Here is a 57671-nt window from a genome sequence, read left to right as displayed (position 1 = left end):
TTAGCCCTTTACACCGGACTAATACTGGCTGGTGGTTACACCTGCCTGACACCCGCGCTCGCCGCCGACCCGACCGGCGACTGGCGGGTTGCCGACGCCGTCGCCAACATTCGTGTCGCCCAATGCAATGGCAGCATGTGGGGCGCGGTTTCCTGGGAAAAGCAGCCCGGCGGCCGCGATGAATACAATCCGGATGCGTCGAAAAAGACCAGGCCGACGCTGGGCATGGCGACCCTGATCGACATGAAGAAGAAGCCCGGCGTCGATCAGTGGGAAGGGCAGGTCTACAACGCCAAGGACGGCCAGCTCTACAGCGCAACCATCACGACCGTCGGCACCGACCAGCTCGAAATCAAGGGCTGCGTGATGGGCTTCCTCTGCGGCGGCGAGACCTGGACCCGCGTCGCCCCGCCGATTCCTTTGAGCACCGCCAACGCCATGGCCAAGGGCGCGCCGAAGCCCACAGGCGCGGCGCCGAAAGCCCAAGGCACCATAGGCGGCACCACAACAGGCGGCACGACCGTCGCCACAGCGCCGGCCCCTGCCCCCACGGCCCCGAAGACCGCCACCATCACCGCCAAGCCGGGTCAGAAGAGCGCCGCCGACCAGGTCGGCGACATCTGCCTACTCCCTGAGATTGCGGGGTTTGCCCATTAGGGCCGGCTGGAACAGCAGCACTGCGGCAAGCGTCGTCACCAGCGAGAGTGCGAGCAGCTTGCCCATGCTGGACGTTCCGGGGTGGCTCGACAGCCACAGGCTGCCGAACGCGGTCGCCGTCGTCAGCGCGCTGAAAAAGATTGCGCGCGTCAGGCTGGTCTGGAGCAGGTTTGTCCTGCCCGAGCGCCAGGCCACGACATAATAAATCTTGAAGGCGACGCCGACGCCGAGCAGCAGCGGGAACGCGACGATGTTGGCGAAGTTGAGCGGCAGGCCGATCAACACGCAGATTTCGAGCGTGACCGCGCCGGCGACCAGCAGCGGCACGAGCGTCATCAGCACGTCGACGAACCGCCGCAGCGTGATCCAAAGCAACAGGCCGATCACCAGCAGCGCGTAGATGCCGGCGTGGATGAACGCCTTCACCACGGTGTCACCGGATTTCAGGATCGAGACCGGCCCGCCGATCGCGGTCGGCTCGGCAGCGAGCACGGCGGCTGCAAACTTGCGCAGCGTGTCGTTGTCGTTGGGATCGCCCTTCGGCTGCGCCTCGACGCGGATGATCCCATCCTTGCTCTTCCAGGCGCTGACGAGCTCGGGGGGCAGTGAGGCCAGGGTGACCGGCCCGGCCTGCATCGCGTTCCTGAGCTGGCCGAACGCGATCTTCAGCGGCGTGACGAACACGTCCTGCGCCGTGTTCCGCGTGGCCTCGTCTCCATTGGCGAGCTTTTCGAGCGCGTCCGCCAGCCGGCGCGAGGCGACGGCGCCCGGGCCCTTCGTGTCACCGGCGGTCCGGCGCAGATTGTCGACCGAGGATTTCAACGCCTCGACGTTTTCCTTGTCCGTTGGCGCAGCGTCGACCTGGTCAGGATTGAGCGCGGGGTTGAGCACCTTGGCGCCCTGCGCGAGCAGCTTCAGCTTTGGCGCCTGGTCGGTCGGCACGAAGCTGTCGAGCGACATCACGCGCAGCACCTCCGGCACCTTCTCCAGCTTCGCCTCGACCTGCCTCGCCTGCTCCTCGGACGTGGTCATCACGTTGATGGCATTGGCGCCGGTGTTCGGATCCTTGCGCAAATCGAGGAAGGTCGCGATCGACTCGGCCTTCGGGTTGCGCAGGTTCATCGGGTTGAAGTCGAACTTCAGGAAGTAGAGCAGCGGCAGGCCGGCGAGCGCCAGCAGCAACGTGCCGCCCACGACCAGCACACGGTGCTTCTCCAGAAAGTAATCGAGCGGCGCCAGGAAGGCATAACCGACGGGCTCCTGCTCACCGGGCGGGTTCAACAGCTTCAGCATTGCGGGCAGTACGGTGATGCTGGAGAGGAACGCCACCAGCATGCCGACGCCGGCGATCTGGCCGAGCTCGGAGATGCCCTTGTAATCGGTGGGCAGGAAACAGAGGAAGCCGGCGGCGGTCGCCATTGCCGCCAGCGACAGCGGCACCGCGGAGCGCTTGGCGGCAAGCACCAGCGCGCCGGAGAGATCGTTGTGCTTGTAGCGCTCCGAGCGGTAGCGGACGCTGTACTGGATACCAAAATCGACGCCCAGTCCCACGAACAGCACGGCGAACGCGATCGACAGCAAATTGAACGAGCCGACCATCATCAGGCCGGCAGCGGTCGTCAGCGCAAGGCCGACGAAGAGATTGACGAACACCGCGAAAATGATCTTCGACGAGTGCAGCGCCATCCACAGGATGAGCAGCACGACCAGCACAGTCCCGACGCCGTTGACGACGGCGCCTTCCTGGACGGTGGCGTATTCCTCGTTGGCGATCGGGACCGGACCGGTCAGTCGCACTCGTGCCTGGTACTTGTTCGCAAAATCCAGATCAACTGCCGCCTTGCGGATCGCGTCGGTGGCGCCCTTGCCGGGCTCCAGCGCGTTGTAGTCCAGGATCGGCTTGAACTCGATGAAGGCGCGCTTATCGGAATCCGTCAGCGGCTCGTCGCTGACGAGCTCACGCCAGGAGAAGCTCGCTTTGCCCTTGTTGAGCACGGTCTCGACGGTCTGCGCGATCTGATTGAAGGGCCGCGCGGTATTGTCGAGCTTGACCTGGCCGCGCTTGACGCCGGCAAGTCCCGTCTCCAGCGCGCCGGTCAGGCCGCGGATCGAGGGATCACCGGCCATGATCTCGACCAGGGGCGCTGCGGATTCGAACTGGCTGGTGATCTTGCCGACCTCTTCGGTCGGCAGGAACAGCAAGCCGTTCTTCTCAAAGAACTCGCCGGTGCCGAGCTGCTGCATCGACTGGAAGTCGGTCTTGTTGTCCTTCAGCTTGGCGAAGAGCGCATCCGCTGCCGCGGTCGCCATCTCCGGCGTCCTGGCCTCGACGACCGCGAGAATCGTCGCGTCGCGGTCGAAGGCACGGTCGAATTGCTGGTCGCGCTGGCGCCAGTCCAAATTCTGGGCAATCAGCGAATTGATGTCGGTGTTGATGGCGAAATGCTTAGACGTGTAATAGCCCGCCCCGACCGAAAGCAGGAGCCCGAGAACGACGACGAGGGAGGCAAACCGGGTGCAGGCCCTGACGATGGCAACGACTACGCTTTGCAGCATCTTTTCTTTCTGCGGTTAACAGCTTGCCGGAAACGCCCGCTGTTTATCGGAGTTCCCCGGCGAAACCTATTGCTGTTTTGAGTGGTTCTCGCCGCACGAAGGTTCGAGGTAAACGGCGACAGACCGTGGCAAAATCATGCGGGGCGGTCGGTATAACCGGTGACTTGAGGCGGGAAAGTGGCGAAGCGGTGAGCACAAATGTCGCCATCTTGCTCAGAGCGCATGCCCTATTATAATACCGCGGATGCGCACGGTAACGGAACCAGGGTTTCATCCGGTCTTTCCTTTTTGCCGATTTTTTGACACAAAGTGCTGTGCCTCCATGCGCCGGGGCCCAGGTAGGGTGGGCGGTTACCGCGTGCGCGAAACCAATGGTGCGGTTATTGCAACTCATTGGACAGTATCGAAGTGCCGCCGGGGACTTGAGAAGCGGATTGGTGCAAATTGCGTGATGGGCGTCCGATGGAAGTTTATCTAGCGCAGCCGCGCGGCTTTTGCGCGGGCGTGGTGCGTGCGATCGAGATCGTGGAACGGGCGCTGGAGAAGTACGGCCCGCCCGTCTACGTGCGCCACGAGATCGTGCACAACAAGTACGTGGTCGAGAGCCTGAAGAACAAGGGCGCGATCTTCGTCGAGGAACTGTCCGAGGTTCCGCCGAAAGCCGTGACCGTTTTCAGTGCCCATGGCGTCGCCCGCAGCGTCGAGGAAGAGGCTGCCGCGCGCGACCTTCCGGTGCTCAATGCCACCTGCCCCCTGGTCACGAAAGTTCACAATCAGGGGAAACGCTACATCTCCAGGGGCCGCACCCTGATCCTGATCGGCCATGCCGGCCACCCCGAGGTCGAGGGCACGATGGGCCAGGTTCCCGCCCCGGTGCTGCTTGTCCAAAGCGTTGAAGAGGTTAAGGACTTGACGCTGCAGGCAGATACGCCAGTGGCCTACATCACCCAGACCACCCTGTCGGTCGACGACACCAAGGACATTATTGCGGCCCTCCAGGCCCGCTTTACAGATATTCAAGGCCCGGATATCCGGGATATCTGCTATGCGACACAGAACCGCCAATCTGCGGTAAGGGACTTGAGCAAGCTGGTCGACGTGATCTTGGTGGTGGGCGCTGCCAATAGCTCGAACTCGAACCGGCTCCGCGAAATCGGCACTGAGGCCGGCGTCGCGAGTTATTTGATTGCCGACGGCAGCGCGCTCAATCCGGAGTGGTTGAAAGATGCCAAGACCGTCGGCGTCACGGCCGGCGCTTCGGCGCCTGAGGTACTCGTGGATGACGTGATCGAAGCGATGCGGCGGATCGGACCAGTCAAGGTCTCGGTGCTGCCGGGCCGCGAGGAAAACATCGAATTCCGGCTTCCGGCCGAACTGGCTGCGAGCTGACCCACCCGAATTCCTAGCCCAGAAAGAAACTTGTAATGGCTATCCCCTTCTTCAAGGAAATGCGTATCGGCGGCTATTTGCTCAAGCAGAAACTGCTTGGCCGCAAGCGCTATCCGCTCGTGCTGATGCTGGAGCCGCTGTTCCGCTGCAACCTCGCCTGCGTCGGCTGCGGCAAGATCGATTATCCGGATGCGATCCTCAACCGCCGCATGACCGCCCAGGAGTGCTGGGACGCGGCCGACGAGTGCGGCGCGCCGATGGTCGCCATCCCCGGCGGCGAGCCGCTGATCCACAAGGAGATCGGCGAGATCGTGCGTGGCCTGGTCGAACGCAAGAAGTTCGTCTCGCTCTGCACCAACGCGCTGCTGCTCGAGAAGAAGCTCGACCTGTTCACGCCCTCCCCGTACCTGTTCTTCTCCGTGCATCTCGACGGCCTGAAGGACCATCACGACAAGGCTGTGTCGCAGAAGGGCGTGTTCGACCGCGCCGTCTCCGCGATCAAGGCGGCCAAGGCGCGCGGCTTCACCGTCAACGTCAACGCCACCATCTTCGACGGCCATCCGGCCGAGGAGATCGCGAAATTCCTCGACCTCACCGTCGAGCTCGGTGTCGGCGTCTCGATGTCGCCGGGCTATGCGTATGAGCGTGCGCCGGACCAGGAGCACTTCCTCAACCGCACCAAGACCAAGAAGCTGTTCCGCGACGTCTTCGCGATGGGCAAGGGCAAGAAGTGGAACTTCATGCATTCCGGCCTGTTCCTGGACTTCCTCGCCGGCAACCAGGAATACGAGTGCACGCCGTGGGGCATGCCCGCGCGCAACATCTTCGGCTGGCAGAAGCCCTGCTATCTGCTCGGTGAAGGCTACGCAAAGACCTTCAAGGAGCTGATGGACACCACCGATTGGGAAACCTACGGCACCGGCAAGTACGAGAAGTGCGCCGACTGTATGGCCCATTGCGGCTACGAGCCGACGGCTGCGACCGCTGCCATCAGCCACCCGCTGAAGGCGATGTGGGTGTCGCTGCGCGGCATCAGGACCACGGGCCCGATGGCGCCCGAGATCGACATGACCAAGCAGCGTCCGGCGCAGTACATCTTCTCGGCGGAAGTGCAGAAGCGCCTGTCGGAGATCCGCAAGGACGAAGCCGCCGCCGCGCAGGAGAAGGCCGCGCGGAAGGCGTCGACCGCCGCGTAAGCACGCTACTCGGTACGAACGAAAAAGGCCCGGTCGCCACCGCGACCGGGCCTTTTCATGTTCGGCGCGAACGCCCCGAGGCAACGATATCCGTGCTGCGCCCACACCATGTGATCCTGGCGGGACCCGGCCTGCAGGCATTCGACATGATGCGCAGCGCCTATGAGGAGCGGCTCGAGCAAGCGGTGTTGCCATGGCTGCTCAAGTCCACGGCGATCTATCTGCGTCCAAGCGAGTCGGCGGCAATTGTCGAAGGCATGATGCGACGGACGCTGTGGGTCGTGGACAGAAACCGCATGGAAGCGACCGAGTGAGCAGGCACCAAAACGCAAAGGGCCCGGTCGCCAACGGCGACCGGGCCCTTTGCTTTATCGCATCAAGAGGTCAGGCCGCCTTTGAGACCAGGGCCTCGCTGTCGACGAGCTCGGTGCCGATCAAATAGTCGCGGCAGCCGCGCAAGCTACGCAGCGCGCGGTTGAAGTCGATGCCGGTCGAGACCAGCGCATGCAGCGTGGTCGGATTGCGCACGATGCCACGGAACACGGCGGCGAGATCGATCTGGCCGTTCGGCTTGATGGCGGCGCGGGCGAGCGCCGGCAGCGCGCGATGGGCGGGATCGCTGATGACGCGGACCGCGGCAAAGGGCAGCCCCGCCTCGGCGGCGTAGGCGGCCGCGATGTGGCTCTCCATGTCGACGGCAGAGGCGCCGGTTTCCGAATGCAGCGCCGCCTTGCAGGACCGCTTCGTGACCACCTCCTCGGCGCCGGCAAGGCTGCCGCGCACCACGCGGCGGCGGCCCGACGTCAGGCGGTCGATCAGGTCGTCGCCGAGCGACAGGCCCGCGGCCCAGCGGGTATCGCCGGAGAGCACCTCGGTCGCCAGCACGACGTCGCCGGAGCGCAGCGTCGGGTCGAGCCCGCCGGCCACGCCGAACGAGATCACGCCGCGAATCGTCTCGGGATCCACCACCGTCAGCAGCGCCCGCAACTGGGTCGGGCTGCTCGACGAGCAAATGACCGCCATTCCGGGCCCAGCCGCGATACGGGCCTCCTGAACCAGCCCAGTCACGATCAATATCGGCCGCGGGTCGATGGCATTACCCACGGTCAGATAGTCCCCCGTCCCCAAAGTCACATCCCGACCCCTACCACCCTGCTGTTGGTGTTCCGCAAGTTCCGATACCGCGCCAACGCCCACAGCGGGAAGAACTTCGGGTAACCGTGATAACGCAGATAGAATACACGAGGAAAGCCTGTGGCGGTGTACCGCTGCTCGTCCCACAGTCCTTTTTTGTTCTGTGTTGCAATCAGGTACTCCACCCCGCGGGCGACGGCCGGGTGATCAACCTCGCCAGCAGCCATCAGGGCAAGCAAGGCCCATGCCGTTTGCGAGGCGGTCGAGGGAGACGCCTCCCAGCCCTTGTAGTCGAGACGGTAGCTGACGGCGTCCTCGCCCCAGCCGCCGTCCTTGTTCTGGATCGAGGCCAGCCAGTCGGCGGCTTTCCGAATCATCGGGTCGTTATGGCGGACGCCGGCCATGTTGAGGGCACAGAGCACCGACCAGGTTCCGTAGATGAAGTTCATGCCCCAGCGGCCGTACCAGGACCCCTCCGGGTGCTGGGTCTTCCTGAGGTAGGCGACCCCGTCGGCCACATGCTTGCTGGACTTCTCGGTCTCGCCGAGCTGGGCCAGCATGGAGATGCAGCGCGCGGTGACGTCCTCGGTCGGCGGATCGAGCAGCGCGCCGTGGTCCGAGAACGGGATGTTGTTCAGATAGTATTCGAGGTTGTTGACGTCGAAGGCGGCCCAGCCGCCGTCGTCGCTCTGCATGCCCTCGATCCACTCCCGGCCGCGGTCGATCGCGGTGTCATAGCCGGTCGCACCGTGCTCGCGCCGCATGCGGTCCATCGACATCACCACCACCGCGGTGTCGTCGAGATCGGGATAATAGGCATTGTTGTACTGGAAGGCCCAGCCGCCCGGGCGCACGTCGGGCCGCTTCACCGCCCAGTCGCCCTTCACCTCGAGCTCCTGCTTCGGGATCAGCCAGTCGAGGCCCTGCTTGGCCGCAGGCAGGGCTATGTCACCGCCGGCTTCCAGCAGCGCGTGGGCGGTCAGCGTCGTATCCCACACCGGGGAGACGCAGGGCTGGCAATAGGCCTCGTCGCCGTTGAACACGAGCAGCTTGTCGACGCCCCGGCGCGTGACCGCGCGCGGCGGATAATTCTCGTCCTTGCCGAGCGCGTCATACATCATGACGATGTTGGCCATCGGCGGATAGATCGCGCCCATGCCGTCCTCGCCGTTGAGCCGCTCCTCGGTGAAGGCGAGCGCCGCATCGATCGCGCGCTGGCGCAGGCTCTTCGGAAACATCGGCTCGATCACGCGTAGAATGCCGTCGAGTGCACGAAACAGCACGAACCAGGCCATGCTCTGGTGCGGCGCCTTCGCGGTCATGCCGATCGAGCGCGGATCCTGGAGAAACAGCTCGTCGATCCCGACGCCCTTGGGATTCTTCGCCAGCGGCTTCAGCGCGGCAAGAACCATCAGCGGCACCATGGTGGTGCGGGCCCAGTAGGAAATCTTGTTGATGTGGAACGGCGACCAGAACGGCAGCAGCACGATCTCGATCGGCAGCACCGGCACCGCGCGCCAGGTCACCACGCCGAACATCGCAAGCAGGAAGCGCGTGAAGACGTTGCTGTTGATTGCGCCGCCGCGGGCATGGATCGCCTCGCGCGCACGCACCATGTGCGGGGCGTCGACGGAATCGCCGATCATCTTGAGCGCGAAGTAGGACTTCACGCTCGCGCTCATGTCGAACTCGCCGTCATGCACGAGCGGCCAGCCGCCATGGGCGCCCTGCACGCGGCGGAGATAATTGCCGATCTTGGCCTCGAGCACGGCGTCCACGGGTTCTGCGAGATAATGGCGCAGCAGGACGTATTCGGCCGGAATCGTGCAGTCGGCCTCGAGCTCGAACACCCAATGGCCGTCGGATTGCTGGAAGCCGAGAACGCCTTGCGTCGCCGACGCAATGCTCGATTCCAGGACGCCCGATTCCAAGGCTTCGCGGCTGGTCGCGTTCACGGCATCCATGTCGCTCGATTGCTCCGATAGTCGATTGAAGTTTGACCGGGACAATGCCCGTCAGGGCCGCTTTGCGGCCAAAACCAGATCGGCGGCGCGATCACCGGACCGCACCGATCCCTCGATGGTTGCAGGCAATCCCGTAGCAGTCCAGTCGCCGGCAAGAAACAGGTTTTTCAGCGCAGTGGCCGGCCCCGGACGCAGGGCATTCTGGGCCGGCGTCGCCGCAAATGTGGCACGGCGCTCGCGCACGATCTGCCAGGGGGGCAGCTCGCCGGACACCCCGCCCGCCTTGCAGACGTCGTTCCAGATCGCCTGCGCGAGTTCCTCGCGCGGCATGTCGACCAGGCGGTCGCCATTGCTGATGGTCACGGACAGCCGGTTCGGGAACGCGAACAGCCATTCCACGACGCCGCCGATCACGCCGAGGATCGGCGCCGAACCGGGCGGCGGTTCAAAGCGGAAATGCGCGTTCACGATGGCGCGGAATTCGGTCGGCGTCTTCAGCCCGGGCAGCAGGCTCGCGGCGGCGCGCGGCGGCACCGCCATCACGACGACATCGTCCTCACCGAGCTGGATCACATCCTCGCCGCCGAAATTCAGCGCGCTGGCCTTGCCGTCACCGGTCGTAAACGAACGCAGCTCATGGCCGAGCTGAACGGTGTGGCCGCGCTCCTGCAAGAACTTCACGGCAGGCTCGATCAGCACGGCGCTCAAGCCGTCGCGCGCGATCAGCGGCCGGCACGCCTGTCCGCCGGCAAGCAGCGTCTCGCGCACGATCGCGCCGGCAAGCCCGGCCGAGCCCTCGGGCGGATCGACGTTGAGTGCCGCAAGCAGCAGCGGCTGCACCAGCCGCTGATACAGGATGCCTTCGCAGGGAATGGACTTGCCGACCAGCGTCTCCTCCGACGCCCAGATCAGCGGCGCCAGCTTGAGATAATCGCTGAGCCCGGTGTCGGGAACGCGGCGGCTCTCGTCGAGCACCCAGGTCGGCAGCCGGCCATCGCCGAGATCGATCTGCCAGCGCTGCCCGGTCTTGATGTCGACGAACGGAAACTGCGCGCGCTCGGGGCCGACGAGGCCCGCCTCGGTGCCGATCGAGCGGGCATAGGCGCGCGCATGGCTGTTGCCCGACAGCAGCAGATGATTGCCGTTGTCGATGGTGAGATTGGTGGCGCCGTCGAAATAGGAACGGCAGCGGCCGCCGGCCTGGTGCGTCGCCTCGTGCACGGCGACCTTGAAGCCGGCATTGGCGAGCCGCACGGCGGCGGAGAGGCCGGAAATTCCAGCACCGATGATGTGAGCTGTCTTTTGCATCAGATGAAAGCGTAACGGAGCAGGATCAGGATGCGTGCGACCTTCGACACACGCACCGGCTCGCGCGGCGCGTTGAAGCCGCGCGCGATCAGGAGGTCCAGGATGGAATGGTAGTATTTCGACATGATCCGCGGCGCGCGCACGGCGCGGCGCTTGTTACGGTTCATGATCTCGTCCGACTTCTCGAAATGCGCCTTCGCACGCTGCGTCAGCGGCTGGCAGACCTTCGGCAGTGCGCGCTCGGTGATCACGCGGTTCGGGTCGTTGGAGGTGATGCCGGCATGCAGCAGCGCCTCGCGCGGCAGGTAGAGCCGGCCGAGGCCAGCGTCCTCGTCGATGTCGCGCAGGATGTTGGTGAGCTGGAGCGCGCGGCCGAGATGGTAGGCGAGCTGGATGCCGTCTTCCTCGGGCAGGCCGAACACCCGCACCGACAGCCGCCCCACGGCGCTGGCGACGCGATCGCAGTAGAGATCGAGCGTCGTCATGTCGGGCGCGCGGATGTCCTGCGGCACGTCCATCTCCATGCCGTCGACGATCGCAAGGAAATCCTCGCGCTTGAGGCCGAAGGTCTTCACCGAGGCGACGTAGTCCTTCAGCCGCGGCGGCGGATGGCCCTGATAGAGCGCGTCGATGTCGTTGCGCCACTCCTGAAGCGCGGCGAGCCGCTCGTCGCGCGGGCCGTCGGAGTCGGCGATGTCGTCGACCTGTCGGCAGAAGCTGTAGATCTGGAACATCGCTTCGCGCTGGTCATGCGGCAGGATGCGCATCGCAGCGTAGAAGGAGCTGTTCGATGCGGTCGAGCCGTAATTGGCGCTGGGCGAGGTCGCCTCAAGCGTCATGTGCAGTCCCCGGTCTGGAAATGGCCTTGCGTCCGATCGCGCGGCGGCCGACTTCGCCGATCATGCCGGCGACGCTGAAAATGAGAAGCTCGAACTTGTTCAGATGCACACGCTCGCGCAGGGGATCGCGCACCTTCAACAGGCGCACGATACGATCGGCATAAGCCTGGATCACCGCGACGTCGACGCCGAGGCGGAAATCGCGGATCTCCGCGCTCAGCGACCTGCCCTCGTCGAGCAGGGCTGCGTTGCGCACGGCGAGCGCCTGAAGGCAGGCCAGCATCGCCGGCGGCGACTGCGTCAGCCCCAACTGCTCGACCGAGGCGCCACTCGCGGCCAGCGCGTCGCGCGGCAGATAGACGCGATTGAGCTCGCGAAAATCCTTGCCGCAATCCTGGAGGTGGTTGTTGATCTGGAGCGCCGCACAGAGCGCGTCCGAGGCCGCCCAGGTTGACGTGCTCTCGCCGTGGACGTCGAGCATGAAGCGGCCGACCGGCATCGCCGAGTAGCGGCAATAGTGGATGACCTCGTCCCAGTTTTCGTAGCGCAGCTTGGTCACGTCCATGCGGAACGCGATGAGCACGTCGAGCGCGTGGCGCGGCGCCATGCCTCGCTCGGCCAGCGCCCGTCGCAGAATGACCGCTTCGGCCTGGGTATCGCCCTCGCCGAGCAGTTCCGCCTCGAGCAGGTCGAGATAAGCGAGCTTCTGGTCGGGCGGCAGCGTCGCGTGATCGGCGATGTCGTCGGCGGTGCGGACGAAATTGTAGTACGCCAGGATCAGCGCGCGATGGCGCGGATGAATGATCCAGGACGCGACGGGAAAATTCTCGTCGCGGTCACCCTTGCCGGATCGCAATTCGCTCGCAGAGGTCATCGAGGGCTGGTTTACAATCGTTTGGACAGGAAGGGCTTTTTCGCTCGCGCGGGCTCATGCCGGCGATGCCGCCGCGGCCCCCATATAGGGGAATACGGCCGCAAAACCAATCCTGTCTCTCGATGGCTGCCCTTCCGGATCCGGCCCGAAAAGGCGGCCCCGGGGCCGCCCTTGGTAGGCCAGTGGCCGAGCTTACTGGTTGTGGGTCTTCAGGACCTGGTCGCAGGCCTGCGAGATCTTGGCCCGGTTCTCCTTGAGGCAGGCCAGGATGGTGAAATCGCCCTGGTCGATGACCGGGCGGCAGAACTTCTGCACATCGCGCGTGCAGGCCTTCTGTTCCGCGTCCGTGCCGCGTCCTGCCTGGGCGAATGCCGCCGTCGAAAGGGATGCCGACAGCAGGGTGAGAGCGACGAGAAGCTTACGCATTGTATTCCTTCATTCTGACGGCAGAACCGCACCGATCCCGGACAGCACAGAGGGCGGACGACCGGAACGGATTGTTCTGATGGCAAGTCGCCGCGGAACGTGCGGCCTCGGAGAAGGCACAAGCACTGGCAAATGCGGCCAAATTGGCGCCATATCCACCAAATCAGGCCTTCCCTCGCTCTTCATTGGCAGATGTAAGAGATTGATACTACGTCATAATTCTGGCACACTGCGTTTTGATGCGTACCTGTTGCAGAGCTGCATCTCTCCGCCCTGCTTTTCCCGCCAGAAACACACCGAAACAGAGAGAATCGCGCAGCCTGACCTGGCGCGACGGCGTCGTGAACCGCCGTCCCCGGCTGTCAGACTTTGAACCAGACACAGCCTCGGAACACTAAACTTTCGATGTGGCGAGACGTTCATCCTAAGCGAACGTCGCTCGAAAACGGGATATTCAAAATGCAATTCTTTGGGCGATCTGGACAGGCAATCAAGGCGGCCGGCATCGGGGCTGCGCTGCTCTTCTCAGTCTCGGCAAGCCATGCTCAGTCGTCCGGACCGTTTGCAGGTTTCGACGGTGCGTGGAGCGGCACCGGCACGGTGTCGCTGTCCGATGGCAGCACCGAGCGCATCCGCTGCAAGGCCGACTACAAGGTCGCCGGCACCGGTCTCAGCCTCAAGCAGGCCCTTCACTGCGCGTCCGACAGCTACAAGTTCGACCTCACCAGCGACGTGACGAGCCAGGGCGAGCGAATCTCCGGCAACTGGAGCGAGACCAACCGCAACATCTTCGGCAATCTCCAGGGCACCGCCGGCGGCGGCCAGATCGAGGTGTTCGTCGAGGCCAACGGCTTCGCCGCCAACCTGTCGCTGCGCACCAACGGCACCAAGCAGACGGTGCAGATCAGCTCGAAGGGCGAGATCCGCGGCGTCAACATCACGATGACGAAGGGCTGACGCCCTTCCCGCATCGAGAGGAACACGCCCCCGGTTCTTACGAGCCGGGGGCTTTTTGCTGACACGGACATGGACCCAATTCGCAGACATCTGCTCAGGGCCGCCGGGCTCTTCGTCGCCAGTCGCGCCTTCGCCAATGACCAGCAGGGAACGAGCATGCAGCCTTCGTCGGTGAAACCGCGTCACGTGCTCTGCTTCCTCGGCAAGGACGAGAGCCTGCTGCATCCGCCGAAGGCGGTGGCCAAGACAATCGCGGATTTCAACTTCGAGATCGACCGCACCTATTCGCAGGCCAAGCCCGATCCGCACATGGAGCGGTCGTTCGGCGTGTGCTGGGACCGCGTCTTCCCGAAAGCCTGGTCTGCCGCGGACGAAGCGGCCGTGGCCAGCCACAAGGCGGTGCTCTATTTGCTGAGCCCGCCGCTGGAGCAGCAGAAGGCAGTCGCCTTTTCGGCCGCAGCCCTGCGCATCGTCGAGGAGATGATCGAAGCCGGTGCCACCGCCGCGAAGGGCGAAAGCGCCGGCGTTGCCCACGGCCTCGAGCGGTGGCGCAGTCTCGGCGATCAGGCACGCAAGGGCGCAAAGACCAGTCAGGGCCTTGGCATGCCCCTCGCCGTCGCCAAGGCGTGTCGTCTTGCTTTCGCCAAGCGTCCGCTCGGCGGCGATCGCTATTACGAGACCGTCGGCTATCACCTCGTCGGCTTGCCGGAGATCCATGTCGCGAAATCGCGCGGCAACGAATGGTCGGCGGTGATGCTCATGGAGGAGCTTGCCAACGCCATGGCCGACCGTAGCATCGAAGCGACGCTACGCGATCGCAAGCTTGCGCTCTCGCGGGAGCAGGACTACGCCGAGGACGACTTCAAGTTCAATCCGTACGGGATCGTCCGCGTCGAGGCGTGAGCAAGCGGCGGCGTAGGCCGCCGCCCGCTCAGATCGCCGGCTTGTCGGGGCCCTGAAGCTTGGCGTGCAGGTTGATCAGCCACATCGCCGTCGGCCGCAGGATGAAGAGGTCGGCGACGAGGGCCATCACCATCGAGAAGGCGCTGAGCCAGCCGAACAGCCGCAGCGACGGCAGGTCGGAGAACACGGTGACGACGAGACCGCAGGCCAGCACCAGCGTGGTCAGGATCAATGCCGGGCCGACCAGCACTGTCGCGCGCTCCACCGCGAGCGCCGAACCGACGCCCGGCTTGCTCTCCAGCCTGAGGCGATTGAGGAAGTGGATCGTCGCGCTCAAGCCCAGGCCGAACGAAACGGTCAGCGCCACGACACTGGCAAATTGCAGCCCCTCGCCCATCGCCCACAGCACCGTTCCCGACATCACCACCGGGAAGATGCCCGGCAGGATACAGGCGAACATCACGACCCAGGAGCGGAAGGCAAGCCCGATGAAGATCGCGACGAGCGCGAATTCGACAGTGAGCCCGCGGTTGAGCTTCTCGATCATGCCGGCCGAGTTGCGCGCGGCAATCGCGGCAAGACCCGTTACCGCGATCTCGTAGCCGGGATGCTTCTTGCGGACGGCGTCAAGTTCGGAATCGAGCTTGTCGACGATCGGTAGCAGCTGACTGGAATCCTTGTCCGGCACGCGGCCTGCGACTACGACGGCGTCCTGCTCGGCGTCGATGAAGCGTCGGACCAGATGCTCGGGGATGACGTTGACATATTCCTTCAGCGTCGCGACGTCGGCGCTGCCGGCCTTGTCCGCGAGCCAGCGGCGCAGGGTCTCGAGCGACCAGACGTTGCCGACACCGGCGGCTTTCTCGACGGTCGCATGCACGTCCGCGATGGTCTGGAGCGTCTCCGGCGAGTAGAGCGTCTCACCCTTGGGGAACTGGACCAGCACGTTGACCGGATTGGCACCGGTGAGCTTGGCATCGAGCCGGTCGCTGGCGGCGACGGCCTGGCGCTTGTCCGGCACCTGATCCGCGAGCCGGTAGCGAGGCTCCAGATTGGCGTAGATGACGCCGAGGCCCGCGACGAACAACACTGCAATCAGGCTGAACAGGCCGGGACGACCCACCATGCGGACCGCGATCCAGTAGCAGAAATTGCGCAGCGCCTGGACGCCGGCATCCGCGCTCTGGAACTTGGAAGCAAAGACTTTCTCGTTGCGCACCAACAGCACGCCGAACACCGGCACCAGCGACAACACCGCGACCAGCGCGATGATGGTGGCGGCCAAGCCCGCCTCGCCGAACTTGCGGATCAGATCGGAGTCGGAGAACTGGAGCGCGATGAAGGAAATGCCGGCGGTGCCGTGCGTCAGCACGCAGGCCGGGCCCACCACCAGCACGGCGTTCTTGAACGCGGTGAACTTGTCCTGGCCTGCGATCAGCCGGTCGCGCGCAGCGAACGTCAACTGCATCGAGTCTGAGAAGCTGATCACCATGATGAGCGGCGTCATCACGTTCAGGAACATGTTGAGATTGAAATTGGCCCAGCCGAGCGCACCGAGCGCCAGCAGGATCGCAATCATCGGCGGGAACGCCGCCGCGACCATGAACGAGATCTTGCGGAAGAAGATGATGGCGATAACGCAGCCGGCGAGGATGCCGAGGATGTTGTAGGTCAGCCCGTCACGCTCGACCGCGTTGCGGATCTCGAGCTGCATCACCGGCACGCCGGAGAGCTGCACGTTGAGGCCGGTATTGCCGAGGTCTTCCTTCATCAGCGCACGGATGTCGCCGACGGTCTTGGTCAGCTTGCTGGAGGCGACCACCTCCGGATCGAGCGACAGCACGATCAGCGCCAGCGTGCCGTCGTCCGACAACAGCTTGCCGCGGATGATCTCGTTGTTCTTGACGGTCTCGACGAACTTGTCATAGGCCGCGCCCTCGGGCAGTTCGGGCGGGAACAGCGCCGCCGGCAGCCTGCCCGGCGCCGGCGCCTGCCGCGCCGAGAACAGCGAGACCAGGCCGCGCGTGCCTTCGACCAGCTGCATGTCGGTGACGAAGTCGCGCAGCTTCTCGAGGTTATTCCGCGCCAGGAGGGTCTTGCCTTCGACCACGACGAGGACGTCGAATTCCTCAGCCGGGAACTTCTTTGTCACCGCTTCATACTGGCGGAATTCCGGCGTGTTGGACCGGAACAGCTGCGACAGCGAATCGTCGATCTTGATCCGGTGAATGCCGAACACGGCACCGACGATCAGGGCGAGCAGAACGATGCAGGAGACGATCGGCGCCCGGACGGCGATCAGCCCGATGCGCTCGAGCCCGAAGGCGATCGAGGACGTCGGTCCCTGCTCGACCTTGTCGACATGAACCTCATTCTCGCGGTGCTTTTCGAGCATGCCTTGTCCAGTTCCTAATCGGCTCGGGTCTGTGAGCTTATTGCGTCCCGCGAACGGCTTGAAAATGCCATACAGATGGGAGGCTTGCCCTTTGAAAATGCGCGGAAAATCGCCGCGAGGGGTTTAGCAGGTCCAAACGCCCTCTCGCAAGCGCGCGCAAGCGCACAAATTGGATCAACATGCGGCGATTTCGACCCTTGATACCGGTCATTCCGGCCGGATCGTCCCGATTCGAGCGGGAGGATCGCCGCTCTCGTCTTTCAGCGCCACGCCGGTGGCCTCCCGCGCCAGCCCCTCGCGAACAAGCCAGGCGATTTTGAAGGCGGCCTCGTCATGGCTCAACCCGGCCTTGTGGACGTTCGAGACGCAATTGCGCTCGGCATCGGTACGGCCCGGCTTCGGTGCGAAGGTCAGATAGGCGCCGAGGCTGTCGGGCGCGGACAGGCCCGGCCGCTCGCCGATCAGCGTCACCACCATGCGCGCGCCGAGAACCGCTCCGATCTCGTCGCCGAGCGCGACGCGCGCGCCTGAGGCGACAACGACATGTCCAATCGCGACGTCGTCCCCTTCCGCGAGCAGCGGCAGCAGGTGAGACACCAGCGCCACCGCATGGGCGTGGACCGCAGCCGCCGACAGGCCGTCGCCGATCACGACCGCGAGCTGGCATGGCTCTGCGGCACTTCGCGCCAGAAGCTCCGCTGAACCGGCATCGAGCTGTCGTCCCAGATCCGGCCGCCGCAAATAGTCCCTGCGCTCGACCGCCTGGCTCCGCACCTCGGTGACGATAAGGCCAAGCGCGCGGAGATCGGCAACCAGACGCGGCGCGTCGAACACTGCATGCACGGCATCGCGGGCGCGGGCATGATCCAGCGTGAAATCGAGCAAGGCCCTTGTCGGCACGCTCGCGCCGCTGCGGCCGAGCGCGACACGCGCAGGCGTCAGCGACCGCAGATCGAGGGTCGGGCGGCGCGGGACGGCCGGATCAGACATGTCGCGTCATTCGGCGGGAACGGAGGCCTCGCGCAGCCGCAGCGAATAGTTCGAGGCGTTCTGCTTGCCGCTGGAGGCCGCGCGCGCAAAGGTGATGAGATGGTGCGCGATCAAGGTGCAGCCGATCAGCCCTTCGAGGTCGCCGCACTTGATGCGCCCGAGCGCAAACTTCCAGAACACGCGCCTGTAGTCGCCGAGCACACCGACCTTCCAGAAGATGTTGCGCAGCATCACGAGACCGCGCCGGATGTTGGGCCAGGTCTTCATCTCGTCCGGCGTCGGTATCTTCAGGCGGTGCACATAGACGTTGTCGCATTGATACTGGAAGCGCGCGTAGACCTTCTCGGGCTCGTAGGCGACGCCCATGGCGTGCTTCCAGGATGCGACGACCTCGTCATAGGGCAACAGGAAGTCGACGTTGGAATCGCGGCCGTCATCCTCGATCAGGCGGCCCTCGCGCTCCAGACGGTCCCACAGCGGCGTCTTCGGCAGCGCCTGGAGCAGGTTGATGGTGAGCAGCGGAATCCGGGACTCCTCGACGAAGGCCAGCAGCGCCTCCGAGGTGTTCGGCTTGTCGGTGTCGAGCCCCATGATGATGCCGGACACGACCTCCATGCCGTAGGAGTTGATCGTTTGCACGCCCTCGAGGATCGGGACCATCATGTTGTGGTCCTTGTGCATCGCCTTCAGCGCGTCGGGATCGGGCGTCTCGATGCCGCAGAAGATGGTGATGAAATAGGCCTCGCGCATCTTTTCGAGGATCTCGGGCCGCTTGGCGATGTTGAGCGTCGCCTCGCAGGCGAGCCGCACCACATAGCCGGTCCGCTTCTGCCATTCGATCAGATGCGGCAGCAGGTCCATCGCCGCCTTGCGGTTGCCGATGAAATTGTCGTCGACGAAATAGACCGTGTCGGTCATCCCGCATTCGCGCAGGCGGTCGAGCTCGGCGATGATCTGCTCGGGCGACTTGAGGCGCGGATTGCGGCCGTAGAGGCCGGGGATGTCGCAGAACTCGCACTGATAGGGGCAGCCGCTGGAATACTGGATGCTGCCGAGGAAGTATTTCTTCACGTCGGCGAGTTCGTAGGCCGGGATCGGAAACTCCGTCATCGGCACGCGGTCCTTGGTGGTGAGCACCACCTGCTCCCCGGGACGCGACGTGTCGCGCGCCAAAATCTCGATCAGCCGATTGGTGGCGTCGCCGAGTTCGCCGACATGGAGATAGTCGAAGGACGGATAATAGTCCGGGCAGGCGCTGACGGAGGGACCTCCGAGCGCGACCGGAAGATCGAATTCATGGGCGCGGCGGCAGATGTCGTTCATCTGCTGGCGCTGGATGTGCATGCCACTGACGAAGACCGCCTCCGCCCAGGCGAACTCTTCGTTGGTCGCGCGACGGAGATTCTCGTCGACGAACTTGACCTCCCACTCCTCGGGCAGATAGGCCGCGAGCAGCAAAAGCCCCTGCGGGGGCATGAAGGCACAGACGCCGTCGGTCAATGGATAGGAATGCTCGAACGTCCCGAACGACGAGGTGTACCGGGGAAACACGCACAGAATCCGCCGGGCCGTACCGTTACTTTCAGCTCGCATCAAAGCTCCCCCGCCACGGTCGACATAGCTGCGGAAATTGCCAGCCAGACACATAGCGTAATGCTGTCGCCGGAATTTCTCAATATTGTGGCAGGACCATAATTCCGAGAGGGACCAATGGTTTCCTCAAGCCGCCGGGCGCTCCCGCCGCGTCACGCGATCAGCCGTGAGGCAAAATCGGGCAGCAGGCCTGCGTCGCCGGCAAGACGGAAATCGGCGCCCGCGATCCCCGACTGCACCAGCCAGTCGTCGAATTCCGGCGCGCGGCGCAGGCCGAAGACGTCGCGGACATAGAGCGCGTCGTGAAAAGACGTCGACTGGTAGTTCAGCATGACGTCGTCGGCCCCGGGGACACCCATGATGAAGGTGACGCCGGCGGCCGCCAGCAGCGTCAGCAGATTGTCCATGTCGTCCTGGTCCGCCTCGGCATGGTTGGTGTAGCAGATGTCGATCCCGAGCGGCAGGCCCAGCAGCTTGCCGCAAAAATGATCTTCCAGCCCGGCGCGGATGATTTCCTTGCCGTCGTAGAGATATTCCGGGCCGATGAAGCCGACCACGCTGTTGACCAGCAATGGCGCAAAGGCGCGGGCGACCGCATAGGCCCGCGCCTCGCAGGTCTGCTGGTCGACGCCGTGATGGGCGCCCGCCGACAGCGCCGAGCCCTGGCCGGTCTCGAAATACATCACGTTCTGCCCGACCGTGCCGCGCTTCTGCGACAGGCCGGCCTGCTGCGCCTCCTTCAGGAGCGCGAGGTCGACGCCAAAGCTGCGGTTGGCGGCCTCGGTGCCGGCGACCGACTGGAAGACGAGGTCGACCGGCACGCCCTGCCCGATCAGCGACAGCGTCGTCGTGACATGGGTCAGCACGCAAGCTTGCGTCGGGATCTTCAGCCGCGCGATGATCTCGTCGAGCAGCCGCAGCAATTGCGCGATGACGGCGGGATCGTCGCTCGCCGGATTGATGCCGATGCAGGCATCGCCGGCCCCTAGCAGGATGCCGTCGAGGATCGAAGCGGTGATGCCCCTGGCGTCGTCGAAGGGATGGTTGGGCTGGAGCCGCGTGCTCATCCGCCCCTTCAGGCCGATGGTGTTGCGAAAGGCGGTGGTGACCTCGCATTTCCGCGCCGCCAGGATCAGGTCCTGGTTGCGCATCAGCTTTGAGACCGCGGCCGCCATTTCCGGGGTGATGCCGCCTGCCAGCCTGCGCAAAACCTCGGATGTCGCCGCGTCCGACAGCAGCCAGTCGCGAAAGGCGCCGACCGTCAGCGAAGCCACCGGCGCGAATGCCCTGGCATCGTGGCTGTCGATGACGAGGCGGGTGACCTCGTCGGCTTCGTACGGGATGACAGCTTCCTGCAAGAACTGCCCGAGCGGGACGTCGGCGAGCGCCATCCGCGCCGCGATCATCTGCGCGGCACTTGCCGCGGCAATTCCGGCCAGCCGGTCGCCGGAGCGCGGCGGCGTCGCCTTGGCGAGCAGGTCGCGCAGGTCCGGGAACGTGTAGGTCGTGGCGTCGATGGTGTGGCGGTAGACCAAAGGCCCCTCCGGGGTTCATCGGCCAGTGGCCGACATCAGCGCGATCCCAAACTATACCCAGATCAAGACACTGAAATATCTTACCTTTGTTTCGACTAAGTACGAAGGGGCCGGGCCACGGCGTTAAGACGGCGTCCATCTTCATTCTGCATAGTTTTGCATCAATTTTATACGACCGCGCTCTCCGGCCACTGCCGGCCATTGGGGCCTCTGAAAAGCATGACAACCGACCGATCTGGGAATGCCACGGGGGTGGCAGGCCGTTTCACGCTTGCGACCAAGCTCTACGCGATCTTCGCGCTGTTCGCGCTGCTCACGGCGGCGATCGCGACGCTGTCCGACTACAACAGCCGCCGCAGCGCCGAGTTGACGAGCGCGATCGAGACGGCGAACGCCGCCGCGCTCAATGTCGAGCGAGTCAACTCGCTGGTCTACGCGGTCGTGATGGAATCGCGCGGCGTCTACATGTCGACCGAACCGGCCGTCGTGAAGAAATACGGCGAAGGCCTGCTCAAGTTCAACGCCCAGATCCTCGACGTCGTGAAGCGCTGGGAGACCATCGTCAAAGCCGACGATGCCGAGCAGTTCGCCACGTTCAAGAAGCGCATCGAGCAGTTCGTCGAGTTCCGCAAGGAGCTGGTGCGCCGCGGCGTCGAGATCAATGCGGCCGCGGGCCGCGAATGGGGCGACAACGACGCCAATCGCGCCGTGCGCTCGGCGCTGAACAAGGATCTCGAGGCACTGTCCAAGGTCTATGCCGAACGCGCCAGGCAGATCGCGCACGAGACCGAGACCAATCGCACCCTCTCCTTCGTGCTGACCTGCCTCGGCGGCGTCGCGCTGGCCCTCGTCGTGATCGGCATCGTCATCATCGCCCGTTCGATCGCCCGCCCCCTCTCCGCCATCACCGCGACCATCGAGCAGGTCGCGGACGGCGCCGAGAATGTCGTGGTGCCGCACTCTGACCGCGCCGACGAGATCGGCGCGCTGGCACGCGCCATCCAGATCTTCCAGGACGCGATGGGCCGCAACCGCAATCTCGCCTCACAGGTCTCGCAGGACTCCGCCGCGCGCGAGCAGCGCGCCCGCCACATCGAGCAATCCGTCGACGCGTTTCGCGAGGCGATCGGCGCGATCATGCGCGGCCTCAGCGACAACGCCTCCGTCATGCGAGAGACGGCACAGACCATCACCCGCGTCACGGCGGATGCCAGCAGCCGCGCCGGCACCGCGGCGAACGCCACCGAGCAGGCCTCGCACAACGTCACGGCGGTGGCAGGTGCGGCCGAGGAGCTGTCCGCGTCGGTGGTGGAGATCGGCCGGCAGGTGCGGCAGAGCGCGGGCGCGGTCGAGCAGACCGGCCAGCGCACCGAGAAGTCGATCTCCGAGATCGAAAGCCTCGCGGCCGCCACCCAGCGCATCGACGGCGTGCTCAATCTGATCCAGGCCATCGCCGAGCAGACCAATCTGCTCGCGCTCAACGCCACCATCGAAGCCGCGCGCGCCGGTGACGCCGGCCGCGGCTTTGCCGTCGTCGCGCACGAAGTGAAGGCGCTGGCGGGTCAGACCGCCAAGGCGACCGCCGAGATCGGCGAGAACGTCTCGATGATCCAGGCGTCCACCCGCAACGCGGTCGATGCCGTGCGCGAGATCGGCGGCGCCGTGCGCGAGATCAACGATGTCACCTCGGCAATCGCCGGCGCCATCGGCCAGCAGGACGCCGCCACGCGCGAGATCTCGTCCAACGCCCAATCGGCCGCGCAGGGCAACGAGACCCTGGTCGCCAACATCACCTCGCTGCGCGACGCCATCGGCGAGACCGACACGGCGGCAGCCTCCGTGCTGACGGCGGCGAGCAGCCTGACGGAGACGGCGGACACGCTGTCGCGCGAGGTGGAGAAATTCTTCCAGAACCTGCGTTCGGGAGCGGCCGACAGCCGTATCGCCAAAGCGGGATGATGAAGGCGAAATGATCAGGCGCAGCCCGGCGCCATGAGGCCGGCAGCAGGCCTGCCAGAATCAAAAACTGAAAAACAACCCCATGCACAGTAGCCGGGGCCAGCGATATCAATGGCTTGGCTTCGCGCTCGGATGATTGCTGATTTTACGAAATCGCTTTGACTCGTCGGGCAAAACACTGGCATGATGTCATCGTGGCGGCGTCAGGCGTCATGGAAGCCGGACGCCTGGGTTACCTGCGCGGCTTCAATTGCGCACGCTAAAGTCGATCGTCAATTTGAATGGCCTGGAGCCGGCGAAACCCAACATGCGGAAGGCCCAAATTGTCGTTCTGATCATCCTGTTCTCGTGTTTTGCCTACCTAGGGATCACCGGAGAGGGACGAGCCAGGATCATCGCTGTTGTGACCGCAATCGTATTTGCGGCAGTGGCTTACGGCTCCTTCTTGCAGGAGCAAATGTACCGAAAGGCTCTCAGGCCCGGAGCGTCAATTTTCTCCCTGGAGACGATGTTTCGCGCGACGTTCACGCGAGAGTTTCTCTATTCCATTGTGTTGTTTCTAGGATTGCTTGCATTCGTTGGCTTCATCATCGCCATGGATGAGCTGGGTCAGCTTAAGTAGACTTGTGTTTGCGGAAGGAGGCGCCAGAAGCGGCTACCGGCGGTAAAGCAGGCCGAGCGCTTCTTCCACGCACTCCTCGAGACTGCGCCGTGCTGTGTCGACCGTAAAATGATCGCGCTTCCACGGAGCGTAGGCTCGGCCGGCGACCGCATTCCAGCCGGGCAACGACAGCCCGGCAATGTCGGTCGATCTCGTCTCAATCCTGCGTCGGTGCTCGTCGGCATCGCTGCACGCCACCTCGATCCAGACGATCTCGGCGCCAGCCTTTCGCGCGGCGATTTGCCAGCCTTCCCGCGCCTCCTCGCAATCATTGACGCAGTCGGCAATCACGTCCAGGCCGAGGGCGAGGTTGTCTGTCGCGACGGCCTGAGCGGCGCGATAGGTCCAGTCCAGCAGATCAGCCGGTGCAGTACCGGATGCCCAGATCGCTTGATCCATCGAATCGATCCGCAGCCAGACGGCTCCGGTACGCCGCGCCAGAACCCGGGCAATGCTCGACTTGCCGACCCCCGGCAAACCAGCAAGCGTGATGAGTCTCGCCATTGCACACCCGAATTGCGTTGGACCGGCCCCTTAGGGACGTGACGTCGGCCACCAAGCACTGCCACCGACAGCTCACATCGAGCGAGACGGGACTATCATTCCGAACCGGAAGGATCGACCAATATGCGAACGCGGCCGTCGGCATCCTCGACTTCACGATAACGGCTCAACTCCGCCTTGAGGTCGGGATCCGAATTGGCCCAGGCCAGCCAATCGAACGGCATTGAGCTCAGCAGATAGGTATCCACGAGAATCACATTCGGACGACCGGCTCGCAGGTCCGCCAACAGCAGCCGCCGCTCGAAATTGATGATGCCGTCCAGTTTCGCTCGCTCACCCTCAGGCAGTTGCGAGCTCTTCTGTTGGAGCATTGAGCCGGCCGCCAACGCCTGCCCACACGTGTTGCCCGCCCAGGTCGCATTGATCTGACGGACGAGCGGATGCCCGAGAGCGACGTGATCGCCGATCGTGATCAGCCGCGGATGCTTTGCAAGGGCCAGGATACGCCCCTCCAGTGGCGGGAACGGCCGTACCTGAAGGGACAAACGGGAGCCGATGCACACAATCGCAGCAAGGGCGCAGATCATGACAGGCAGGCGCAACGTCTTCGTGCGAGCCTGCAGCAATGGCGCGGCACTCGCAAACATGCAAAGCGCAAATGCCGTGTAGGTCCAGCCCTTACCCTGGATGATGAAACTCGCCGCTCCGCCAACCGCTGCGGCCAGCCACGGCGTTGCGCCGCCTTCCCATTTGAAGTCCTGCGGCGCCAACAGGCGCACGAGGCCGACGGAAGCGACCAGCATAACGGCCGGGAAAAAAAGCAGATCGCCGAAATCCATCCTCAATGGCACATAAGCGGCAGTGACCATCGGGGCAAAGGTCAACAGATAGGCCGGAAAGAAGATGGCGAGCACCGCTCCGTAGCCGATGACGACAGCAGCGGCCGCACACGCTTCGGGGGTGAACAAGGGCCTGATGGAGCGTTGACGGAGGACACAGAGGATGATCGGCAGGCCGACCACGAGGGTAAGGTAGGGCTTCAGGCTCATGCCCAACCCGGCACCCAGTCCCGCCAGGATCGCAACCGGTCCGGGCGCAAGCCCGCGCCAGCGGATCGCAGCGATGGCGACGAAAGGCGTCATCGCAATGACGGCGATGTGTTCACGCTGTCCGAATACGGCGCTCGGAAAAATTGCGAACAGGAATGCGAGCACGCACGCCGTAATGCTCCTCTCGTCGGCTTCCAGCTTTGCCGCCGCAGCGGCGCGATCGATGATGACGAGCGCGGCAACGATCTCGATCATCACCAGGATGATCACGATGATCTCGGGGGCAACGCCGGTGATGCGCGCAAGCTGCAACGCCGGCATGTACAAATAGACCGACAGCGGCGGATTCAGCTCGAAGACGTCGACGCCAAGCTTTCCGCCATCGAGAACCTTCTCGCCTTCGGTCAGCAGGCAGCTCAAATCCGCGTTGAGAACGACAGGCATTTGAACGAGCAGTGCCATTAGCAGGATCGCCGACACGATGATCCAGCGGTAGCTCATGCTAAACGTGCTTCCTGACATAGCCAGGGGCGTGACCGCCTCATTTGACGCCGGCAAAGGCCCTCTCCTCGAACGGAAGCGGTCTATTCTCTCACCCGTGCGCGAACCTGCCGCAGCGCGCACTCAGCGCCACTTTCAATCGAGAGTCGTTACTATTGTGCTACAATGTTCTGAAACAACACCGAAACGACCTGAAACAGTGCCGTTTCATGGTTAAATGTCAGGTCGAATGGCGAGACGCCGGGATTGCGCGCGGCATCCTGCGCGCCGTCATGAGCGTTCATCCCACATCAAGCTGCACGCGCCCCTGGAGAGGGTCAGGCGCTATCCCATCACTCCGCCGCGCTTGATCAGCTCCTTGCCGACTGCGGCAAGGTGCACCTGGTCGGGGCCGTCGCCGATGCGGATGAAGCGGGCATAGACATAGGCGCGGGCGAGGAAGGTGTCCTGCGAGACGCCGGCGGCGCCGTGGATCTGGATGGCGCGGTCGATGACGCGGGCGGCCATGCTGGGCACCACGATCTTGGCCGCGGCGATCAGGTCGCGCGCTGACTTGTTGCCTTCGCGGTCCATCTTGTCGGCAGCTTGCAAGGTGAGCAACCGCGCCTGCGCGATCTCGCAGAAGGAGTGCGCAATGTCCTCGCGCACCGAACCCTGGTCTGCGAGCGGCTTGCCGAAGGCTGTGCGCGACACCGATCGCTGGCACATCAATTCCAGCGCACGCTGGGCGCAGCCGATCAAGCGCATGCAATGGTGGATGCGGCCGGGGCCGAGCCGGCCCTGCGCGATCTCGAAGCCGCGGCCCTCGCCGAGCAGGATGTTCTCGGCCGACACACGGACATTCTCGTAAACGATCTCGGGATGGCCGACCGGCGCGTCATCGTAGCCGTAGGTCAGCATGTCGCGGACGATGCGCACCCCGGGCGTCGCCTTCGGCACCAGGATCATGGATTGCTGGCGATGGCGGTCGGGATCGTCGGGCGCGGTCTTGCCCATCACGATCAGGATCTCGCAATCCTCGTTCATCGCGCCTGACGTGAACCATTTGCGGCCGTTGATGACGTAGTCGCCGCCGTCGCGCTTGATCTCGCACTGGATGTTGGTGGCGTCGCTGGAGGCGACCTGCGGCTCCGTCATCGAGAAGCCGGAGCGGATGCGCCCCTCCAGAAGCGGCTTCAGCCAGCGCTCCTGCTGCGCCGGCGTGCCGTAATTTGCCAGCACCTCCATGTTGCCGACATCGGGCGCGGAGCAGTTGAAGACCTCCGGCGCCCAGAGGATGCGGCCCATGATCTCTTTCACGGGGGCGTATTCGAGATTGGTCAAGCCTGGACCGTGCTCGCCGGAGAGGAACAGGTTCCAAAGCCCCTGCTCGCGCGCCAACCGCTTCAAGTCCTGCAGCACCTGCGGCGTCTTGTAGCGCGTGGCCTCCGGCTTGACCTGCTCGTAATAGAGCTCCTCGATCGGCTCGACATGCGTCCGCATGAACTGGCGAACGCGTTCCTGCAGCTCCAGCGAACGGGCGGAGTGTTGAAAGTCCATGGTGGTTCTCCTGTTCGCTGCGCTTAGCTCTTCCCTTCTCCCCTTGTGGGAGAAGGTGGCGCGAAGCGCCGCCGGATGAGGGGTTGTATCCGCAAGTTCAAATGTAGAGACGACTCGCGGAGAGATACCCCTCACCCGGCTCGCCGCTCCGCGGCGATCCACCCTCTCCCGCAAGGGGAGAGGGTGCACCGTTCGTGCGGCCGGTCGGCCAGTTACGCCTCACGTCCCGCGCAGCAGCTCGCTTGCCACGATCCAGTCGTTGCCGTCGAACTGGAGCATATAGCCGTCCTTGATGGGGCGGAAATCCTGCGGTGTGGTGTTGAGGGTGATGCCGGGCATCAACAGCGACAGCGGTACGTTCTTGAGGTTCGCCGCCTGCGCCATGATGTTCTCGCGCGTCAGATTGTCCTTGCACTGCTTGAGCAGGACAACCAATGCCTCGGCCACAGTGTACCCGTAGAGGCCGGCGACGTTATTGATGTCGGCATTGGGCAGGCGCTTCTTCATGAAGTCAATATAGGCCGTCATCGCCGGGTCGTCCTTCGGCTGCTCGACAAACGGCTTGAGCGAGCCGAGCGACAGCACGCCCTTGCCGGCATCGAGGCCCGCAGGGACCATGACGGTTGCCTTGTTGGCGCAGCCGGAGGCGAGGAAGCGCGTCGGCTGCCAGCCGACCTCATGGGCCTTGCGGATCGCCTGCGCGCAGGCGCGCGGCGTCACCGAATAGATCATGAAGACATCGGCCTTGGTGTTGGCCAGCGTCAGCACCTGGGAATCGACGGTGGGATCGGTGACCTCGAAGCTCGAGGCCATCGCGAGCGCCTTGTCGGCGTCGGCACCAAGCGCTTCCTTGACGCCGCGAAAATATTCCTTGCCGGCGTCATCGTTCTGATAGAGCACCGCGAAACGCGCGTTCGGGTTCTTGGCGCGGGCATAGGCGACGTCGATCGCAGCCTCGCTCGTGTAGTTCGGCGCCCAGGGCAGCGCCATCGACCACGGCATGTTGGCGGGATCGTTCCACTTCGAGGCCGAGCTGATCAGGAACAGCTGCGGCACCTTGTTGCTGTTGAGGTATTTTGCGATCGCCGAGTTCGGCGCCGTGCCCATGGTCGCGAAGATGAAGGCGACGCCGTCGCCCTCGACCAGGCGTCGCGCGGCTTCCATGGTCTTCGGCGGCGAGAAGGCGTCGTCGAGCGACAAGAGGTTCAGCTTGCGGCCGTTGACCCCGCCCTTCTCGTTGACCTCGTCGAAATAGGCCGAAATGACCCTGCCGGTGATGCCGAGCGGCGACGCGGGGCCGCTGTAGGGCATGGTGTTGCCGATCTTGATCTCGGTGTCACTGACACCAGGACCGTAGGACTTTTGCGCGGAGACGGGCGTGGACAGGCAGGCAGCAGCCAGCGCTGCGGCCAGGACCAAAGCGGCTCTCATGGTTTCTCCCCGGTGATGATCGTCCACGCGAGGCGACCGCGCGGCGTGCTGCTTTTTGCCAGCACGTCAGATCAGCGGAGTTCCGCAACACGGTCTTGCGTCGAGTTGCTGGTTCATTCGACGTCTCGTTTCGAACCTGCGTATGAACGCCGCAGCAGGGCGAACAGGCTGCCGCCGGTCGCGGCTCCAACGAGATAGACAACGAGGGTTTGGAGCGCGAGCGGCAGACTGAGATTCATCTTGAAGAAGGAGATCGTGACCGTGTCGAGATTCTGCACGGCGAAGACGATGGTCGCTGCGGCGAAAAACACGATCACGGCGAGATGAAACCAGCGCATGACAATCCCTCAGCGTCGCCCGACGCGCGATGAAATCTGGATGAACCGTCATCACGCTCTTGGGCGACCACGGTCCTTCTCCGGATCAAGCCTTAATGGCGCCGCCGCAGGCTAAAGCCCAGACTGACCCAGCCGGCGCCGGCCATGATCAGGTCGATGCCGAGGAACAGGCCGAGGATATAGACGCTGTTGACCGGCCAGCGCGCCAGGATCAAGAGCCCGAGCAGCAGGGTGATGACCGCAGACAGTGCCACCCACACCCACGGGCTTTCCCTTTTCATGCTGAAGGCGAGAAACAGCCTGACGGCGCCCGAGGCCAGCAGCGACGCGCCGAGGAACAAGGTAAGCAGCACCGCGGCGAACAACGGGTTCTCGAAGGTCAGGAAGCCCGCGACGATATAGAGCACGCCGAGCAAGGCCCAGATCAGGAACTTGCCCCAGCTCTTCATCTGGAACGCGCCGATCACCTCGGTGACCCCGGCGATGATCATCATCACACCAACCACGAGCACGCTCGCCACCGTCGCCATCATCATGCTGCCGAGCGCGATGAAGCCGGTGATGAGATAGACGACGCCGAGGGCGACGATCCAGCCCCACTTAGCGTGCAGCGCAGCAATGCCGGACCCAAGACCCAAGTTTGGAGACGTATCCGAAGCACTTGTCATGACGGCTACTCCTGCATGCGAAGTCCCAAGGCACATCTCAGGATAGCACGAGCCGCGCCGGGACAACAGCCAGTAGAGCAGCCCCCCGGGAGCCCCCATTGACTTAAGTCAAGAGCGGACGGGGCGCCTCACGCGCGCGAGCGCTCCATGTCGAGCTCGGCCTTGAGACTATCGAGATCGCGATAGATCGAAGCAACCGCGAGCACGCGGCCGTCCTTGCGGTACTTCAGCAGGCAGTCCCTGCCGTCGATGCTGCCGTCGATCGCGATGTCGTCGAAGCTCTCGGCATGGCCGACATAGTTGATCGGAACATCGTAGTGCTGCGACCAGAAGAACGGCACGGCGTCGAAACGTTCGCGCCTGCCGAGCATGTTGCGCGCGGCGGCCTGGCCCTGCCGCTCCGCTACCACCCAGTGCTCGACGCGGATGTTCTGGCCCGAATGCGGATCGGGCCAGCGCGCGATATCGCCGGCCGCGAAGATACCTGATGCGCTGGTCTCGAGATACTCGTTCACGCTGACGCCGCGATCGATGGCGAGCCCCGCCTGCTCCGCGAGCACAAGCCGCGGCCTGACGCCGATCCCGACCACGACCAGATCGGCCTCGATCACGCTGCCGCTCTTCAGTGTGGCGCGTTTGCCGTCGAGCTTTGCCACGGTGTCCTCGAGGTGAAAGTGGACGCCGCTCTCTTCATGCAGCGCGCGGACGAAGTCGCCCATCTCGGGGCCGAGCACACGCTGCATCGGCCGCTCCTCGGGCGCAACCACATGCACCTCCAGCTTGCGCGCCCGCAAGGAGGCCGCGACTTCGAGGCCAATGAAGCTGGCGCCGATCACCAGCGCGCGCTTCGCGCTGCCCGCCGCCTTGATGATGGCACGGCTGTCGGCAAAGGTCCGTAAGGTGTGCACGTGCGGCTGGTCCGCGCCCGGAATCTGCAATTTGACCGGTTCGGCGCCGGTCGCGAGCAGCAGCCTGTCGAACGGCAGCTTGTCGCCATTGCCGAGTGTGATGATGCGCGCCTTCGGATCGATCGCTGCAACGTTGATGTTGAGCCTGAGATCGATGCCTGCGTCCTGATAATAGTCCTCGCCCCGCAGCGGCAGCCAATCCTCGGGTGCACTGCCGGTGAGGTAATCCTTGGAGAGGTTCGGCCGGTCGACCGGCATCGCGCCGTCATCGCTGAGCATAGTGATGGCGCCGGCAAAGCCCTCGCGCCGAAGCGTCTCGGCGGCCGCAAAGCCGGCCGCACCACCGCCGACGATGACGAATTTTTCCGGCGTCGGCGCGCTGCGATGTGACGCTGCAGGCTGCGGCATCTCGCGCTTGCGCTGAACCAAGATGCTGTCCTGGTCGCGCGTGACCTCCCAGACCGCCAGCGCGTTCAGCGCCGGCGGGCGGGTGGCCTCGCCGGTGCGCAAGGAGAAGCAGGCGTGATGCCAGGGGCAGCGGATCGTGTCGCCGACGACCAGCCCTTCGGCGAGCGGGCCGTGGTAGTGGCTGCAGGACGGCTCGATCGCGAAGATTTCGCTGCCGGCTTGCACCAGCAAGACGTCTTCCTCGCCGACATGGCCGAGCAGCTTGCCGTCCTCGAACGCGGTCAGCAACACGCCCCTGGTGAGGTCCGGCCCGCTCGGCGTCTTGTGCTCGGTCATGGTGTCGTCTCCTTCAGCTCGGCCCGCGCGGATCACGCGTCCGAATTGGCCAGCCCCAACAGCTCCTGACGTGTCAGCGCGTTGTCACGGAACACACCCAGCATGCGGCTGGTGACGAGATCGGTCCCGGGCTTGTGCGCGCCACGCGTGGTCATGCAGTGATGCGTCGCCTTGATGATGACGCCGACGCCTTCGGGCTTCAACACATCGTTGATCGTATTGGCGATCTGCGCGGTCATTTTCTCCTGGATCTGGAGGCGTTTCGCGTAGATGTCCACCACCCGCGCGAGTTTGCTGATGCCGACGACGCGACCCTGCGGGATATAGGCCACCCAGGCGCGGCCGACGATCGGCGCCATGTGGTGCTCGCAATGGCTTTCGAAGCGAACGCCGCGCAGGACGATCATCTCGTCATAGCCTTCGATCTCCTCGAAGGTCTTTTGCAGGATTTCGGTCGGATCCTGCGCATAGCCGGAAAAATACTCTGCGAAGGCGCGCGCAACCCGGTCCGGCGTGTCGTGCAGACCGTCGCGCGCGGGATCGTCGCCCGCCCAGCGGATCATGGTCCGGACCGCCTGCTCGACCTCGGCCCTGCCAGGCCGTTCGCCCGGCAGCTGCGCCACCGCGACGCCCTCCAACCTGCGCGCATGTGAATTCATCAATAGCCTCCCTGCAATGAGCCGCGCACATCTGGCGGTCCCTCAGCTTGGACGGCTGCAATCGGAAAAGGTTCCCGAAGTCGCGAAAAATCGGGCGACCGGGCGGCAGGGCGGGAAAGCCGGGCTTTACGAAGCTGCTTTCCGCACGTCGAGCACGGCGCGCGCCCATTCGGCAGGCCGCTCCTGCGGCAGGTTGTGGCCGGCTCCAGCGAAGACACGCCGTTCGAACACGCCTTCGAATTTGGGCGCATGATGGGCGGTGCCGGGATTGACGCCGTCGCTGTCGCCGTCGACCGCGATCGTCGGGACACGGATCGGCGGCTGCGCGGCGAGCTTGGCCTCGATCGCGGCATAGGCGGGATCGCCTTCGACAAGCCCATAGCGGTGACGGTAGGAATGGATCACGACATCGACGAAATCAGGATTGTCGAACGACACCGCACTTGCCTCGAACGTGGCGTCGTCGAAGACCCATTTCGGCGACCACATCGCCCAGAGCTGGCGCGCAAAGCCGCGCCGGTTGCGCTCCAGCGCGCGGCGGCCGCGCTCGTTGTGGAAGAGATATTGATACCAGAGCGCCGCTTCCTCCGGTGGCGAAGCCGGCTCCATCGAACGCGCGATGTTCTGGATGTTGTAGGAATTGCCGGAGACGAGGGCGATCACGCGCTCGGGATGCAGCACCGAGACCACGCAGGCCGCGCGCCCGCCCCAATCGTAACCGCCGACGACCGCGCGTTCGATGCGAAGCGCATCCATGAAGGCCAGCAGATCGGCGCCGAGCGCCGCCTGCTCGCCGGAGCGCAGCGTCGCGGCGGACCGGAACCGCGTCGGCCCGTAGCCGCGCAGCCAGGGCACAAGCACCCGCGCGCCCGCTTCCGCGATCAGCGGCGCGGCCTCAGCATAGGCGTTCACATCATAGGGAAAGCCGTGGCCCATGATGCAGGGCCAGCCATCCGGTGCGCCGTATTCGAGATAGGCGATATCGAGGATATCCGTGGTGATGGTTTTTTGCTGCATGATTTGCTCACGGAGTTGAGAGGCCGTAGCCCGGATGGAGCGCAGCGCAATCCGGGATTCGCGGATGCAGGCGTCCCCGCATTCCGCTTCGCTCCATGCGGGCTACGGGGGCTATTTCTGCGGGCCTGACAGCGAGATCTCGCGTTCGGCGCGGAACACGTTGCTGTAGAGATTGGCGATCCACTGCCGGCCGATCTCAGTCTTGTTGAGGTAGCTGATCTCGGTCTGGATGTGCGGTGCGACGCTGTTCCAGTAGAATTGTGGATAGCGGTTCACGATGTCGGCCGGCGAATCGTAGCCGAGCTGGCGGTTGATGCCGACCTCTTCGAACTCGTAATAGAGCGCGTTGGCCTTGCGCAGATAGTTGGGATCGCCGAGCTGGCCGATGAAGTCGGCGGCGCGCAGGATCGAGGCTTCGTCGTCGTACTCCTGGCCTTCGCGGGCCGGGAAGCGGGTGCCCTCGATGGCGCTGGCGATGCGTTCCGGGTCCAGCCCCGGGATATGCTGCAGCCGCCGCATGACATAGAGCTTCGACCGGTCGACATGATACATCATCAGGCTGGCATCCGAGGCGCCGCGCGGCAATGAAACCTTGGTGCCCGCCGCGTCGATCACGAAGCCGTCATTGTCATCCTCCTCGAACAGGCCCCGGACATAGCCGATGTCGTGGGCGAGGCACGCGATCAGGATGTGGACGTAATCCGCGGCCTCGAGGTGGGTATGGAGATATCGGCCGCTGAGGATGGAATGGCCCGCCAGCGTCACCAGCATCGTGTGCTCGACATTGTGGTAGAGCGCGTCGCTGTTGCCAATGCACTCCATCGCGGTGCGCGTCGCGCTCTCGACGATGTTCGCGGGAGACTCGCCGTACCTGCGACGCATGAACGAGCCCAGCACTTTCTCCAGGGATTCAGCCGCCAGTCTCGGTAACGTCATCATGGATGCAGCCCCGCTCGTCGGTGGTGTCCCACGCCAGCTCCCGACGTCTCATTTCGCGTCTTCGACGCAACGGCCAGCATAGCCCATCTTGGGCCAAGTGACCAAACGCCGGGACGAATTTACGGAAATATGTTGCTGTTGTGCCCTGCGACATCACGGTTGCAGTCGGGGCGCGACACAGCCTGGCCGGGCCCGGCGAGACCGCTTTTATTCCACCAGCAGCACGTCCACGGCGACGCCGAGCTTCTGCTTCGGCGAGCCGACGATGATGCCGTCGACCGGCGAGACGTCGGAAAAGTCGCGGCCGACCGCGAGCACGATGTGATCGTTGGCGACCAGCAAATCATTGGTCGGATCGAAATCGACCCAGCCAAGCTCAGCCCCACACCACAGCGACACCCAGGCATGGGTGGCATCGGCGCCCTGCAAACGCGGCTGGCCCGGCGGCGGAATGGTACGGAGATAGCCGCTGACATAGGCTGCCGGAAGGCCGAGCCCGCGCAGCCCTGCGATCATCACATGGGCAAAGTCCTGACAAACGCCGTGACGCTTGTCGAAGACCTCGCCAAGCGGCGTCGAGATCACCGTCGCCTTCGGATCGTAGCGGAATTCGGTGCGGATGCGATGCATGAGATCGGTCGCACCGGCGAGGATCCCTGCGCCGGGCGCAAAGCTCGTGGCCGCATAAGCGCTGACGGGGTGCAGCACCGGCACCAGCGGGCTCGCAAAGACGTAGCCGACCGGCGAGGACGGCCCGAGGCTCGTTGCTTCAAACGCGATGTCGCGGATGCTCTCCCAGGGCGGGCTGACGGCATCGCGCGCCGGCGGTTTGCGCGAGACGGACACGCGCGAGCGCGAGTCGATGCGCAAGTTTCGGTGCGCGGTTTCGATCACCACGCTCTCGGTGAGCGTGCCGAAGAAGTCGCGGCGGACGTGGCGCTCGGACGGGCGCGGCCGGATCTCGACCCTATGCGAGATCAGCTCCTGACCGTCACCGCTCTTCGGCTCCAGCCGCAGCGTGCAGCGGGCGAAGCTGACCGGACTCTCGTATTCGTAAGTCGTGACGTGACGGATGTCGTAGATCACGCCAGCCCCGTCAGCTTTTCCGGCCGGCTGGCATTGGGGCCGTGCGGGAAGTAGTGCAGCCCGATCGCCTCGGCGAGGCTGAGCAGGTCCTGCTCCAGCGAGAACAGGGTCTTGACCTCGAGCTTCTCGGCTTCTGCGGTGGCCAGCATCGCCTGCACCGCCACCGCGAGCCGCTGCGGCTGCTCGATCAGGCCGTGCTCCTTCAGGCTCGGGAGCGAAGCGATGTGCTCGTTCAGCGTCGTCACCTGGAATGCGACCGAACGCGGATTGTAGCTGTCGAGCACCGCGAGATCGCGTACCGGCGCCAGGATCGGCGCCAGCAGATAGCGCGAGCGGTAGGTGATCTGGGAATCCACCAGCGTCAGCAGGATATCGAGATCCTCGTCGCAGGCCTCGTCATAGGCGAACTGGCGCGCGAAGCGCGTGGTGTTGATGGCGCGCTCGGTGCGGCGGCCGATGTCGAGGAAGCGCCAGCCGGCGGCGCGGTTCATGTTCTCCTGCGCCAGCCCCGCCAAGCTCGCAAGCTCCTGCAAGGTCAGTTCGGCCGCACTCAGCACGTCGTCGTCGTCCTCGACCTCGTAGGCGAGGCGATCGGCCATCTCGGTGATGACCTGCCAGGCGTCGGGCGACAGCCGCTCGCGCAAGGATGTCGCCGTGCGCTGCGCCGCGCGCACCAGCGACAGCGCCGAGCCGAAACGCTCCGGGCTCTGCAGCGCTTCGGCGACGATGCGCCCCGGCGCCGTGCGCGAGGCCTGCGAGATCGCGCCCCACGCCACCAGCAGGCGCTGGATGCGGTCGGCCGATTGCAGCGAGGCAGCGGTGCCCTTGTTGGGCCCGCTCGGCGAACCCAGCGCGCGCACCAGCCGCAGCGTTGCCTCGGCGCGTTCGAGATAGCGGCCGAGCCAGAACAGATTGTCCGCGGCGCGGCTCGGCAGCACGCCGGCGATGCGGCGGATCCGCACCTTGTCGGTCGCGGGCAGCAGCGTCGCGATCGAGACCTTCTTGTCCGAGACCACCCAGACGTCGGCGGCGCGCGCGCCGTCGCCCATCGACACCGCGCGCGCGTCCGCCTGCTCGGCGATCCGGCAGAAGCCGCCGGGCATGATAGCCCAGCCGTCGGCCGTCGCGGCCGCGAACACGCGCAGCACGAAGGGACGCGGCGTGAGCTGGCCCTGCTCCCACACCGGCATGGTCGAAAGCCGCACCATCTCCTGGCCGACATAGTCCATGCCGCGCGCGCTGATGGCGTCGACGAGACGCTGGCGCCCGGCGGCGTCGAGCTCACTCGCGAGCACCGGGCCATTGCTGTCGAAGCCGGGAACGCCGCGGCGGTAGGCGCCCTCGATCGCGACCTCGTCGAGCCGTGACAGCACCTCGTCGCGCGCGCTGCGCTGGCCGCACCACCAGGTCGCGATATGCGGCATCTTGAGCTCTTGCCCGAGCAGGCGGCGGCTCAGGGCCGGCAGGAAGCCGAGCAGCGCGCGCGCCTCCAGCACGCCCGAGCCCGGCATGTTGGCCACGACGACGCCGTCCTTGCGCAGCACGTCGATCAGGCCGGCCACGCCGAGATGCGAGGACGCATCGAGCTCGAGCGGATCGAGCGAGTTGGAATCGACCCGGCGCAGCAGCACGTCGAGCCGCTTCAGGCCGGCGACGGTGCGGATGTGGATACGGTTGTCGCTGACGGCGAGATCGTCACCCTCGACCAGCAGGAAGCCGAGATAGCGCGCCAGGGTTGCGTGCTCGAAATAGGTCTCGCTGAAGCTGCCCGGCGTGAGCACGCCGATGCGCGGCTCGTCGCGATCGGCGCGCGCGCGCAGGCTGTCGCGAAACGCCTCGAAGAACGGCGCGACGCGCGGCACGTTCATCGACTTGTAGAGGTCGGAGAAGGCGCGCGAGAGCACCAGGCGGTTCTCCAGCGCATAGCCCGCCCCTGACGGCGCCTGCGTCCGGTCGCCGAGCACCCACCAGCGCCCGTCGGGCCCACGGCCGACATCGGCGGCGTAGAGCGAGAGATAGCGCCCGCCCGGCGGCGGCACGCCACAGACGGGACGGAGATATTCGGGGCTGCCGGCGATCGCGGCGGCCGGCAGCGCGCCTTCCGCGACCAGCCGCCCCTCGCCATAGATGTCGCGCAGCACGAGCTCGAGCAGTTCGGCGCGCTGGGTGATGCCGGCGGACAGCTGCTTCCAGTCGGCCTCGTCGATCAGCAGCGGCAGATGACTGATCGACCACGGCCGGTCGGCACTGTCGCCGGGCGCACGGTAGGTGACGCCGGCCTCGCGCAAATGGCGGTCGGCCATGCCAAACCGCCGTTCGATCTCGTCCGGCGCGAGCGCGCCGAAGGCGTCGAAGAAGCGGCTCCAGACCGCGCGGGGGGCGCCGTCGGGCCCCAGGAACTCGTCGGGGATGCCGGGCAGGCGGCTATAGTCGCGGACCCATTGCGCGAGGCGGCGCTGGCCTTCGCGCTGACCTTGCGCCTTGCCCGTCTTGTCGTCCTGCTCGGCTGCGCCCTCGCCCATGCGCCTCTCCCTGCCCCACCATCATTCTCATTGCAGGAGCGGGGTCCGCAAGTCGAGGGTCAGCGGAAACTCATTTGTGCGTTCCTCGGGCGGGGGCTGCATCGGACCCGGCGTATGGCCGTGGTCCTGGAAGCGCGCCAGCCGCCTCGCCTCGGCCTCGTAGGTGTTGACGGGCTTGGTGTCGTAGCTGCGGCCGCCGGGATGGGCGACGTGATAGACGCAGCCGCCCAGCGAGCGGCCGTTCCAGGTGTCGATCAGGTCGAAGGTCAGGGGCGCGTGGACGGGGATGGTCGGGTGCAGGCCGGAGGCCGGCTGCCAAGCCTTGAAGCGGACGCCGGCCACGGCCTCGCCTGAGCGGCCGGTCGAGGTCATCGGCAGGCGGCGGCCGTTGCAGGTCACGATGTGGCGGCCCTCGACAAACCCCTCAGCTTTCACTTGAAGTCGTTCGACCGAACTGTCGACGTAGCGCACCGTGCCGCCGGCCGAGCCCTCCTCGCCCAGCACGTGCCAGGGCTCCAGCGCCTGCCGCAGCTCCAGCGTCACGCCGCCATGATGGATACGGCCGAAGGCGGGGAAGCGGAATTCGAGCTGGGCCAGATACCATTCCGGCTCAAAGGGATAGCCGGACTGCTTCAACTCAGAAAGCACATCAAGAAAATCCTCCCAGATGAAGTGAGGCAGCATGTAGCGGTCGTGCAGCGCGGTGCCCCAGCGCACGAATTTGCCGGTCTGCGGCTCGCGCCAGAATTTTGCGATCAGCGCGCGGATCAGCAACTGCTGCGCCAGCGACATGCGCGGATCGGGCGGCATTTCGAGCGCGCGGAATTCGACGAGGCCGAGCCGGCCCGTGGAGCCATCCGGCGAATAGAGCTTGTCGATGCAGATTTCGGCGCGATGGGTGTTGCCGGTGATGTCGACTAGCAGATGGCGGAACAGGCGGTCCACCAGCCACAGCGGCGTCTGGTAGCCCGGCGGAGGCACATGCGAGAGCGCGATCTCGAGCTCGTAGATGCTGTCGTGCCGGGCTTCGTCGATACGCGGCGCCTGGCTGGTCGGGCCGATGAACAGGCCGGAGAAGAAATAGGACAGTGACGGATGCCGCTGCCAGTACAGCACGAGGCTCTTCAAGAGATCGGGACGGCGCAGGAACGGCGAGTCCTGCGGCGAGGAGCCGCCGACGACGACGTGGTTGCCGCCGCCGGTGCCGGTGTGGCGGCCGTCGACCAGGAAGCGGTTGGCGCCGAGGCGTGTCTTGCCGGCGTCCTCATAGAGCCCGACGGTGATGTCGACCGCATCGCGCCAGCTCCTGGCCGGCTGGATGTTGATCTCGATGACGCCGGGATCCGGCGTCACCTTGATGACCTCGACGCGCGGATCGAACGGCGGCGGGTAGCCCTCGACATGGACCTGGAGCTGCATCTCCTCGGCGGTGGCTTCGAGCGCCGCGACCAGCTCGAGATAATCCTCGATGCGCTCGACCGGCGGCATGAAGGCGCAGAGCACGCCGTCGCGAACTTCGACCGACATCGCGGTGCGGACCGGGACCGACGTGTTGAGTTTCTCGGGCGCGTCCCGCGGCGGCGCCTCCGGACGCGCCGGAAGACTGAACACCGGCAGCTTGCCGCGCGCCTCCATCGGGTCGCGTTCGACGATGTAGGGATATTGATCGGGTGGAACGTAGCCGAGCGAGCCGATCGGCAGGCGCAGACCGAGAGGGGAGTCGCCCGGCATCAGGAACAGATGATTGCGCCGGAGTTGCCAGCGCTCGCTGCGCCAGCGCGGCGGCGCGTTCCAGCGTTGCACCGGCAGCACGAAGCCACGCGGCGTGTTGAGGCCCTCGTCGAACACGCGCGCCATCCGCGCGCGGGCTTCGGGATCGGATAATTTGGAGTCGGACGGATCGACGTTGAGAGGAAGCTCGGCTTCCTTCTGGAGCCAGTACGCGGTGTCCTCATAGGCTGGGATGATGTAGCCGGGATCAAGTCCGAGCCGCGCCGCCGCGCCCTCCACGAATTCCTGGGCGTCCTTGACCTCGGCGCGCCGCGGATTCTCGATCCTGGCGATCAGATCGGCATTCTTCCAGATCGGTACGCCGTCCTTGCGCCAGTACAGGCCAAAGGCCCAGCGCGGCAGGCTTTCACCGGGATACCATTTGCCCTCGCCGAAGTGCAGCAGGCCACCCGGCCCGAAGCGCGTGTGCAAGCGGCGGATCAGATCGTCGGCGAGCGCGCGCTTGGTCGGGCCGACGGCCTCGGTGTTCCATTCCGCCGCTTCCAGATCGTCGACGGAGACGAAGGTCGGCTCGCCGCCCATGGTCAGCCGGACATCCTGCGCGGCGAGATCGCCGTCGACCTGCTCGCCGAGGTCATTGAGCCGCGTCCAGGATTCGTCGGAGAACGGCTTTGTAATGCGCGGCGCCTCGCGGATGCGCTTCACGCTCATGTCGAACTCGAACTCGACCTCGGCAAAGCCGGCGCCGCCGGAGATCGGCGCCGCCGAACGATAATGCGGCGTGGCCGCAACCGGGATGTGCCCCTCGCCCGCGAGCATACCCGAGGTCGCGTCGAAGCCGATCCAGCCCGCGCCGGGCAAATAGACTTCGGCCCAGGCATGCAGGTCGGTAAAATCGTTCTCGACCTCTGGCGGTCCCTCGATCGGATCGATGTCGGGGCGTATCTGAATGAGATAACCGGAGACGAAACGGGCCGCGAGACCGAGATGACGGAAGGTCTGGATCAGGAGCCAGGCGGAGTCGCGGCACGATCCGGCACCGGAGGAGAGCGTCTCCTCCGGCGTCTGCACGCCGGGCTCCATGCGGATGATGTAACGGACGTGCTTCTGAAGCTCACGATTGAGATCGACCAGGAAGTTGACGGTGTTCGGGGCTTCGTGCGGGATCGTGTCGAGAAATTTCGCGAACAGGCGATCGGGCTTGATGGTCTCGAGATAAGGCGCGAGCTCGGTCTTCAGATCCTTCGAATATTCGAACGGAAAGCTGTCGGCATAGGGCTCGACGAAGAAGTCGAACGGGTTGACCACGGTCATCTGCGCCGTGAAATCGACCTCGAATTTCAGCTCGGTCGTCTTCTCCGGAAAGACGTAGCGCGCCAGCCAATTGCCTTGCGGGTCCTGCTGCCAGTTCACGAAATGATTGGCCGGAGTGACCTTGAGCGAATAGCTCAGAACCGGCGTGCGCGTATGCGGCGCCGGCCGCAGCCGGATGGTCTGCGGGCCAAGATCGATCGGGCGGTCGTATTTGTAGTGCGTGACGTGGTGTAGTGCGACGTAGATCGACACGGGGTGCGGTGCTCCAGCAGCTTTTTTGAGCAGAACACCGGTTCCGGGTGGGATCAAGCACTAACAACGGGCACGGGTTGCCTACGCCGCGGGCTGATCTGCGAGTTACACTTGCCGAAGTGATCTACCTATGATCGAATGAACCATTGCCTGCACAAGCCGCGCCCGACGCGCCGCTTTGCGCATGATGGACTCTCCCGTTCGTAATTGTTGCCGCGCAACGTATCGACGCGTGGCGCGGCCTGAAAGAGGAGATGTGTCCGATGAGCTTTCTGGTCAGATTCCCGCGGGCTTCCTATCGCGCCGACGCGCTCGATGGTTTCACGGTCACGCCAGGTTTCACACCGGGAAACGCGCAAGCCATGATGTGGTTGTCGCAGCTCGCCTACGAGACCGACGACCGCGACAAGGTAGACGATATCCTGAAGGCACTGGGGCTAGAGATGCGCGGCTTCGGTGCCGACACTCCCGCTACAGGTTTGGTGCCGCCAAAAGCCCGCTTCATTGTCGCCGTCGGACGCGGCGCGACTTTCGTCACACTCTCCGGCACCGATCCGCTCAGTATCAAGGATTGGATCACCGACTTCACCCTCGCACCAAGTCAAAATGTTCTTCACAAGGGATTTGCCGAAGCCGTCGATGCAGTCCGATCAGACATCGAAGTCGCGATCAGGAGTGGCGGCGCCGGACAGCCGCTCTTCTTTACTGGACACAGCATGGGCGGCGCCTTGGCAAATATCTCAGCACTGCGGGCGTTGGATGCTGGCCTACGGGCAACCGCCATCTACACGTTTGGCGGGCCGCGAACCGGCGGTCAGGATTTCTTTGAAGCCTACGAGCCTCTCAGCGAAAGCACGTTCCGGCTCGTCAACGGTAACGACATCGTCCCGGCCGTTCCACCCAGCCTGCGAGGCAACTTCCGCCACGTCGGCCGAATGCTGCGTTGCGCGTCTGGCTCGACCTTCGCAGGTCAGGTGCCGGCGTCGAAAGAGGGAAACGACCCCAGCTTCAACCTAGTCGGGCTTGGTACCCTTCTTACCGGAGGCAATTTCCACCTGAAGATCCCAAGCATCGAGGAACTCAGCGACATCGACCCGCGGACGCTCGACCAATCCGACGTACTGCCCGGCTTCGTGCGCGACCATGTTCCGGCAAGCTACTTCCGGGCGTTGTCGGTCACCATTCCGTAACTCCCGCGTAGCCTCACATCGTCGCCCCTAGCACCCAGGGCGCGAATTCGGCACCGCCGAAATCGAAGCTTTCGCTCTTGGTCGGCTGTCCGGACGCCGTCTTCAGGATGAGCTCGAAGATGCGCTGGCCGCATTGCTCGACGCTCTCCTCGCCTTCGAGGATGGTGCCGCAATTGACGTCCATGTCCTCCTCCATGCGCTTGTACATGGGCGTGTTGGTGGCAAGCTTGATCGAGGGCGCCGGCTTGCAGCCGAACACGCTGCCGCGGCCGGTGGTGAAGCAGACCAGATTGGCACCGCCGGCGACCTGGCCGGTCGCCGCGACCGGATCGTAGCCGGGCGTGTCCATGAAGATGAAACCCTTCTTGGTGATGGGCTCGGCATAGCGCAGCACGTCGACGAGATTAGTGGTGCCGGCCTTGGCCATCGCGCCGAGCGATTTCTCCAAAATGGTGGTGAGGCCGCCGGCCTTGTTGCCGGGGCTCGGATTGGCGTTCATCTCGGCGCCCTCGCGCTCGGTATACGCGTCCCACCAGCGCATGAGATCGACCAGCTTCTCGCCGACCTCGCGGCTGACGGCGCGGCGCGTGAGCAGGTGCTCGGCGCCGTAGGTCTCCGGCGTCTCGGACAGGATCACGGTGCCGCCGTGACGGACGATGAGATCGCTGGCAGCCCCAAGCGCCGGATTGGCGGATACGCCGGAATAGCCGTCCGAGCCGCCGCATTGCAGGGCCACGGTGAGTTCGCTGACGGGCACGGATTCGCGCTTGACCTTGTTGGAGTCCGCGAGAGCTTCACGCACGAAGGCAATACCCGCTTCGACAGTCTTGCGGGTGCCGCCGACCTCCTGGATGTCCATCGCGCGGAGGCGGCCGGCGAGCTTCTGCTCCTCCATCAGGCCGCCGATCTGGTTCACCTCGCAGCCCAGCCCAAGCACGATGACGTGGGAGAAATTGACGTGACGCGCATAGCCGCCGAGCGTGCGGCGGAGCAGCGCCAAGGGCTCGTTCTGCGTCATGCCGCAGCCGGTCTTGTGGGTCAGCGCGACCACGCCGTCGACATTGGGGAAGTCGGCGAGCGGATTGTCGCCGGTGAACGGATTCTTCTTGAAGACGTCGGCGACGAGGCTTGCGACATGCGCGCTGCAATTCACCGAGGTGAGGATGCCGATATAGTTGCGCGTGGCGACGCGGCCATCCGGGCGGCGGATGCCCTCGAAGGTTGCCGGCAGATCGAAGTTCGGCGTCGGCTTGACGTCGGCGCAATAGGCATAGTCCTTGGAAAAATCGCCCATGCCGCAGTTCTGCGTATGCACGTGCTGGCCCGGCGCGATCGGCACCGTCGCAAAGCCGATGATCTGTCCGTAGCGCCTGACCGGCTCGCCCACTGCGATCGCCTTGATCGCGACCTTGTGGCCGGAGGGAATGCGCTCGACCGTGGTCACGCCGTCGGCAACCAATGTTCCCGGCGGCAGGCTCGCGCGCGCGATCAGCACGCCATCATCGGGATGGAGGCGAATGACGGGGCTGATGGTCATGGCAGGTCTCCTGTATCAAAACTATCGTGCCCCGGACGCAGCGCAGCGTGAAACGGTGCGCTGCTGAGCCGGGGCCCCATGTGTCGTTTCTTTCGCAAGCAACTGGGTCCCGGCTCTGCGAAGCGGCGCGAGGCGCCGCATCGCGTCCGGGACACGAGATCAGGCCTTCCCGGCCGAATCCTTGCGGGTCGCGTTGACCTGCATCTTGGCGTAGGTCGTCATCAGGCCGACTTCGTTGGACAACGTCACCAGCTTGAAGCCCATGTTGATCGCACGCGCCGCGCCTTCCGCGCCGCTGCAATGGATGCCCGGGTTGAGACCGCGCTTGGCGCATTCCTTGATGATCTTGTCGTAGATCGCGAGAATCTCCGGCTCGGTGCGGTCGAGCTTCGGCTCGAGGCCGTAGGAGAAGCCGAGATCGGACGGGCCGATATAGACGCCGTCGATGCCCTCGACGTCGAGGATCGCTTCCATGTTCTCGACCGCCGTCCTGGTCTCCATCATCGGCAGCAGGATGGTGTCGGCATTCGCGGTCTTCTGGTAGGAGCCCGCGGTGCCGTACATGCCGGCGCGGATCGGGCCGTTGGAGCGGACGCCCTGCGGCGGATACTTGGAATAGGAAACGAGGTTCTTGGCCTCCTGCGCCGTGTTGACCATCGGGCAGATCACGCCATAGGCGCCGCCGTCGAGCACCTTGCCGATGATGCCGGGCTCGTTCCAGGGCACGCGGACCATCGGGGTCACGGGATGCTTATCCATCGCCTGGAAGCACTGCACCATCGAGAGATAGTCCTGCACGCCGTGCTGCATGTCGACGGTGACGCTGTCGAAGCCGCATTGCGCGATCATCTCGGCCGAGAAGCCGGAGGGAATCGCGAGCCACGCGTTGACCACGGCCTTGCCCGACTTCCAGATTTCCTTGACCTTGTTCGCCACGTTGCCTTCCTTCTTTTGTTGCTTGGACCGTTGTTTGGACCTTCGTCACCATGACGAGCGCCGCGACAGCACGGCTCTGCTGTTACCGCGAACCGGGGCTCCGCGCTACGCTCGCAATGACGCAAGACCTATGCGGTCGCCCGCTGGATGCTGACTTCGCTGACGCCGACCTCGCGGGCGGTGTTCACTATTGCCGCCCAGGTGTCATCCGGCAAGGGGATGCCGTTCTTGGTGCGCTCAGCCCGGGTTTTCCGCTCGGGATCGCCGGGAATCAGCACCTGATCGACCCCCGCCATCGGCTTGGTGGCACGGATGAAGTCCGTATAGCGCGATACCTCTGCATCGAACACATGGGAGGTATCGATCACCTTCGGATCGACATAGAACGCCAGCATGCCGTTGGCAAAGCGCCGCCCGCCCGAGGTGGCCCCGGTTCCGGTCAGCGCGCCGCCGAGCAGCTCGCACATGAAGGCAAGGCCGGAGCCCTTGTGATCACCGAAGGCGCGGATGGCACCGGTGCCCTTGGTGTGATCGCGCGGCCCTTCGGGCGTGAAGGGCCCGTAGAGCACGGTCGGGTCCTCGCTCAGGGTCCCGTCGGCATCGACCAGCGCGCCCTTCGGCAGCTTCTTGCCGCCGCGGCTTGCGACCAGCACCTTGCCTTCGGCGACGACGGAGGTCGCGAAATCCAGCACGATCGGGTCCTGGCCCTCGCGGGGGATGCCGACGCAGTAAGGCGCCGTCGACAACCGCTTCTCGACGCCGCCGAACGGCGCCACCAGCAGCGAGCCGGCGGCATTGACGAAATGCACGGAGACCAACCCTTCGGCGGCGGCCATCTCGGCCCAGTCGCCGACACGGCCGATATGGCCCGCATTGCGCAGCGCAACAGCGGCGAGGCCCGCCTTCTTGCATTTCTCGATGCCAATCCGGACCGCTTGCGGCGTCACGGTCTGGCCGTAGCCGAACTTGCCGTCGACCACCGCGAGCGAAGGCGTGTCGACAACCACCTCTGCGGTCTGGTTCGGGACCACGAAGCCGGTCTTCAGCCAGCGGATGTAGACGGGCACGCGGATCACGCCATGGCTGTCATGGCCAGTGAGATTGGCCGTGGTGAGATAAGTCGCGATCCGCTTGGCCTCCTCCGGCGAGGATTTTGCGTGGCCGAACACCTCGCCGACGAAATCGATGAGGTTCTGGACCTGGATCGTGACCATGGACAAACTCCCCGGCTATTGTTTGGGCATGATCTTCTCGGAAAACCGCTGCACACTTTGCGCTAACGCGGCCCTCCGGGTCCGGATCATGCCCTAAGCACTCACCTTGGCATGGCCGCCGAGATAGGCGGCGCGGATCGCTTCGTTGCCCCAGAGCGCGTCGGGCTTGCCGCCGAGCACGATGCGGCCGGTTTCGAGCACATAGCCGTAATCGGCCACCGACAGGCCCATGCGCGCGTTCTGCTCGACGAGCAGCACCGTCGTGTTGCGCCGGATCTCCGAGATGATCTTGAACACGGCCTGCACGATGACGGGCGCAAGACCAAGCGAGGGCTCGTCGAGCAACAACAGCCGCGGCTTGGCCATCAAGCCGCGCGCAACCGCCACCATCTGCAACTGGCCGCCGGACAGCGTCCAGCCGAGCGCGTTGGTGAACTTCCGGATGTCAGGGAACAGGTCGAACATCGCGTCCGCCTCCCGCGAGATCTCCGAGGTCGGCGCCCGGCGATTGGACGCGCCGAGCATGATGTTCTCTTTCACGGTGAGACCCGGGAATACCCTGCGGCCTTCCGGCACGTGCGAGATTCCCATGCGGACGATCGCTTCCGGACCAAGACCTGCGATCGACTTGCCGTCGAACAGGATGTCGCCGGAGGTCGGCTTGGCGAGGCCGGAGATGGCGCGCAGCGTAGTGGACTTGCCGGCACCGTTGGCCCCGAGCAGCGTCACCACCTGCCCCTGCTCCACCGCGCAGGTCACCCCGCGCAGCGCTTCGATCTCGCCGTAGCGCACCACCAGATTGCGGATTTCGAGCAACGGCATCATTCGCTCCCGAGATAGGCGGAGACGACGTCGGGATGACGCAGCACGGCCAGGGATTCGCCGTCCGCGATACGGCGTCCGAAGTTGAGCACGGTGATGTGCTGGGCCGCTTCCGAGACCAGCGTCATGTCGTGATCGATGATCAGGATGGTCAGGCCCTGCGCCGCGATGCGCTTGAGCAGCTCGTGCAGTTCCAGCTTCTCGGTCGAGTTGAGGCCCGCCGCGGGCTCGTCGAGCAGCAGCAGCGTCGGGTTCGAGGCCAGCGCACGGGCAATCTCGATCAGCCGCTGATGGCCGTAGGAGAAGCTCGAGATCAGCTCGTTGGCGCGGCTGCCGAGCCCGACGAAGGTCAACGCCTCCATCGCCCGCTCGGTCAGGGCGTCGTCGCCCTTCCCGACCATGGTGTTGCCGGGCCGCTCGGCGCCGATCTCGACATTCTCCAGCGCCGTCATCGAACGGAACAGGCGAATGTTCTGGAACGTGCGGCCGAGACCAGAAGCCGTGCGCTGATGCGGCGGCATGTGGGTGATGTCGGTGCCGTCGAGCACGATCCTGCCGGCTGTCGCTTCATAGAGACCCGAGAGCACGTTGAGCGTCGTGGTCTTGCCCGAGCCGTTCGGACCGATCAGCGCATGCACGCCGCCGCGCTTCACGGCGATGTCGACGCCGTCGACGGCCTTGAGACCGCCGAAATGCTTCGACAGGCCGGTGACTTCCAGCACCGTGTCGCCGCCGATCGTCGCCGGCTTCAATTGCAGGGCAGCCGCTGCCGGCGGCGCCTTGATCTTGGCGCGCCAGCGCGTGAAGGCGTCCGCAACAAAGCCCCAGATGCCGTCGGGCATGAAGCGGATGATCAGGATCACGAACAAGCCGTAGATTGCGAGATACAGGCCCGGCACGCTCTTGAGGAAGCGCAGCCATTCCGGGATTAGGATCAGCAGACCCGTGCCGATGGCAGAACCGATCGGCGAGGCCACGCCGCCGAGCAGCGACATGGTCAGGAACACGATCGATTCCGCAAAGGAGAACTGATCGGGGCTGACATAGGCGAAGCCGCCGGCAAACAATCCGCCCGCGAGCCCGCCGAGCAGCGCACAGAGCGCGAAGGCGTAGATCTTGGTGCGGAAGACGTCGATGCCGTTGACGCCGGCCGCAAGCTCGTTGTCGCGCACCGCGCGCATGGCGCGGCCGAGCTTGGTGTCGGAGAGATGCCAGACCAGGTAGCCGACGATCGCCAGCATCGCGACGCAGAAGGCGAGATAGCTTTGCGACGACTGGAACAGCTCGGGACGCTTGATGTTGGGGACGCCGTCGGGACCGCGCGTGAGCCAGATCGCGTTGATCATCACCAGCGTGACGATCTGCTGGAACGAGATCGTCACCATCGCAAGATAATGACCGCCGAGCCGCAGCGTGGACATGCCGAGGAACGCGCCCGCGAGCAGCGAGATCACGCAGCCGCCGACGAGACACAGCCAGAAGCTGAGCTGCAGATCCGTCGTGCCCATGCCGACCGCATAGGCGCCGAGCCCGAAGAACGCCGCCTGCGCCAGATTGATCTGGCCGCACAGGCCGAGCACGACCGAGAGGCCGAACACCGCGATCGAGAACGTGGTGGCCTGCAGCAGGATGTTATGGACGTATCCGTCGAAGCGCATGTTGGCCGCGAGCGCGACCAGGATCGCCGCGCCGATGAAGTACGGCAGGTGCCGGATCACGAGCGGTTTCGAACGGATGGCGGGCGCCGGAATCGGCATGTTGTCGCTGGGGGCGCTCATGCCTTTTCCGCCACGCGTTCGCCGAAGATGCCTTGCGGCCGGAAGATCAGGAAGGCGACCAGCACCAGGAAGGCAAAGCCGTCCTTGTAGGGCACCGAGATATAGGCCGCACCAAAGGTCTCGATCACGCCGAGCGCGAGACCGCCGATGATGGCGCCGGCAACGTCGCCGAAGCCGCCGATGATGGTGGCCGCGAACGCCTTCAGCGCGATCGTCGAGCCCATCTGGATCGAGACGAACAGCACGGGCGCGACGAGGATGCCGGCAAGGCCGCCAAGCACCGCCGAATAGATGAAGGTGATCATGATCATGGTGGAGACGGAAATGCCGAGCAGCGAGGCCATTTCCTTGTCCTGCGAGGTCGCCTGCAGCTTCTTGCCGAGCAGCGTCTTCTCGAAGAACCAGAAATTGAAGATCACGAGACAGATGGTGACGCCGATGATCAGCAGATACTGGCTGTCGAGATAGACCGGGCCGACCTGAATGCCGGGCGTTTCAAACCAGCCTTCCAGCACCTGCGGCTGCGGGCCGTAGATCGCGAGCACGGAATTGGCGAGCAGGATCGAGGCGCCGATGGTGGCGATGATCACAGGCAGATAGGTGCGGTGGCGCAGCGGATAATAGACGCCGAGATTGAAGATGACACCGAGCAGCGCCATGCCGAGCAGCGCGACGATGAAGGCCGCCCAATAGGGCAGACCGGCTTCGACCGCGACGACCATCAGATAGGCCGCGACCATGGAGAATTCGCCCTGGGCGAAATTCACCACATTGGTGGCACGGAAGATCAGCACGAAGCCGAGCGCGACGAGCGCGTAGACGGCGCCGATACCGATGCCGGTAAAAAGGAGTTGTAGGGCGAGATCCATGACAAGCTTCTGTTGGAGGTCGGATGCGTTCGCCGAAAGACGGTTCGACCTCCCCGATTCCATCGGGGAGGTCGAATGAACGTCAGTCGTTGAACTCGATGTGCTTGTCGAAGACGATGTTGCCCTTCTCGTTCTTCACGATGTTGTAGCCGTGGAGACCATCGCCGTTCTGGTCGAAATTGTATTCGCCCTCGGCACCCGGGAACTTCTTGATCGCGAGGATGGCTTCGCGGACCTTGGCCGGATCGGTCGTGCCGGCCTTGTTGATGGCCGCCGACAAGACGCTGATGGCGTCGAAGGTCCAGGAGCTCTGGTTGTCGGGCGCGACCTTGACCGCATCACGGTAGATCTTGCCGAACGCCTTCGAGCCTTCGCTGGAATTCTCGGCATAATCGGCAACGCCATATGTATTGTACAGCGCGGGACCCGCGAGCTTCAACGCGGTGATGTTGACGATCGAGGGCGAGCCGACCCAGGGAATGTTCACGCCGAGCTGACGGAGCTGCCGAGCGAAGATGCCGAGATCGTTCTCGAACGTGAAGTAGGAGCCGAGGATGTCGGCGCCGGACTGCTTGATCGCGAGCACGACCGGGGTGAAGTCCTGGCTCTGGTTGGCATAGCCTTGATCGAGCACCGGCGGCGCGCCGAGCTTTTCGAGCGCGGCGGTCAGCGCCTTGCCGCCTGCGGTGCCGAACGCATCGGTTGAGTGCAGCACGGCCCATTTCTTCTTGGCGAGCGTGGTGACGCCGTATTCGGCGATCACGCGGCCGGAATAGCTGTCGTTCGGACGGCAGCGGAACAGCCACTGATTGCCCATATGGGTGAGGTTCGGATCGGTACCGCCGATCATCACGGGCTTGCCAAGCTTGATCACGTCGGGCGCCATCGCGTGCACCTGGGTCGAACGGATCGAGCCGAGGAACCCGACGATGTCGGACTGCGCGGCGAGTTTCGAGAAGGCGAGCACGATGCCGGGATTGGTGGTCTGGTCGTCCTCGACGATCAGCTCGCCCTGCTTTCCCAGGATACCGCCGGCTTTGTTCACAGCTTCGAGCGCGAGCCTGGCGCCCTTGATGGCGTAACCGCCGGATTCAGCGGCGGGACCGGTGACGGGCGCGCACATGCCGATCTTGATGGTGGCGCCTTGCGCATGCGCGCTTTTGATGAGGTATGGCGCGGCAATGCCGGCAGCAATTCCGGCCGCGAAGTCGCGTCTCGTCAGTCTCATTCATTCCTCCCTGGGGCCGGGCATCCTTGTCGGCCCTTCTTGGTCTTGGTTCTGTTTTGGCTCTATCGCTGAATACAGGACCGGATGCTACTTACGAATTCTGCCGATACGAGTAAATTGATATTGCGCCAACATCGACTAACTGCGCAGAGCGCGCACCCAATAGTGATCAACACCCGCGACGGCTGTCTATTCTCAGTGATTTCTCACGGCATTTTCACGCATTTCGCGGCGATCGCGCTGCCCACGCATTATGCAATGATGACAGTCATGCGTAGTTGGAAAGTGATCATGCAAATTTGCCGTTACGTTTCATCCGTGACGTCACTCGCGCCCGTGGAAGCGAGACACGATTCCAATTGACCGAGCATCTCCTGCAGTTCGGCGAGCTTGCGCGCGCCGAAGCGTTGCGTGATCTCGGAGTAGATCGCTTCCGAGGATGGGGCGACAGCGGCCATCAGCTTCACGCCCTCCTTCGAGATCGAGACCATGCTGCGGCGCTGGTCCGCCTTCGCGGTCTTGCGCTCGATCAGATTGCGCGCCTCGAGATCACGTAGGATGCGCGACAGGCTCGGGCCAAGGAGAAATGCCGTGCGCGCAAGCTCGGTCACCTCCGCGGCCTCGATGGCCGCAAGTGCGCGGAGAATGCGCCATTGCTGCTCGGTCAGGCCGTGCTCGCGCAGCTTGGGACGAAATTGCCGCATCACCGCTTCACGTGCCCTGAGCAGCGACATCGGCAGCGAGCGCGAGAAGTCGCGCATCGGCACCTGCCGTGCGGCGGGCTCACTTCCCTTCGCGGGATCAGCCGGTCTCTTCGCCATGTCGTCCTTTCAAGCCGCAAAATGTTTGCAGTGCAGCAAACCCAAATTGTGTTTGACGCATTCACTTAACATGTTAAGTATCTCCGGCACCACGATTTGTAAGATCACAGATGGCGCTTTCCAACGACGATATCCAAGCTTGTGCGAACCGTCTGCACCAGGCGGAGAAGACCCGCACCCAGATCCGGCAGCTCTCGCAGGATTTTCCAGGCATTACCATCGCTGACGCCTACGCGATTCAGAAGGCTTGGGTCGACCTCAAGCTCGCGGAAGGCCGCACCGTCAAGGGCCACAAGATCGGCTTGACCTCGAAGGCGATGCAGAGCGCGCTCAATATCGACGAGCCGGATTCCGGCGTGCTGCTCGACGACATGTTCTTTGCCGATGGCGGCCTTGTCCCGACCGAGCGCTTCATCGCCACGCGCGTCGAGGCCGAGCTTGCCTTCGTCATGAGCAAGCGGCTCGCGGGGCCGGACTGCACGATGTTCGACGTGCTCAACGCCACCGACTTCGTCGTGCCGGCGCTGGAGATCCTGGACACGCGCATCGAACGCGTCGACCCTAGCACCAAAGCCACGCGAAAAATCTTCGACACCATCGCCGACAACGCGGCGAATGCCGGCATCGTGCTCGGCGGACGGCCGATCCGCCCGCTGGACGCCGACCTGCGCTGGATCGGCGCGCTCTGCTTCAAAAACGGCCAGCTCGAGGAGACGGGCCTTGCCGCCGGCGTGCTCAATCATCCCGCGACTGCGGTGGCCTGGCTCGCCAACAAGATCGCGCCGCTCGGCCTTGCGCTCGAGCCCGGGCAGGTCGTGCTCGCCGGCTCCTTCATCCGTCCGATCGAGACCCGCAAGGGCGACACAATTCAGGCCGATTATGGCGCCTACGGCTCGGTGAGCTGCTACTTCGCTTAGACGAACAAAAAAACAGGGAGTGAAACCGCGATGCCGCATTTCACCATCGAATATTCGGCCAATCTCGACGGCCGCCTCGACATCGGCGCGGTCTGCGAGGTGGTGCGAAAGGCGGCGGTCGAGACCGGCATCTTCCCGCTCGGCGGCATCCGCGTCCGCGCCATTAGATGCGAGCATTATGCGATCGCGGACGCGCGACAGGACTACGGCTTCCTCGACATGGTCCTGCGCATCGGCGAAGGCCGCGACCTTCCCACGCGCCAGAAAGCCGGCGAGCACGTCTTCCAGGCGCTTTCAAAACATCTCGATCCCGTCTTCGCCGCGAGCAAGTTCGCCCTGTCGTTCGACATGCAGATCAACGACAAGGATACGAGCTGGAAGCGCAACAACATCCACGACGCCCTGAAAGTGGAGGCTGCCCATGGATAAGCCCACGCCGAAAGCCGATGTGTTCCAGGCTAATCGCGACCGCGCCGCGCCGCTGCTGAAGAAGCTGCGGGCCGACGGCATCGGCCACATGATCGACGGCAAGATCGTCGCCTCGATCTCCGGTGAGACATTCGAGACCAAGTCGCCGGTCGATGGCGCCACGCTCGCGAGCGTCGCGCGCGGCAACGCCGAGGACATCGACGCCGCGGCCACCGCCGCTGCGCTGGCCTTCAAGTCCTGGCGCGACATGGGGCCGGCGATGCGGAAGAAGCTGCTGCACCGGGTCGCCGATGCGATCGAGGACAATGCCGACGACATCGCCGTGCTCGAATGCATCGACACCGGCCAGGCCTATCGCTTCATGGCCAAGGCCGCGATCCGCGCTGCCGAGAATTTTCGCTTCTTCGCCGACAAATGCGCCGAGGCGCGCGATGGCCAGAACACGCCGAGCGACGAGCACTGGAACGTCTCGACCCGCGTGCCGATCGGCTCCGTCGGCGTGATCACGCCGTGGAACACCCCGTTCATGCTCTCGACCTGGAAGATCGCGCCGGCGCTGGCCGCGGGCTGCACCGTCGTGCACAAGCCGGCCGAGTGGTCACCGGTGACGGCCGCCATTCTGGCAAGGCTCGTCAAGGAAGCCGGCGTTCCCGACGGCGTGCTCAACACCGTCCACGGTTTTGGCGAGGAGGCCGGCAAGGCCCTGACCGAGCATCCCGCGATCAAGGCGATCGGCTTCGTCGGCGAGAGCGCGACGGGATCGGCGATCATGGTTCAGGGCGCGCCGACCTTGAAGCGCGTGCATTTCGAGCTCGGCGGCAAGAACCCGGTGATCGTGTTCGACGACGCCGATCTCGACCGCGCGCTCGATGCCGTCGTGTTCATGATCTACTCCCTCAACGGCGAGCGCTGCACGTCGTCGAGCCGCCTGCTGATCCAGCAAAGCATTGCCGAGACATTCATCGAGAAGCTGACCGCACGCGTGAAAGCGCTGAGGGTCGGCCATCCCCTCGATCCCGCCACCGAGATCGGGCCGCTGATCCACGAGCGGCACCTCGCAAAGGTGTGCTCGTATTTCGACGTCGCGCGGCAGGATGGCGCTGTGATCGCCGTCGGCGGCAAGACCTATGACGGCCCGGGCGGCGGACACTATGTCGAGCCGACGCTGGTGACCGGCGCCAACGGCAAGATGCGCGTGGCACAGGAGGAGGTGTTCGGCCCCTTCCTCACCGTGCTGCCCTTCAAGGACGAGGCCGACGCCATCGAGATCGCCAACGACATCCGCTACGGCCTGACCGGCTATGTCTGGACCAACGACGTCGGCCGCGCGCTACGTGTCGCCGACGCGCTGGAGGCCGGCATGATCTGGCTCAACTCGGAAAATGTCCGCCATCTGCCGACGCCGTTCGGCGGCATGAAGGCCTCGGGCATCGGCCGCGACGGCGGCGACTACTCGTTCGATTTCTACATGGAAACCAAGCACGTCTCGCTGGCGCGGGGCACGCACAAGATTCAGAAATTGGGAATCTGACGCTCGTCGAGCCGAGGGGAAACGCCGATGCCCGTACCGCAACACATCTTCGAACCGCCGTTCAACATCATCCGCTCCAGCCACGTCGTGCTCGACGTGACCGACCTGAAGCTGAGCCGCGAATTCTACGAGACCACCGTCGGCCTGCATGTCGAGGATGCCGACGACAAGGTCGTCTATCTGCGCGCAGCCGAGGAGCACCAGCATCACTCGCTAGTGTTGCGCAAGGCGGCGGTGCCCGCCTGCGCCCGGCTCGGCTTCAAGGTCGGCAACGACAAAGACCTCGACAAGGCCGCCTCCTTCCTTTCGGAGAACGGTCTCTCTTACGCCTTCGTCGACCAGCCCTTCCAGGGCCGCACGCTGCAATTCACCGATCCCTTCGGCTTCCAGATCGAGCTCTACGCCGCGATGGACCGGCGCCCGCATCTGCTTCGCCGCTACGATCTCTACAGGGGATGCCATCCGCAGCGTCTCGATCATTTCAACGTCTTCGCCGCCGAGGTGCAGGACACCGTCGACTTCTATGCGCGGCTCGGCTTCCGTCTGACCGAATACGCCGAGGAGGACGGACCGAACGGGCGCATTGCGGCTGCCTGGATGCATCGCAAGGGCAATGTCCACGATTTCGCCATCACCAACGGCAAGGGTCCGCGCCTGCACCACTTCGCCTATTGGACGCCGACGGCGATGAACATCATCCATCTCTGCGACGTCATGGCCTCGCAAGGCTTCGTCAAGAACATCGAGCGCGGCCCGGGACGCCACGGCATCTCAAATGCGTTCTTCCTCTACGTGCGCGACCCCGACGGTCACCGTCTCGAACTCTACACCAGCGACTATTTCACCGGCGATCACGACCACGAGCCGCTGCGCTGGTCGCTGCGCGATCCACGCCGCCAGACGCTGTGGGGCGCGCCGGCGCCGCGGTCCTGGTTCGAGCAGGGCTCGCCGTTTAGCGGGCAAGCCGTGCGTGAGCCGAAGTTCGTCGCCGACGTGCTGGTGGCGGATTAATGCCGGTGACAGGCAAAATAACTCTCCTCGTCGTCCCTGCGAAAGCAGGGACCCATAACCACAGGGAGGAGTTTGGCGAAGGTTGGTCGTTCGGGATTGTCATCGCACGCTATCGATAGATCACGCGGTATGGGTCCCTGCTCCCGTGCGCAATTGCGCACTAGGCAGGGACGACAAGAGAGATAGATTGCCAATGAAGCTCCCTCGCCTCGCCACCTATTCCGTCAAGGGTGAAACCAAGTACGGCGCCGTCCTTGAGGGCGGCATCGTCGATCTCTCCGCACGCCACGCAAAAGACTATCCGACGCTGCGCGAGGTGATCGCGGCCGGAAAGCTCGTGAGCCTTGCCGAAGAGGCCGCCAGCCGTGCGCCGGATCATGCGCTCGGCGATATCACGTGGTTGCCGCCGGTGCCCGCACCGGAAAAGATCATCTGCATCGGCGTCAACTATCCCGACCGCAATGCCGAGTACAAGGACGGCCAGGAGGCGCCGAAATATCCGAGCATGTTCATGCGCTCGCCTCGCTCCTTCGTCGGCCACGACACGCCTTTGGTGCGCCCGCGCGCGTCAGCGCAGCTCGACTACGAAGGCGAGATCGTGCTTGTCATCGGCAAGGCGGGCCGGCACATCGCGGAAAGCGCCGCACTCGACCACATCGCAGCGCTCACGCTCTGCAACGAAGGCTCGGTGCGCGACTGGCTTCGCCACGCCAAGTTCAATGTCACGCAGGGAAAGAATTTTGATTCCAGCGGCAGCCTCGGGCCGTGGCTGGTGCCCTACACCAGGGAAGCGCAGATCGCCGACATCAGGCTCACCACGCATGTCAACGGCGAGCTCAGGCAGGACGACCGGACCAGCCGGCTGATGTTCCCGTTCCGCTATCTCATCAGCTATATCTCGACCTTCGCGACGCTGGTCCCCGGTGACATCATTGTGACGGGCACGCCGACCGGTGCCGGGGCGCGGTTCGATCCGCCGCGCTATCTGACGCCCGGCGATGTCATCGAGGTCGAAGCCGAAGGCATCGGCATGCTACGGAATGGCGTCGTCGACGAAGCCTGACAACAATCGAAATGGAATAGTGCAATGACCACCCTCACCGGCGGCGAAGCGATCGTAAGCGGCCTTGTCGCCCACGGCGTCGACACCGTGTTCGGCCTGCCCGGCGCGCAGGTCTACGGCCTGTTCGACGCCTTCCACCAGGCCCAGCTCAAGGTGATCGGCGCGCGGCACGAGCAGGCCTGCGGCTACATGGCGTTCGGCTATGCGCGCTCCAGCGGCAAGCCCGGCGTGTTCAGCGTGGTGCCCGGCCCCGGTGTGCTCAACGCCAGCGCGGCGCTGCTGACCGCCTACGGCTGCAACGAGCCGGTGCTATGCGTCACCGGCCAGGTGCCGACGCAGTTTCTTGGCAAGGGCCGCGGCCATCTGCACGAGATGCCGGACCAGCTCGCCACCTTGCGCACCTATGTCAAATGGGCCGACCGCATCGAAACGCCCGGCAACGCGCCGACGACCGTATCGCGCGCCTTCCAGGAAATGACGTCCGGCCGTCGCGGCCCCGCCTCGGTCGAGATGCCCTGGGACGTCTTCACCCAGCGCGCGGACACCTGTGCCGCAAAGGTGCTGGAGCCGCTGCCCGCGCCACTGCCCGATCCTGATCTGATCACGCAGGCGGCCGCGGTGATCAGGAGCAGCAAGGCGCCGATGATCTTTGTCGGCAGCGGCGCGATCGAGGCGCGCGACGAAATCCTAGAGCTCGCCGAAATGATCGATGCACCCGTCGTCGCCTTCCGCAGCGGGCGCGGCATCGTCTCCAACGCGCATGAGCTGGGGCTCACGATGGCGGCCGCCTACAAGCTATGGCCAAAGACCGATCTCATGATCGGCATCGGCTCGCGGCTGGAGCTGCCGACCATGTCGCGCTGGCCGTATCGGCCTGACGGCTTGAAGAGCATCCGCATCGACATCGACCCCGTCGAGATGCGGCGCTTCATCTCCGACACCGCCATCGTCGCCGATGCCAAGACCGCGACCGCCGATCTGATCCAAGCGGTCAGCAAGGCCGGCTACAGCAAGTCCGCCGGCCGCCGCGCCGCGATCCGCGAGGCCACCGCGACCGCGCTGGCAGAGATCCAGAGCATCCAGCCGCAGATGGCGTATCTCAACATCCTGCGCGAGGTGCTGCCGGCCAACGCGATCGTCACCGATGAATTGTCGCAATTCGGCTTCGCGTCCTGGTACGGCTTTCCGATCTACGAGCCGCGCACCTTCATCACGTCGGGGTATCAGGGCACGCTCGGCTCGGGCTTCCCCACAGCGCTCGGCGCCAAGGTCGCCAATCCCGACAAGCCGGTGGTGGCGATCACCGGCGACGGCGGCTTCATGTTCGGCGTGCAGGAGCTTGCCACCGCCGTGCAGTTCAACATCGGCGTGGTGACGCTGGTGTTCAACAACAACGCCTACGGCAATGTCCGCCGCGACCAGCGCGAGCGCTTTAACGGCCGCGTGGTGGCGTCCGATCTGGTCAATCCGGATTTCGTCAAGCTCGCGGAGTCCTTTGGCGTCGCCTCTGCGCGCGTCACCGCGCCGGACCAGTTCAAGGCGGCGATGGAAAAGGCGTTGGCCCATGGCGGGCCGTATCTGATTTCGGTGGAAGTGACGCGGGATTCGGAAGTCAGCCCCTGGGCGTTCATTCATCCGCCGAAGCCGTAAACGAAGCATCGTCGTTCCGGGACTCTTCCCTTCTCCCACAAGGGGCCTGTTGCGTAATTCGTCAATTGTGATTCCCTAGGGCAAAGCCTTGGAGGGTAGCGATGGCGGTCAAGCGGACGGGACAGCCGAGCTTTGTG

47 protein-coding genes and 1 pseudogene (1 of these 48 running past the window's edge) are annotated in these 57671 nt (G+C 64.6%); 15 read left to right on the top strand and 33 right to left on the bottom strand.

The genetic code is table 11. The annotated features are described in order from the left end of the window. Positions 1–657 carry the 3' portion of a DUF2147 domain-containing protein gene (locus ABIA90_RS00240; RefSeq protein ID WP_354116873.1) on the top strand. Its footprint begins 6 nt before the window's first position, so the window shows 657 of its 663 coding nt (coding positions 7–663); its start codon lies beyond the left edge, outside the window; the stop codon is at positions 655–657. Here ABIA90_RS00240 and hpnN read toward each other — a convergent pair. Next, positions 625–3213, bottom strand: coding sequence for a hopanoid transporter HpnN (hpnN, locus tag ABIA90_RS00235; protein ID WP_085403885.1), 2589 nt, complete (start codon positions 3211–3213; stop codon positions 625–627). The two genes, ABIA90_RS00240 and hpnN, sit on opposite strands and share 33 nt — an antisense overlap. A 462-nt stretch (positions 3214–3675) precedes the next feature. Here hpnN and ispH point away from each other — a divergent pair, with 462 nt between their 5' ends. From ispH to ABIA90_RS00220, 3 genes and pseudogenes are all read left to right on the top strand, one after another. Further along, positions 3676–4602: a 4-hydroxy-3-methylbut-2-enyl diphosphate reductase gene (gene ispH / locus ABIA90_RS00230; protein ID WP_354116872.1), complete on the top strand. Its 927-nt coding sequence runs from the start codon at positions 3676–3678 to the stop codon at positions 4600–4602. Positions 4603–4637: 35 nt separating this feature from the next. Then, positions 4638–5798, top strand: coding sequence for an adenosyl-hopene transferase HpnH (gene hpnH, locus ABIA90_RS00225; RefSeq protein WP_063984632.1), 1161 nt, complete (start codon positions 4638–4640; stop codon positions 5796–5798). 68 nt (positions 5799–5866) lie between these two features. Further along, a pseudogene (locus ABIA90_RS00220) lies at positions 5867–6112 on the top strand (ROK family protein); the annotation flags it as partial. 70 nt (positions 6113–6182) lie between these two features. Here ABIA90_RS00220 and ABIA90_RS00215 read toward each other — a convergent pair. From ABIA90_RS00215 to ABIA90_RS00190, 6 genes are all read right to left on the bottom strand, one after another. After that, entirely contained in the window at positions 6183–6932 is a 750-nt protein-coding gene (locus tag ABIA90_RS00215) for a phosphorylase (RefSeq protein WP_071915696.1), read from the bottom strand. Then, positions 6929–8896: a squalene--hopene cyclase gene (gene shc / locus ABIA90_RS00210; RefSeq protein ID WP_354116871.1), complete on the bottom strand. Its 1968-nt coding sequence runs from the start codon at positions 8894–8896 to the stop codon at positions 6929–6931. Before shc ends, ABIA90_RS00215 begins: the two co-directional genes overlap by 4 nt. Positions 8897–8947: 51 nt before the next feature. Beyond that, the gene (gene hpnE / locus ABIA90_RS00205; RefSeq protein ID WP_354116870.1) at positions 8948–10204 is read right to left on the bottom strand and encodes a hydroxysqualene dehydroxylase HpnE; all 1257 of its coding nucleotides are present in this window, start codon (positions 10202–10204) and stop codon (positions 8948–8950) included. Then, complete coding sequence (hpnD, locus tag ABIA90_RS00200) at positions 10204–11043, bottom strand: presqualene diphosphate synthase HpnD (RefSeq protein WP_071915699.1); 840 nt, start codon at positions 11041–11043, stop codon at positions 10204–10206. Before hpnD ends, hpnE begins: the two co-directional genes overlap by 1 nt. Then, on the bottom strand, positions 11033–11917 hold the full coding sequence (gene hpnC, locus ABIA90_RS00195) for a squalene synthase HpnC (RefSeq protein WP_354116869.1): 885 nt from the start codon (positions 11915–11917) through the stop codon (positions 11033–11035). The genes hpnD and hpnC overlap by 11 nt, the downstream gene beginning before the upstream one ends. A 192-nt stretch (positions 11918–12109) precedes the next feature. Next, the gene (locus ABIA90_RS00190; protein ID WP_028143219.1) at positions 12110–12343 is read right to left on the bottom strand and encodes a hypothetical protein; all 234 of its coding nucleotides are present in this window, start codon (positions 12341–12343) and stop codon (positions 12110–12112) included. 459 nt (positions 12344–12802) lie between these two features. Between ABIA90_RS00190 and ABIA90_RS00185 the strand changes: the two genes are divergently transcribed. Further along, complete coding sequence (locus tag ABIA90_RS00185) at positions 12803–13300, top strand: hypothetical protein (protein ID WP_028146949.1); 498 nt, start codon at positions 12803–12805, stop codon at positions 13298–13300. Positions 13301–13369: 69 nt separating this feature from the next. Beyond that, the gene (locus ABIA90_RS00180; protein WP_354116868.1) at positions 13370–14203 is read left to right on the top strand and encodes a hypothetical protein; all 834 of its coding nucleotides are present in this window, start codon (positions 13370–13372) and stop codon (positions 14201–14203) included. Positions 14204–14231: 28 nt separating this feature from the next. Here the strand turns inward: ABIA90_RS00180 and ABIA90_RS00175 are convergent, their stop codons facing one another. The 4 genes from ABIA90_RS00175 to ABIA90_RS00160 form a co-directional block, all read right to left on the bottom strand. After that, positions 14232–16598, bottom strand: coding sequence for an efflux RND transporter permease subunit (locus ABIA90_RS00175; protein WP_071915703.1), 2367 nt, complete (start codon positions 16596–16598; stop codon positions 14232–14234). A 207-nt stretch (positions 16599–16805) separates the two neighbouring features. Further along, complete coding sequence (eutC, locus tag ABIA90_RS00170; protein WP_354116867.1) at positions 16806–17588, bottom strand: ethanolamine ammonia-lyase subunit EutC; 783 nt, start codon at positions 17586–17588, stop codon at positions 16806–16808. A 6-nt stretch (positions 17589–17594) separates the two neighbouring features. Continuing rightward, on the bottom strand, positions 17595–19181 hold the full coding sequence (locus tag ABIA90_RS00165) for a B12-binding domain-containing radical SAM protein (RefSeq protein WP_354116866.1): 1587 nt from the start codon (positions 19179–19181) through the stop codon (positions 17595–17597). Between the two features lie 152 nt (positions 19182–19333). After that, entirely contained in the window at positions 19334–20716 is a 1383-nt protein-coding gene (locus tag ABIA90_RS00160) for an ethanolamine ammonia-lyase subunit EutB (RefSeq protein WP_354116865.1), read from the bottom strand. 219 nt (positions 20717–20935) lie between these two features. Here ABIA90_RS00160 and ABIA90_RS00155 point away from each other — a divergent pair, with 219 nt between their 5' ends. Both ABIA90_RS00155 and ABIA90_RS00150 read left to right on the top strand, forming a co-directional pair. Then, positions 20936–22675 carry a methyl-accepting chemotaxis protein gene (locus tag ABIA90_RS00155; RefSeq protein WP_354116864.1) on the top strand — a complete coding sequence of 580 codons (1740 nt, stop codon included), beginning with the start codon at positions 20936–20938 and terminating at the stop codon, positions 22673–22675. 307 nt (positions 22676–22982) lie between these two features. Then, positions 22983–23297, top strand: a complete 315-nt coding sequence (locus tag ABIA90_RS00150) for a hypothetical protein (protein WP_354116863.1) — start codon at positions 22983–22985, stop codon at positions 23295–23297. Positions 23298–23330: 33 nt separating this feature from the next. Here the strand turns inward: ABIA90_RS00150 and ABIA90_RS00145 are convergent, their stop codons facing one another. The 14 genes from ABIA90_RS00145 to ABIA90_RS00080 all read right to left on the bottom strand — a co-directional run bounded on the left by ABIA90_RS00145 (position 23331) and on the right by ABIA90_RS00080 (position 40538). Then, on the bottom strand, positions 23331–23840 hold the full coding sequence (locus ABIA90_RS00145) for a P-loop nucleotide/nucleoside kinase family protein (RefSeq protein ID WP_354116862.1): 510 nt from the start codon (positions 23838–23840) through the stop codon (positions 23331–23333). A gap of 95 nt (positions 23841–23935) precedes the next feature. Continuing rightward, the gene (locus ABIA90_RS00140; RefSeq protein WP_354116861.1) at positions 23936–25513 is read right to left on the bottom strand and encodes a hypothetical protein; all 1578 of its coding nucleotides are present in this window, start codon (positions 25511–25513) and stop codon (positions 23936–23938) included. A 29-nt stretch (positions 25514–25542) separates the two neighbouring features. Further along, entirely contained in the window at positions 25543–25674 is a 132-nt protein-coding gene (locus ABIA90_RS00135) for a hypothetical protein (protein ID WP_354116860.1), read from the bottom strand. 40 nt (positions 25675–25714) lie between these two features. Next, positions 25715–26929 (bottom strand): acyl-CoA dehydrogenase family protein, encoded by a 1215-nt coding sequence (locus tag ABIA90_RS00130; protein ID WP_354116859.1) that lies wholly within the window; start codon positions 26927–26929, stop codon positions 25715–25717. A gap of 219 nt (positions 26930–27148) precedes the next feature. After that, positions 27149–28360: an ABC transporter substrate-binding protein gene (locus ABIA90_RS00125; RefSeq protein WP_354116858.1), complete on the bottom strand. Its 1212-nt coding sequence runs from the start codon at positions 28358–28360 to the stop codon at positions 27149–27151. 113 nt (positions 28361–28473) lie between these two features. Further along, positions 28474–28698: a LapA family protein gene (locus ABIA90_RS00120; protein ID WP_014496835.1), complete on the bottom strand. Its 225-nt coding sequence runs from the start codon at positions 28696–28698 to the stop codon at positions 28474–28476. Positions 28699–28790: 92 nt separating this feature from the next. Then, entirely contained in the window at positions 28791–29366 is a 576-nt protein-coding gene (locus ABIA90_RS00115) for an HdeD family acid-resistance protein (protein WP_014496836.1), read from the bottom strand. A 128-nt stretch (positions 29367–29494) separates the two neighbouring features. After that, a complete protein-coding gene (locus tag ABIA90_RS00110; RefSeq protein WP_354116857.1) occupies positions 29495–31018 on the bottom strand; it encodes an FAD-dependent oxidoreductase in 1524 nt (507 codons plus the stop codon). 32 nt (positions 31019–31050) lie between these two features. Further along, complete coding sequence (folE, locus tag ABIA90_RS00105) at positions 31051–31677, bottom strand: GTP cyclohydrolase I FolE (protein WP_071915711.1); 627 nt, start codon at positions 31675–31677, stop codon at positions 31051–31053. A 126-nt stretch (positions 31678–31803) separates the two neighbouring features. Next, on the bottom strand, positions 31804–32694 hold the full coding sequence (locus ABIA90_RS00100; RefSeq protein WP_354116856.1) for an alpha/beta fold hydrolase: 891 nt from the start codon (positions 32692–32694) through the stop codon (positions 31804–31806). Between the two features lie 111 nt (positions 32695–32805). After that, positions 32806–33633, bottom strand: coding sequence for a metal-dependent phosphohydrolase (locus tag ABIA90_RS00095; protein ID WP_166098862.1), 828 nt, complete (start codon positions 33631–33633; stop codon positions 32806–32808). 207 nt (positions 33634–33840) lie between these two features. Then, positions 33841–34719: a transglutaminase family protein gene (locus tag ABIA90_RS00090; protein WP_354116855.1), complete on the bottom strand. Its 879-nt coding sequence runs from the start codon at positions 34717–34719 to the stop codon at positions 33841–33843. After that, the gene (locus tag ABIA90_RS00085) at positions 34716–37241 is read right to left on the bottom strand and encodes a circularly permuted type 2 ATP-grasp protein (protein ID WP_354116854.1); all 2526 of its coding nucleotides are present in this window, start codon (positions 37239–37241) and stop codon (positions 34716–34718) included. The genes ABIA90_RS00090 and ABIA90_RS00085 overlap by 4 nt, the downstream gene beginning before the upstream one ends. A 27-nt stretch (positions 37242–37268) precedes the next feature. Then, the gene (locus ABIA90_RS00080) at positions 37269–40538 is read right to left on the bottom strand and encodes a transglutaminase family protein (RefSeq protein WP_354116853.1); all 3270 of its coding nucleotides are present in this window, start codon (positions 40536–40538) and stop codon (positions 37269–37271) included. 263 nt (positions 40539–40801) lie between these two features. Between ABIA90_RS00080 and ABIA90_RS00075 the strand changes: the two genes are divergently transcribed. Then, positions 40802–41728 carry a lipase family protein gene (locus ABIA90_RS00075; RefSeq protein WP_354116852.1) on the top strand — a complete coding sequence of 309 codons (927 nt, stop codon included), beginning with the start codon at positions 40802–40804 and terminating at the stop codon, positions 41726–41728. Between the two features lie 13 nt (positions 41729–41741). Here ABIA90_RS00075 and ABIA90_RS00070 read toward each other — a convergent pair whose 3' ends face one another. The 8 genes from ABIA90_RS00070 to hpaR form a co-directional block, all read right to left on the bottom strand. Next, entirely contained in the window at positions 41742–43265 is a 1524-nt protein-coding gene (locus ABIA90_RS00070) for a UxaA family hydrolase (RefSeq protein WP_354116851.1), read from the bottom strand. 159 nt (positions 43266–43424) lie between these two features. Beyond that, positions 43425–44201 carry an HpcH/HpaI aldolase family protein gene (locus ABIA90_RS00065; RefSeq protein WP_028157190.1) on the bottom strand — a complete coding sequence of 259 codons (777 nt, stop codon included), beginning with the start codon at positions 44199–44201 and terminating at the stop codon, positions 43425–43427. A 128-nt stretch (positions 44202–44329) separates the two neighbouring features. Continuing rightward, positions 44330–45415 carry a malate/lactate/ureidoglycolate dehydrogenase gene (locus ABIA90_RS00060; RefSeq protein ID WP_354116850.1) on the bottom strand — a complete coding sequence of 362 codons (1086 nt, stop codon included), beginning with the start codon at positions 45413–45415 and terminating at the stop codon, positions 44330–44332. A 93-nt stretch (positions 45416–45508) separates the two neighbouring features. Further along, complete coding sequence (locus ABIA90_RS00055; protein WP_071917611.1) at positions 45509–46237, bottom strand: ABC transporter ATP-binding protein; 729 nt, start codon at positions 46235–46237, stop codon at positions 45509–45511. Then, the gene (locus ABIA90_RS00050; RefSeq protein WP_166098894.1) at positions 46237–48015 is read right to left on the bottom strand and encodes a branched-chain amino acid ABC transporter ATP-binding protein/permease; all 1779 of its coding nucleotides are present in this window, start codon (positions 48013–48015) and stop codon (positions 46237–46239) included. Before ABIA90_RS00050 ends, ABIA90_RS00055 begins: the two co-directional genes overlap by 1 nt. Beyond that, a complete protein-coding gene (locus tag ABIA90_RS00045; protein WP_071915720.1) occupies positions 48012–48884 on the bottom strand; it encodes a branched-chain amino acid ABC transporter permease in 873 nt (290 codons plus the stop codon). Before ABIA90_RS00045 ends, ABIA90_RS00050 begins: the two co-directional genes overlap by 4 nt. Positions 48885–48966: 82 nt before the next feature. Next, positions 48967–50112: an ABC transporter substrate-binding protein gene (locus ABIA90_RS00040; RefSeq protein WP_354116849.1), complete on the bottom strand. Its 1146-nt coding sequence runs from the start codon at positions 50110–50112 to the stop codon at positions 48967–48969. Between the two features lie 305 nt (positions 50113–50417). Continuing rightward, a complete protein-coding gene (gene hpaR, locus ABIA90_RS00035; protein ID WP_354116848.1) occupies positions 50418–50933 on the bottom strand; it encodes a homoprotocatechuate degradation operon regulator HpaR in 516 nt (171 codons plus the stop codon). Between the two features lie 110 nt (positions 50934–51043). Here hpaR and hpaH point away from each other — a divergent pair, with 110 nt between their 5' ends. From hpaH to ABIA90_RS00005, 6 genes are all read left to right on the top strand, one after another. Then, positions 51044–51850, top strand: a complete 807-nt coding sequence (hpaH, locus tag ABIA90_RS00030; protein ID WP_354116847.1) for a 2-oxo-hept-4-ene-1,7-dioate hydratase — start codon at positions 51044–51046, stop codon at positions 51848–51850. A 30-nt stretch (positions 51851–51880) separates the two neighbouring features. Beyond that, on the top strand, positions 51881–52279 hold the full coding sequence (locus ABIA90_RS00025) for a 5-carboxymethyl-2-hydroxymuconate Delta-isomerase (protein WP_038957103.1): 399 nt from the start codon (positions 51881–51883) through the stop codon (positions 52277–52279). Then, positions 52272–53810, top strand: a complete 1539-nt coding sequence (gene hpaE, locus ABIA90_RS00020; RefSeq protein ID WP_354116846.1) for a 5-carboxymethyl-2-hydroxymuconate semialdehyde dehydrogenase — start codon at positions 52272–52274, stop codon at positions 53808–53810. The genes ABIA90_RS00025 and hpaE overlap by 8 nt, the downstream gene beginning before the upstream one ends. 27 nt (positions 53811–53837) lie before the next feature. Beyond that, positions 53838–54821 (top strand): 3,4-dihydroxyphenylacetate 2,3-dioxygenase, encoded by a 984-nt coding sequence (hpaD, locus tag ABIA90_RS00015; RefSeq protein WP_166351210.1) that lies wholly within the window; start codon positions 53838–53840, stop codon positions 54819–54821. 193 nt (positions 54822–55014) lie between these two features. After that, complete coding sequence (locus tag ABIA90_RS00010; protein WP_354116845.1) at positions 55015–55884, top strand: fumarylacetoacetate hydrolase family protein; 870 nt, start codon at positions 55015–55017, stop codon at positions 55882–55884. A 24-nt stretch (positions 55885–55908) separates the two neighbouring features. Continuing rightward, positions 55909–57534, top strand: a complete 1626-nt coding sequence (locus ABIA90_RS00005) for a thiamine pyrophosphate-dependent enzyme (RefSeq protein ID WP_354116844.1) — start codon at positions 55909–55911, stop codon at positions 57532–57534. Positions 57535–57671: the final 137 nt, after the last annotated feature.

The sequence above is a fragment of the Bradyrhizobium sp. LA6.8 genome (genome assembly GCF_040547935.1).
Lineage (GTDB): Bacteria > Pseudomonadota > Alphaproteobacteria > Rhizobiales > Xanthobacteraceae > Bradyrhizobium > Bradyrhizobium barranii.
This window is presented reverse-complemented; position numbering and strand designations above follow the sequence as displayed.

What these genes read in the sequence shown, in the direction of transcription:
- ABIA90_RS00115 (WP_014496836.1), bottom strand. Translation starts at nt 29,366, where the DNA reads ATGACAAGTGCTTCGGATACGTCTCCAAACTTGGGTCTTGGGTCCGGC.
- hpnE (WP_354116870.1), bottom strand. Translation starts at nt 10,204, where the DNA reads ATGCAAAAGACAGCTCACATCATCGGTGCTGGAATTTCCGGCCTCTCC.
- hpnN (WP_085403885.1), bottom strand. Translation starts at nt 3,213, where the DNA reads ATGCTGCAAAGCGTAGTCGTTGCCATCGTCAGGGCCTGCACCCGGTTT.
- ABIA90_RS00100 (WP_354116856.1), bottom strand. Translation starts at nt 32,694, where the DNA reads ATGCAGCAAAAAACCATCACCACGGATATCCTCGATATCGCCTATCTC.
- hpnD (WP_071915699.1), bottom strand. Translation starts at nt 11,043, where the DNA reads ATGACGCTTGAGGCGACCTCGCCCAGCGCCAATTACGGCTCGACCGCA.
- hpaE (WP_354116846.1), top strand. Translation starts at nt 52,272, where the DNA reads ATGGATAAGCCCACGCCGAAAGCCGATGTGTTCCAGGCTAATCGCGAC.
- ABIA90_RS00175 (WP_071915703.1), bottom strand. Translation starts at nt 16,598, where the DNA reads ATGCTCGAAAAGCACCGCGAGAATGAGGTTCATGTCGACAAGGTCGAG.
- folE (WP_071915711.1), bottom strand. Translation starts at nt 31,677, where the DNA reads ATGAATTCACATGCGCGCAGGTTGGAGGGCGTCGCGGTGGCGCAGCTG.
- hpnH (WP_063984632.1), top strand. Translation starts at nt 4,638, where the DNA reads ATGGCTATCCCCTTCTTCAAGGAAATGCGTATCGGCGGCTATTTGCTC.
- ABIA90_RS00120 (WP_014496835.1), bottom strand. Translation starts at nt 28,698, where the DNA reads ATGCGCTGGTTTCATCTCGCCGTGATCGTGTTTTTCGCCGCAGCGACC.
- ABIA90_RS00125 (WP_354116858.1), bottom strand. Translation starts at nt 28,360, where the DNA reads ATGAGAGCCGCTTTGGTCCTGGCCGCAGCGCTGGCTGCTGCCTGCCTG.
- ABIA90_RS00075 (WP_354116852.1), top strand. Translation starts at nt 40,802, where the DNA reads ATGAGCTTTCTGGTCAGATTCCCGCGGGCTTCCTATCGCGCCGACGCG.
- ABIA90_RS00060 (WP_354116850.1), bottom strand. Translation starts at nt 45,415, where the DNA reads ATGGTCACGATCCAGGTCCAGAACCTCATCGATTTCGTCGGCGAGGTG.
- hpnC (WP_354116869.1), bottom strand. Translation starts at nt 11,917, where the DNA reads ATGACCTCTGCGAGCGAATTGCGATCCGGCAAGGGTGACCGCGACGAG.
- ABIA90_RS00040 (WP_354116849.1), bottom strand. Translation starts at nt 50,112, where the DNA reads ATGAGACTGACGAGACGCGACTTCGCGGCCGGAATTGCTGCCGGCATT.
- ispH (WP_354116872.1), top strand. Translation starts at nt 3,676, where the DNA reads ATGGAAGTTTATCTAGCGCAGCCGCGCGGCTTTTGCGCGGGCGTGGTG.
- ABIA90_RS00095 (WP_166098862.1), bottom strand. Translation starts at nt 33,633, where the DNA reads ATGATGACGTTACCGAGACTGGCGGCTGAATCCCTGGAGAAAGTGCTG.
- ABIA90_RS00165 (WP_354116866.1), bottom strand. Translation starts at nt 19,181, where the DNA reads ATGCGAGCTGAAAGTAACGGTACGGCCCGGCGGATTCTGTGCGTGTTT.
- ABIA90_RS00110 (WP_354116857.1), bottom strand. Translation starts at nt 31,018, where the DNA reads ATGACCGAGCACAAGACGCCGAGCGGGCCGGACCTCACCAGGGGCGTG.
- shc (WP_354116871.1), bottom strand. Translation starts at nt 8,896, where the DNA reads ATGGATGCCGTGAACGCGACCAGCCGCGAAGCCTTGGAATCGGGCGTC.
- ABIA90_RS00155 (WP_354116864.1), top strand. Translation starts at nt 20,936, where the DNA reads ATGACAACCGACCGATCTGGGAATGCCACGGGGGTGGCAGGCCGTTTC.
- eutC (WP_354116867.1), bottom strand. Translation starts at nt 17,588, where the DNA reads ATGTCTGATCCGGCCGTCCCGCGCCGCCCGACCCTCGATCTGCGGTCG.
- ABIA90_RS00055 (WP_071917611.1), bottom strand. Translation starts at nt 46,237, where the DNA reads ATGCCGTTGCTCGAAATCCGCAATCTGGTGGTGCGCTACGGCGAGATC.
- ABIA90_RS00185 (WP_028146949.1), top strand. Translation starts at nt 12,803, where the DNA reads ATGCAATTCTTTGGGCGATCTGGACAGGCAATCAAGGCGGCCGGCATC.
- ABIA90_RS00150 (WP_354116863.1), top strand. Translation starts at nt 22,983, where the DNA reads ATGCGGAAGGCCCAAATTGTCGTTCTGATCATCCTGTTCTCGTGTTTT.
- ABIA90_RS00010 (WP_354116845.1), top strand. Translation starts at nt 55,015, where the DNA reads ATGAAGCTCCCTCGCCTCGCCACCTATTCCGTCAAGGGTGAAACCAAG.
- ABIA90_RS00045 (WP_071915720.1), bottom strand. Translation starts at nt 48,884, where the DNA reads ATGGATCTCGCCCTACAACTCCTTTTTACCGGCATCGGTATCGGCGCC.
- ABIA90_RS00085 (WP_354116854.1), bottom strand. Translation starts at nt 37,241, where the DNA reads ATGGGCGAGGGCGCAGCCGAGCAGGACGACAAGACGGGCAAGGCGCAA.
- ABIA90_RS00025 (WP_038957103.1), top strand. Translation starts at nt 51,881, where the DNA reads ATGCCGCATTTCACCATCGAATATTCGGCCAATCTCGACGGCCGCCTC.
- ABIA90_RS00070 (WP_354116851.1), bottom strand. Translation starts at nt 43,265, where the DNA reads ATGACCATCAGCCCCGTCATTCGCCTCCATCCCGATGATGGCGTGCTG.
- ABIA90_RS00135 (WP_354116860.1), bottom strand. Translation starts at nt 25,674, where the DNA reads ATGAACGCTCATGACGGCGCGCAGGATGCCGCGCGCAATCCCGGCGTC.
- ABIA90_RS00190 (WP_028143219.1), bottom strand. Translation starts at nt 12,343, where the DNA reads ATGCGTAAGCTTCTCGTCGCTCTCACCCTGCTGTCGGCATCCCTTTCG.
- ABIA90_RS00130 (WP_354116859.1), bottom strand. Translation starts at nt 26,929, where the DNA reads ATGGACTTTCAACACTCCGCCCGTTCGCTGGAGCTGCAGGAACGCGTT.
- hpaH (WP_354116847.1), top strand. Translation starts at nt 51,044, where the DNA reads ATGGCGCTTTCCAACGACGATATCCAAGCTTGTGCGAACCGTCTGCAC.
- ABIA90_RS00180 (WP_354116868.1), top strand. Translation starts at nt 13,370, where the DNA reads ATGGACCCAATTCGCAGACATCTGCTCAGGGCCGCCGGGCTCTTCGTC.
- ABIA90_RS00050 (WP_166098894.1), bottom strand. Translation starts at nt 48,015, where the DNA reads ATGAGCGCCCCCAGCGACAACATGCCGATTCCGGCGCCCGCCATCCGT.
- ABIA90_RS00145 (WP_354116862.1), bottom strand. Translation starts at nt 23,840, where the DNA reads ATGGCGAGACTCATCACGCTTGCTGGTTTGCCGGGGGTCGGCAAGTCG.
- hpaR (WP_354116848.1), bottom strand. Translation starts at nt 50,933, where the DNA reads ATGGCGAAGAGACCGGCTGATCCCGCGAAGGGAAGTGAGCCCGCCGCA.
- hpaD (WP_166351210.1), top strand. Translation starts at nt 53,838, where the DNA reads ATGCCCGTACCGCAACACATCTTCGAACCGCCGTTCAACATCATCCGC.
- ABIA90_RS00005 (WP_354116844.1), top strand. Translation starts at nt 55,909, where the DNA reads ATGACCACCCTCACCGGCGGCGAAGCGATCGTAAGCGGCCTTGTCGCC.